We start from the raw sequence: 54,167 nt of genomic DNA on the forward strand, positions 1-54,167 counted from the left end.
TTTCATCAGCCGCGAGAGCCAGACCGGCTACCACAACCCGCAGGTAGACGCGCTGATCGCCAGCGCCAATGCCACGCTGGATATCGCGCAGCGCAAGCCGCTGTATCATCAGCTGTATCAGGTGTTGGCGGACGATCCGCCGGTGATCCTGCTCGGCAACCGAGAGATTTTGAGCGCCAGCAGTGCGCGCGTCACCGGTTTTAAACCGGATATCTACAACGGCTTGGTCGGCAGCCTGCCGCACGTCAAACCGGCGCCGTAACCCCCTGACGCTGCCGTGCCACTCCGGGCGGCGGCGATGGAAACCGCGATGAGAAACTTTATCCTGCGCCGTCTGTTGCAGACTATTCCGATGCTGTTGTTGGTTTCCTTGCTGATTTTTTGCATCTTCGCCCTGGCACCTGGCGACTTTATCGATGGCAACATCAACCTGACCGCGCAACGCGCCGCCGAGCTGCGGGCGCTGTATGGGCTGGATCAGTCGTTGTTCAGCCGTTACCTGCACTGGCTCGGCCGGCTGCTGCAGGGCGATCTCGGCTTTTCGCTGCAGTATCAGATCCCGGTCAGCACGCTGCTGAACCAATACATCTGGAACTCGTTCCTGCTGGCGGCGGTGGCGATGGTGCTGTATTGGGGCATCGCGCTGGCGGTGGGCGTCATCTCGGCGATGAAACCCTATTCGCTGTTCGATCATCTGATCACCGTGGCGGTGTTCGCCGCCATGTCGTTTCCGACGTTCTTCCTGTGTCTGCTGCTGATCAAATGGTTCGCCGTCGACCTGCACTGGCTACCGGCGGGGGGTATGCTGCGCACCGGCAGCGAAGCGAGCGGGCTGGCGTGGGCGCTGGAGGTGGCGGCGCACCTGCTGCTGCCGGTGCTGGCGCTGGTGATGCTGCAGGCCGGCAGCCTGACGCGCTATTTCCGCGCCAGCATGCTGGACGTGATCCGCATGGACTATATCCGCACTGCGCGCGCCAAGGGGCTCAGGGAGAAAACGGTGATCCTCAAACACGCGCTGCGCAATGCGCTGTTGCCGATCGTCACCCTGCTGGGGTTCGAACTGCCGGGATTGTTCTCCGGCGCGCTGATCACCGAAAAAATCTTCAACTGGCCGGGCGCCGGGCATATCCATATCGATTCGCTGGCGGCGCGTGATTACCCGGTACTGATGGGATTCACGCTGTTTCTGGCGGCCCTGACCATTCTCGGCAATCTGCTGGCGGACATTCTGTACGCCTATGCCGATCCGCGCATTCGTTTGAGGTAACGCTATGTTGGCTACGTTGTTTTTCGGCCGCCGCCGCCGCTGGCGTCAGGCCCAACTGCCGGCGCTGGCGCAACTGTCGCCGCCGCCCGCCGCGCAGGCCTGGCGACGGCTGCGCCGCCACCGGCCGGCGATGATCTCGCTGGCGTTGCTGGTGCTGTTGGCGTTGCTGTGCCTGATTGGGCCGTCGCTGTCGCCGTGGCGCGACGACGCCGGCGACGTGCTGAATATCAATCAGGCGCCGAGCGGCGCGCACTGGTTGGGCACCGACTTTCTCGGCCGCGATATCTGCACCCGGCTGCTGCTGGCGGGGCGGATATCGCTGACCATCGGCCTGGTGTCGATGCTGCTGTCGGTGACGCTGGGCTATCTGCTGGGGGCGCTTGCCGGCTATCTGGGCGGCGTGGCGGACCGGCTGATCATGCGCTTCGCCGATCTGCTGATGACCATCCCCGGCCTGCCGCTGCTGATCATCATGGGGGCGATGCTGACCGAGCTCGACGTCTCGCCGGACTACCGCATCTACATGGTGATGGTCATGCTGAGCCTGCTGGGCTGGCCGTCGCTGGCGCGGCTGGTGCGCGGCCAGATCCTGTCGCTGCGCGAGCAGGATTTCATGCTGGCCACCGAGGTGCTGGGGCTCTCCACCCGGCGGCGTCTGTTCGGCCATCTGCTGCCCAACACCGTGCCGATTTTGGTGGTGGTGGCCACCATGGCGGTGGCCAACGCCATTCTCAGCGAATCGGCGTTGAGCTACCTCGGGTTGGGCGTGGTGCCGCCGACGCCATCGTGGGGCAACATGATGGATGCCGCCAACAGCCTGATCGACTTTCAGCGCCGCCCCTGGCTGTGGATGCCGCCGGGGCTGGCGATCTTCGTCACCGTGGTGGCGATCAATATCTTGGGCGACGGCCTGCGGGACGCGCTCGATCCGAAAATGAACGGGGTAACACGATGAGCCAACCGCTGGTGGCGTTCGATCGACTGTCGGTGTCGTTTCAGGGAGAGCAAGGGCCGGTGCGGGCGGTGCAGCAGGTCAGCCTTGAGCTGCAGGCCGGGCAAACGCTGGGGATCGTCGGCGAGTCGGGCTGCGGCAAAAGCGTGACCGCCATGGCGCTGATGGGGTTCCTGCCGCAGCCGCTGGCGCAGGTAGACGGCGGTGAAATTCGCTTTGAAGGGCAGAACCTGCTGTCGCTGCGGGCATCAAAGATGGCCGATCTGCGCGGCAACCGGCTGGCGATGATCTTTCAGGAGCCGATGAGCGCGCTCAATCCGGTGTTGACCCTCGGCGAACAGCTGGTGGAGCCGCTGATTCGCCACCTGGCTTTGTCGCCGAAAGCGGCCTGGCGCCAGGCGATTCAACTCTTGACGGAAGTGGGGTTGGCGCGCGCGGAGGCGCTGATGCGCTGTTACCCGCATCAACTGTCCGGTGGCATGCTGCAGCGCGTGATGATCGCCATGGCGATCGGATGCCGCCCAGCGCTGCTGATCGCCGATGAGCCGACCACGGCGCTCGACGTCACGGTACAGGCGCAGATCCTGGCGTTGCTGCGCGAGCAGAGCCGGCGACACAACATGGCGATGATCCTGATCACCCACGATCTCGGGGTGATCGCCCAGATGGCGGACCGGCTGGCGGTGATGTACGCCGGGCGCGTCGTCGAGCAGGGCACGACCCGGGAAGTGTTGGCCGAGCCGCGGCATCCTTATACTCAGGGGCTGATCGCCTCGCGGCCGGTGCCGGGCCAGCGGCTCCGCCGTCTGTATTCCATTCCCGGCCAGGTGCCGGATCTGGCGCGTTTGCCTGAACACTGTGCGTTTGCCGAGCGCTGCGCGCAGGCCTCCGCTCGCTGCCGCGATGGCATCCCGCCGCTGTACGGCACACCGCAGCGCCAGTCCGCCTGTTTCCTCAACGCCGGAGGGCGCCCGCATGTCGACTGAACCCCTGGTGGAAGTGAAAGGATTAAAGAAATATTTCCCGCTGCGCGACGGGCTGTTCGGGCGAACCACCGGCCAGCTGAAGGCGGTGGACGACGTCAGCTTCAGCATTCGCAAGGGCCGTATTTTCGGGCTGGTGGGGGAGTCCGGCAGCGGTAAAACCACCGTCGGCCGCACGCTGCTCGGCCTGCACGACAAAACCGCCGGCGAGGTGCTGTTCAAAGGGCAGGCGCTGGATAACCTGAGCGACGACGCGCTGCGCGCCCTGCGGCCGAAAATGCAGCTGGTGTTTCAGGATCCGTACAGCTCGCTGAACCCGCGCCTGCGCGTGGGCGACGCCATCGGCGAAGCGCTGTTGCAGCACGGCCTGGCGAGCAAGGCGGAACTGCGCGAGCGGGTGCTGGACACCCTGACGATCTGCGGGCTGTCCCCACAGCATTACGGGCGGTTTCCGCATGAGTTCTCCGGCGGCCAGCGCCAGCGCATCGGCATCGCGCGTGCGCTGATCCTGCAGCCGGAGTTTATCGTCGCCGACGAACCGATATCGGCGCTCGACGTGTCGATTCAGGCGCAGATCATCAATCTGTTTTCCGATTTGCAGGAACGGCAGGGGGTGACGCTGCTGTTTATTTCGCACGATCTCGGCGTGGTAGAGCATCTGTGTCAGGACGTGGCGGTGATGTACCTGGGGCAGATCGTCGAGAGTGCCGACCGCGATGCGCTGTTTCGCCGTCCGCTTCATCCCTATACCCAGGCCTTGCTGGCGGCGGTGCCGACGCTGGATGTGCAGCGTTCGCCGCCGTGGGTGGCCGGTGGCGAACCGCCCAATCCCGCCCACCCGCCGCGCGGCTGCCGTTTCCATCCTCGCTGCCCGCAGGCCACGGCACAGTGCCGTGAACAGGCGCCGCCGCTGCGCAGCGTGGCGCCCGGCCATCAGGTCGCCTGCCACGTGGTCGGCTAGCGTCAGGCAAGGTAGTGCTTCAACGCGCGCCCGGCCTGGTGGATCGCCGAATGCACCGCCGGGACGTGGGCGAGCGGGTTTAGCAGACCGTAGTCGTGGATCAGTCCGTTGTAGCGGGTGGCGGTCACGTCGACGCCGGCGGCGTCAAGCAGACGCGCGTAGGCTTCGCCCTCATCGCGCAGCACGTCCAGCTCGGCGGTCTGCACCAGCGCCGGCGGCAAGCCCCGCAGCTGTTCGGGCGTGGCGTTGAGCGGCGAAGCGTAGATTTCTTTGCGCTGCGCCTTATCGGGCGCGTAGTTGTCCCAAAACCACTTCATCATGTTGCGCGTCAGGAAGTGGCCTTCGGCGAACCGATGATAGGAGTCGGTATCAAACTGGGCGCGGGTGACGGGCCACAGCAGGATCTGGCAACGCAGCGCCGGTATGCCTTTCTCTTTGGCCATCAGGCTGACCACCGCCGCCATATTGCCGCCGGCGCTGTTGCCGACCACCGCCAGCCGCGAACCGTCGACGTTGATCTTCTCGCCGTACTCGGCCACCCATTCGGTGGCGGCGTAAGCCAGGTTGATCGCCTCAGGGTAGCGCACCTCCGGTGAACGGGGATAGTTGACGAACACCGCCGCCGCGCCTGAGCTGTGCACCAGATCGCGCACCAGCCGTTCATGGGTGGGGAAATCGCCCAGCACCCAGCCACCGCCGTGAAAGAACATGAATACCGGCAGTGCCTCTTTGACCCTGGCCGGCCGCACCAGCTGCAGCAGAATATCCTGACCTTCTACGTGAATGGTTTTCTCGCTGATCTCGACCTCGCGCAGCGGCACCTCGACGCTACCTTGTAATTTCTCCATCACTTTGCGGGCATCTTTCACCTTCAAGGTTTCAAGCGGTTTGCCGCCCTCGGCGTGAGCCGCGGCGAGAAATTGTTGGATGCCGCACTGGGCGGCGGGTTGGCTGAGATCGAGGGTTTTCTTGGACATGGTGACTCCTTGTACCTGTACGCGGAAAAATGCGGTCAGGATCACAGTGTAGCCGCTGATGAAAAAGGTGAGATCGCCGTTGTGGCGGTGGAAATCCACGGTTTTACTCAGGGTATGTCAGGCCAAAAGCGGTAGCAGCATGGTGTTGCACCACCCTGGCGCACCCGCTGCACCCGATGGGGGCAAAAAGTGTGATGACGAGCAAATGGGGTGAAATTATTTTTGCGAGCGCGATCAGAAATCCTGAAGTTTTTCGTAATTGAATAGGATTTCGCGCGCAATGATGATTCTAGGCCTTATTTTTAAATTTATGCATTACAGATGCATATAAAATGAATAAATATGCAATATAACCCGTTGTTTTAACGCGAAAAATAGCAAAATCCGGCAAAAATCCCGTTTTGGCACGATAGCTGCTCTACACTCTTTATCAAACGACATGTATTTTAACTGCTCGTTAACATTTACTCCCCGCTCGGGGACCGGATATACGCCATAAATAGTGAAAAACCGATTTTATGTAACGGATTTGTTTCTAAATCAGCGGTGAGAGGCAGCATTTTCTCCGCCGGAAAAATCGGTATTACGCAGCAGTTTTTTTGCGTTGTGGCGGCCTGGCCGGGCTTGAGCGGTCCTTACAGTCAAAATTCAGCCTTTGCTGAGATTATGAGGTCACTATGGAACAGCCAATCGCAGTTACCCGCCAGTCTTTCGATGACTGGATGGTCCCGGTTTATGCCCCTGCCGATTTTATTCTGGTGCGAGGAGAAGGCTCGCAGGTGTGGGATCAGCAGGGTAAGTCTTACATCGACTTCGCCGGCGGTATCGCGGTTAACGCGTTGGGGCATGCGCACCCGGCGGTCAAGGCGGCGCTGGTGGAGCAGGCGGGCAAACTGTGGCATCTGGGCAATGGCTATACCAACGAACCGGTGCTGCGCCTGGCCAAAAAGCTGATCGACGCCACCTTCGCCGACAAGGTGTTCTTCTGTAACTCGGGCGCCGAAGCCAACGAAGCGGCGCTGAAACTGGCGCGCAAGCATGCACACGATCAGCACGGTGCCGGTAAGGATCAGATCGTGGCGTTCAACAACGCGTTCCACGGCCGCACGCTGTTCACCGTGTCCGCCGGTGGCCAGCCAAAATATTCGCAGGACTTTGCGCCGCTGCCGGGCGGCATCACCCATACGCCGTATAACGATCTGGCCGCGGCGGCGGATCTTATCAACGATCGCACCTGCGCGGTGATCGTCGAGCCTATCCAGGGCGAGGGCGGTGTGCTGCCGGCGGAAGCCAGTTTCCTGCAGGGGCTGCGCGAGCTGTGCGATCGTCATAATGCGCTGCTGATTTTCGACGAAGTGCAGACCGGCGTCGGTCGCACCGGCCACCTGTATGCCTACATGCAGTACGGCGTGGTGCCTGACGTGCTGACCACCGCCAAAGCGCTGGGCGGCGGCTTCCCGATCGGCGCCATGCTGACCACCGATGCGCTGGCGAAAACGCTGGGCGTCGGCACCCACGGCACCACCTACGGCGGCAACCCGCTGGCGACGGCGGTGGCGGGGGCGGTGTTCTCCATCATCAACACCCCGGAAGTGCTGGCAGGCGTCAAACAGCGTCACCAGTGGTTTATCGACGGGTTGAACGACATCAACCGTCAGTACCCGATCTTCGCCGAGATTCGCGGCGGCGGTTTGCTGATTGGCTGCCAACTGAAGAAAGACTATGCCGGCAAAGCGAAGCTGATCACCCAACTGGCCAACGAAGAAGGCGTTATCGCGCTGATCGCCGGCCCGGACGTGGTGCGTTTCACGCCGTCGCTGATCATCCCTGAGCAGGATGTGAAAGAGGGGCTGGCGCGATTCGCGCGCGCCGTGGCGCGCATTTGCAGCTAATCAGCGGGCTGCGCCTTCACCGGCGCAGCCTGATTCAGAAGAGGTTCGCATTATGATGATTATTCGCCCTATAGAGCGTCGCGATCTGGCTGATTTACTGACGCTTGCCGGTAAATCCGGCATCGGTCTCACTTCACTGCCGCAAAATGAAGATACCCTGTCGGCACGCATTGAGCGGGCGTTAAAAACCTGGCAAGGCGAACTTCCGCAAAGTGACCAGTGTTATTTGTTCGTGTTGGAGGACAGCGAGCGCCGGCAGGCAGTGGGTGTCTGTGCGATCGAAGTGGCCGTCGGCCTGGCGGAACCCTGGTACAGCTTCCGCGTCGGCACGCAGGTGCACGCCTCCAAACAGCTGAACGTCTATAAATCGGTGCCGACGCTGTTCCTCAGCAACGATCATACCGGCCATTCGGAGCTGTGCACGCTGTTCCTCGATCCGGATTATCGTCACGGCGAGAACGGCAAGCTGCTGTCGAAGGTGCGTTTCCTGTTTATTGCCGCGTTCCGCGAGCGTTTCTCACGGCGCCTGATCGCCGAGATGCGCGGTTTCTCCGATGAAAACGGCCGTTCGCCGTTCTGGGAGAGCGTCGGGCACCATTTCTTCTCCATCGAGTTCGCCAAGGCGGACTACCTGAGCGGCACCGGGCAGAAGGCGTTTATCGCCGAACTGATGCCGAAACACCCGTTATATGTCGATTTTCTGGCCGAAGACGCGCAGAAAGTGATTGGCGAAGTGCATCCGCAGACCTTGCCGGCGCGCCGGTTGCTGGAGGCAGAAGGCCTGAGCTATCAGGGCTACGTCGATATCTTCGACGGCGGCCCGACGCTGGAAGCCGAGATCGACCACATCCGCGCGGTGAAGCAGAGCCGCCTGGTGAAAGTGGTGCTGGATGACACGCCGATGCGCGCCGATGCGCCGGTGCATCTGGTGGCCAACGACAACTATCAGAACTACCGCGCACTGTTGGTCAATGCCGATCTGTATGACGACCGCCTGCATATCAACGCCGCCACCGCTGCGGCGCTGGGCGTCGAGCAGGGCAGCCCGGTGCGGGTGCTCCCCCTTATTGCACAGGAGAAAGCATGATGTCCCATCCTGCACTGTTGATTAACGGCGTCTGGCGGCAGGGCCGCGGCGCCGAGTTCGGCAAGGCCGATCCGGTCGGCAATCAGCCGCTGTGGCGCGCCAACGCCGCCGACGCCGATGACGTCGCCGCCGCCTGCGAAGCCGCGCGCGCCGCGTTCCCCGCCTGGGCGCGCACGCCGTTCGAACAGCGCGAACAACTGGTGAAACGCTTCGCCACCTTGCTGGAAGAACACAAACAGTCGCTGGCGGAAACCATCAGCCGCGAGACCGGCAAACCGCGCTGGGAAACGCTGACCGAAATTCAGGCGATGATCGGCAAAGTGGGCATTTCGCTGCAGGCCTACCAGACGCGCACCGGTTTTAGCCAGACGGCAATGGCCGACGGCGCTTCGGTGCTGCGCCATCGTCCGCACGGCGTGCTGGCGGTGTTCGGGCCTTACAACTTCCCCGGCCATCTGCCGAACGGCCATATCGTGCCGGCACTGCTGGCCGGTAACTGCGTGGTGTTCAAGCCGAGCGAGCTGACGCCGCTGACCGCCGAGGAAACCCTGAAGCTGTGGCTGCTGGCCGGCCTGCCGGACGGGGTGATCAATCTGGTGCAAGGCGGCCGCGAGACCGGCGAAGCGCTGGCAGCCAGTGCGGATATCGACGGTCTGCTGTTCACCGGCAGCGCCGGCACCGGCTATCACCTGCATCGCCAACTGGCGGGGCAGCCGGAGAAGATCCTGGCGCTGGAGATGGGCGGCAACAACGCGCTGATCGTCGACGGTTTCGACGATCGCGATGCGGCGGTCAACCTGGCTATCCAATCGGCGTTTATCTCCGCCGGCCAACGCTGCACCTGTTCACGGCGTATTCTGGTGAAGCAGGGGGCGGAAGGCGATGCCTTTATCGCGCGTCTGGTCCAGGTGGCGGGTGAACTGCGAGTCGGCCGCTGGGATGCCGAGCCGCAGCCGTTCATGGGCGGGGTGGTGTCGTCCGCCGCAGCGGAAAACATGCTGCAAGCGCAGCAGCGCTTGCTGGCGCTGGGCGGCAAATCGCTGCTGACCATGCGCCTGCTGGAGCCGGGCCGTTCGCTGCTCAGCCCGGGCATTGTCGATCTGACCGGCGTGGCCGGCGTACCGGACGAAGAGTACTTCGGGCCGCTGACCACCATTGTGCGCTACCGCGATTTCGACGAAGCGCTGCAGCTCGCCAACCGGACGCGCTACGGCCTGTCGGTGGGGCTGGTATCGCCGCAGCGCGAGCTGTTCGAGCGATTGCTGCTGGAAGCGCGCGCGGGCATCGTCAACTGGAACAAGCCGCTGACCGGGGCGTCCAGCGCGGCGCCGTTCGGCGGCGTGGGAGCCTCCGGCAACCATCGCCCAAGCGCCTTCTATGCGGCGGACTATTGCGCCTGGCCGATGGCTTCGCTGGAAAGCGAAAGCCTGTCGCTGCCGGCGACGCTCTCGCCGGGCTTGTCGTTCCGTTAATCGTCTGCGGCGGCGCATTGCCGTCGCCGCACGCTATCCCCAGGGGATGAACATGTCAGGATATGAAGTCAATTTCGACGGTTTGGTGGGGCCAACGCACCACTATGCCGGGCTGTCGTTCGGCAACGAGGCGTCGACGCAGCATCAAAACAGCATCTCGAACCCGAAGCTGGCGGCGAAACAAGGCTTGCTGAAAATGAAGGCGTTGGCCGATCTCGGTTTCCAGCAAGGGGTATTGCCACCGCAGGAGCGGCCGCACTTGCCGATGCTGCGGCGTTTAGGCTTCAGCGGCAGCGATGAGGCGGTGTTGGCGCAGGCGATGCGCCAATCGCCGCGCCTGCTGTCGGCACTCAGTTCGGCGTCGTGCATGTGGACCGCCAATGCGGCCACGGTGTCGCCTTCGGCGGACAGCGCCGACGGTAAAGTGCATTTCACCGCCGCCAACCTGAACAACAAATTCCACCGCGCCATCGAAGCGGAAACCACCAGCGCCGCGTTGCGGGCGATGTTCAGCGACGATCGGCATTTCGCCCACCACGAGGCGTTGCCGCAGGTGGCGTTGTTCGGTGACGAAGGGGCGGCCAACCACAATCGTCTGGGCGGCGACTACGCCAGGCGCAGCGTGCAGGTGTTCGTCTACGGTCGCCAGGAGTTCGGCGGCGAAACGGCGCCGGCGCGTTATCCGGCGCGCCAGACGCGCGAAGCCGGCGAGGCGATCGCTCGCCTGCACCAGCTGGACGAGCAGCATACGGTCTTCGTGCAGCAAAACCCGGCGGTGATCGACCAGGGTGTGTTCCATAACGACGTGATTGCGGTCAGCAACCAGAACGTGCTGTTCCACCACCAGCAGGCGTTTTACCGCCAGCAGCAGGCGCTGGATGAAGTGCGCCGCAAGATGGCGACGCTGGACAGCGAGCTGGTGGCGATCGAGGTGCCGACAGAGCGCGTCTCGGTGGCGGACGCGGTGGCGACCTACCTGTTCAACAGCCAAATTCTCACCAAGCCGAACGGCAAAATGATGATCGTGGTACCGGAAGAGTCGCGTCAGCATGCCGGCGTGTGGCGTTATCTGAACGACATGATCGGCAGCGGCGGCCCGATCGATGAAGTTCGCGTGTTCGATCTGCGCGAAAGCATGCGCAACGGCGGCGGCCCGGCCTGCCTGCGGCTGCGGGTGGCGCTCAACGAGCAGGAGCTGCGGGCGGTCAATCCGCGCGTGATGATGAACGATCGGCTGTTCGCGACGCTGAACGAATGGGTGGATCGTCATTATCGCGATCGCCTGACGCAGGATGACCTGGCCGATCCGCTGCTGCTGCGCGAAGGGCGCGAGGCGCTGGATTCGCTGACGTCGATCCTCGGTCTCGGTTCCCTCTATCCGTTCCAACGCTAAGGGAGGCGCCATGATTGATCTACTGCCCCTGACGCTGGACGGGAACGAACCCGCCGAATGGCAGGGTGAAACGCCGCAGCTGCGCTGGCGCTGGCAGGGAGAAGGGCTGCTGGAGCTCACGCCGCGGCAGGCTTACCGCCAGGCGATGGTGGTATCGGCGGGCGTGCACGGCAACGAAACCGCGCCGATCGAACTGCTCAATCGGCTGGTGGGCGATCTGCTGAGCGGCCGGTTGCCGCTGTCGGTGCGGCTGCTGGTGGTACTGGGCAACCCGCCGGCGATGCGGGCAAACAAACGTTATCTACACAGCGACATGAACCGTATGTTCGGCGGCCGCTACCGCAACTTCGCCGCCAGCGGCGAAACCGCGCGCGCGCAGCAGCTGGAACGTGCGCTCGCGGCCTTTTTCGATGGCGAACAGGCGGCGCGCTTCCACTATGATCTGCACACCGCCATTCGTGAATCGCATTTGCCGCGTTTCGGCATCCTGCCCTTCCAGAAACGCCCGTACAGTGAAGCTATGCTTAAGCTGCTGGATGCCGCCGATCTGGATGCGCTGGTGGTACACAGCGCCCCGGGCGGTACTTTCAGCCACTACGCCAGCGAACATCTCCATGCGGCGAGCTGTACGCTCGAGCTGGGCAAGGCGCGGCCGTTCGGCAGCAACGATCTGCAGCAGTTCGCCGCCATCGATCGCGCGCTGCGGGCGGCGGTCAGTGAAGGCGCTTTGCCGGCGCGTGCGGGCGGCGAGATACGGGTATTCCGCGTGATGCACTCGTTGATCAAACACAGCGAGGATTTCAAGCTGCACCTGGACGATGATACGGCCAACTTCACCGAGCTGAAACCGGGTATGTTGCTGTGTGAACAGCCGCAGGAGGACTATCGCGTTGGCCAGGAAGGCGCGTGGATACTGTTCCCTAACCCCAACGTGGCGTTGGGCCTGCGGGCCGGTATGTTGTTGACCGAAGTTTCCCGCTCTACGCTGTATTGATTATTCACGGCGGCGCCGCCAGTGTGCCGTCGTTATTCCTTTCATTATTCCAGTCTGCTATTTTTCGCTATTTTAACTGCCGCTAATCGAATTTTATTCGTCTTGAATGCATTCCTTGCGCGAATGAATAAAGGCTGCGTTAGATCGTTATCTGAAAGCCTTAATTGCCTGGTGACTTTGTTAAGATAAAAATGTGAAATAAGTAACGTTTTTAATAACCATGCTAATTTTGTTGTTACTTTAAGATCGCGCGGAAAGCACGCAAAACGAAACCGAAATGCACCAAATTGATGCAATGCACCATTTTGGTTATAACTTATGTGATAAAATATTCTTATATTCAATGAGTTGAGTGATACTCATATTGTAATATCTGGTTACAAATAAACATGCTTTCTCCTCGTTGTTTCATGAACTTTTTGATTTTAAGTTTTGATTCATGATGCTAATGTCACATCACCCCCGCATTAGGGGCGCTCATAAAATACCAAAAGATAAAATCACAGCCCAAATTATAAATTGGGCGTGACGGGCAGGGTTCTAATTATAATATCTAGGAAAATAAATGATGAAACGCAGTGTATTAGCCTTAGCTGTCGCCCTCGGGGCGGTCACCTCCTTCGCCAACGCGGCTGAAATCTATAATAAGGATGGCAATAAACTCGACCTGTACGGCCGCGTTGCTGCCAAACACGTTTTCAGTAAAGACAAGGAAGAAGACGGGGACAAAACTTACGTTCGTCTGGGCTTTAAAGGCGAAACCCAAATCAACGATCAGTTGACCGGTTACGGCCAGTGGGAATACCAGGTTGCTGCCAACCACGACGAAGCGCAGGGCACCACCGGCACCAAAACGCGTCTGGGCTTCGCCGGGCTGAAGTTCGCCAACTATGGCTCATTCGACTACGGCCGTAACTACGGCGTGGTGTACGACGCCGAAGCCTACACCGACATGCTGCCGGAATTCGGCGGCGACTCCTACAGCTATACCGACAACTACATGACCGCGCGCTCCAACGGCCTGGCGACCTACCGCAACCGTGACTTCTTCGGTTTGGTGGAAGGCCTGAACCTGGCGTTGCAGTACCAGGGTAAAAACGACGGTGACAAGCGCAGCGTGACCAAGCAAAACGGCGACGGTTACGGCCTGTCTCTGGACTATCAGGACATCGGCGGCAGCGGCATCGGCGTAGCGGCGGCGTTCTCCGACTCCAACCGCACCAGCGACCAGAAAGCGCTGCAGTACGGTAAAGGCGATAAGGCTTCCGCCTGGACTACTGCCATTAAATACGACGCCAACCAGGTCTATCTGGCGGCGATGTATGCGGAAACTCGCAATATGACCCCAATCAAGGTGAATGATATTGCCGGTTTCGCTAACAAGACGCAAAACTTCGAAGTGGTGGCTCAGTACCAGTTCGAGAACGGTCTGCGTCCGTCACTGGCCTATGTGCAGTCGAAAGGCAAGGATATCGAAGGATTTGGCGACGCCGATCTGGTGAAATATGTGGAAGTGGGTGCCACTTACTACTTCAACAAAAACATGTACACCTACGTCGATTACAAAATCAACCAGTTGAACGACGATAACAAACTGAAGCTGAACACCGACGACATCGTTGCCGTCAACCTGACCTACCGCTTCTAAGTTTCCATCATTACCTTCATCCTGTGTCGGGATTGGTAACCAGGCAGGGCTTGCGCCCTGCCTTTGTTTTTATCGGTTCCTCAACTTTTGGGCGCCAAGCCGACCAGCTCAATGGCGGAACGCAACGCGGCGAAACGTTGCTGATCCTGTTCGCGCTCTATCTCCGTCACCAGCTGTGAAAGAATATTGCCGCCGGATACCTTTTTATGGTTTTTGATTAACTGCAGCACCGCGTCGCCTAACGCCAGGCTGACGTCGCGCAGCAGAGTTTCATAATGCTCGTTGGAATGAGCCGATGCTGGCATGACCTTTCTCTGTCTTTCTCTTCTTCGGGAGCCGCAATTTAGCAAAATGGCGGTCTTCTGCCTCGGGGGAAGACGAAGTTTCCGATGAAATCAGAAATTCCTCAGTTATGGGGAAAGGGCGATCAAAAATCCGAGTATTCACTGGCCGGGAGCCAAAAACCGTCGATGAACTCTTCCATGGGATAACAACCGGCGTGGCGCAGGTTCTGTTCCTTCATCGCGATCAGGCATTGTGATTCGTCGCGCAATATGTCGACCACCATTTCACTGCAGCCGCCATCCAGATAACAGACAAACATCACCAATGCGTACATCGTTGCGTGCCTCCTCCATCGAGCAGTCTTGTCAGCGACAGTGTAGGTAAAAAAACGCGATTTTTCAGCATCATTGCCTGATAAATCGCCATTGACCGCATTTTCGGAATACTCTAACCGTTTCTGGCGCCGGGAGCGGATGGCATATCCTTTTGACGATGCTAAGCTTATCAGGCCTTACTTCAACGCATTAATGCAACCATTGAAAGGAGTGAATATGGGATTGTTTAACTTCGTCAAAGAAGCGGGCGAGAAACTGTGGGACTCAGTCACAGGTAATGCCTCCGCCGAAGATCAAAGCGCCAAACTGAAAGAGCATCTCGATAAGAGCGGCTTGCCGGGCACCGACAAAGTCGATGTGCAGGTGGTCGATGGCAAAGCCGTCGTGACCGGCGATGCCGTCAGCCAGGAATTGAAAGAAAAGATCCTGGTGGCGATCGGCAACGTGGCGGGCATCAGCGGCGTGGAAGATAAGGTGGCGGTGGCGCAATCCGATGCCGAGAGCCGCTTCTATACCGTGAAGAAAGGCGATACGCTGAGCGCGATCTCCAAAGAGATGTACGGCAACGCCAATCTGTATAACAAGATTTTCGAGGCCAACAAGCCGATGCTGTCGAGCCCGGACAAGATCTATCCTGGGCAGGTATTGCGTATTCCGCAATAACGCGTTGGTCTGCCATAGCCCGGCTACGTGCCGGGTTTTTTTTGCCCTCTGTTAGAGGCGTCTCTTATTTCCCTGCGCTCTCAATGTCGGTGACATCGGCCTTGCGCCTCCACTCGTTCACCGGCAGAGGGGATGTTGACCCCAGTGGGGAAAGTTGATAGCGTCATGCCCCGGTTGAGGCCTGAACGACCGAGGTGGCGACTTCCATCCCCCATTCTGAGGGGACGTCTTGCCCTTCAAGCAGCAATGCAGCAGTTGAACGAGTGAAAAGCGATTTAGTGAAACAACAGCGTAACGCCTCAACGGATAAAAACTACCGAGAAACCTTAGGTGACGCACAATTTGCGATCGTCGTGTTGGCGATTGCCTCCTGCTCACTGATTATCTTTACGCTGGCGGTCACGCTGTGGGTGACCTGACGCGATTAACTAGGGGAGATAAAATGGAGCCTAATCTCCATGATGAAACCAAACTGCTGGCGATTATCGGTCTGTTGGTTTCCGTGCTGCTGGTGGTATCAATTCTCTTTGGCGTGACCTATTTCTCCGATCTCAGGCATGCGCAAGACGATATCGATATCAAAAGCTGCTATGTCAAAACGTCATAACTCGCGCGATCGTACCCAACGTCGTCGAGACTGCCCTGTGCTAAGCTGGGGGCGGTTACCCTTGGCGAATCGGCGCCATTCAGGAGGTCCTTGCGATGACTCAGTCCCGTCCTACGCCTACATCCCCTTCACGCGGGTGCCCCGTCGTTGATGGAGCGCGTCAGATCCAGCGCATTGCCGTGCGTAATGCCGAAGTGGGGGGCATTCCTATCAACCGTGCGCTGCCAACCCGGGAGCGGCGCACCGTCGGCGCCTGGTGTTTTCTCGATCATGCCGGGCCGACGGTGTTCGAGGGCAGCGCGCCCGGCATGGATGTGGGGCCGCATCCGCATACCGGTTTGCAAACGTTCACCTGGATGATCGAGGGCGAAGTGCTGCACCGCGACAGCCTCGGCAGCGAGCAGGTGATCCGGCCGGGCCAGGTCAATCTGATGACCGCAGGGCGCGGCATCGCGCATACGGAACAGTCGGTGGGCGCGGCGCGGCGATTGCACGCTGCACAATTGTGGATCGCGCTGCCGGCCGAGCATGCCGACATGGCACCGCGTTTCGATCATTATCCCGACTTGCCGCAGTGGCGGAATAACGGCGTCAATCACCGTTTGCTGGTCGGGGAATTCGGCGCTTATCGTTCGCCGGTGTTTACCCTTTCGCCATTAATCGCCATTGATATGGAATGGCAGGAAGCGGCGAGGGTAGAATTGCCGCTGCGTGACGATTATGAAATCGGTTTTTTGCCCCTTATTGGTGCATTTGAACTTAATGGTGAAACCTTTTCACCGGATGAATTCGCCTATTTGGGCATGAAGAATAACTCTATTGAGTTAAGTTCGCAAAAGGGCGGGCGAGGATTATTAATTGGCGGCGTACCGTTAAACGAAGAGATCCTGATCTGGTGGAACTTCGTCGGCCATACCAAGGCGGAAATTACTCAGGCGCAGCAGGATTGGGCGCAGGGAACACCGCGTTTCCCGGCGGTTAACGGCTCTTCTGGCGAGCGCATGACTGCGCCACGCCTGCCCTGGCGTGATGTTTGATAGCGTTAGGATATAATCGCCGCGATGAACCGGTTTATTTCGCTCTAATAGGGCGCAATTAATGTGATCGCGACGTCAGCTTCGCTGACAATATAGGGTTTGTCCGCGGAACAGTGATCTGGCTCATATAATGATAAAGAAAAGAAGTTTAGGATAATCCTCAGGAAGTCAGGCTGTCTCCCGTTAGTCAGATGTCAGTGAGGTCATTATGAGCCAGGTACTCTATAAAGCAAGACTGTCCCATGTCGTGATTGCCACGGCGCTATTTTGGGCCTCCGTCGCGGCATTGTTGGTTGCCGTATTAAACTAATCTCAATAAATGACTCTTGCTTAAACCCGCTTCGGCGGGTTTTTTTATCCCCGTCGGCCGTGAATATTGCTGGTCCGCTTATACTTGATGACATCCTCAATAAGCCATTGGGACAATCATGAAGCCATTTGCCGATATTTTGCTGTTGCTTATCGCGGCGCTGCATCTTTATATCCTGGTGCTGGAAATGTTTCTGTGGCGTGCGCCGCTCGGCAGGCGGGCATTCGGGACGACGGCGGAGTTCGCCGTGGCCACGCGGGTTCTGGCCGCCAATCAGGGGTTGTACAACGGCTTTTTGGCGCTGGGGCTGGCGTGGGGCTACTGGCGTGAGGATATGGCGCTGCAGCTGTTCTTTCTCGGGTGTGTGTTGGCGGCCGGCGTGTTTGGCGGGCTGACCGCCAGCCGCAAGATCCTGTGGGTGCAGGCGCTGCCGGCGTTGATCGCGATGCTGGCGCTATGGGGCGCGCGTTAACGCGCCGGTTTAAGGCGGGCGCGTCAGGCAGATTTTTGGTGAATGACGTGCAGCGGCGGATCGATATGCAGATCGACGCTCAAATCCTGGCGGAAATCAAAAGGCGTGATATTAAAACGCTTTCTGAACATGTAGGTGAAGTGGGACTGAGAACCGAAGCCAAAGTCCAGGGCGATATCGAAAATTGACGCTTCGCTGCTGCGCAGTTGGTAGACCGCGCCGGCCAGACGGCGTTCGCGAATGTATTTGCCCAGCGAAATCCCTGTCGCTTCTTTGAACAGTTTCTGCATGTGCCACAGCGAGTAGCCGGAGTACTCGGCCAGCTCTTCGAGATGGATCACTCGTCCAAGGTGAGTTTCGACCCATTTGCTGAGGGCGCAGACCAATGAGAGATGGTGTTCTTGTATCATCAGTGCGTCAGTGTGAGATCTACATAGCGGTGAAGTATACACAACTTGCCGCCGCGGACAAAAACGCCGCCGGTGACGGCGGAAATTATTCGGAAAAACCGTTCAACCGCCGCTTGTCAGTCGAAAGGAAAAACGGCTAATCTGAGACTGTCGCCGCCGCGGTGGGTGACGCGGAGTAGGCCACAGCAAGTAACCGCCAAAACAGAGTCAGCCGTAACAACTCAACGTTGATGGGGTGATCGCATGTTAATGACAGTGATTATTACTCTGGTTGTAATCGTGGGCGTCGGCGCTTTTATGGCGATGCCGGTGATGAGCATGAAAAATGCGGAAGGTGTGGGAGGTGAAGAGCCGTGAGAGCAAGAGCCATTGCACGCCGCTGAACGGGGCGATCGCTAATCGGGAAAGCCTGGGTCAGAAACCCGGGCTTTTTGTTGCGCGCGGCTCAAACGTTTTTCCGCTCGACGGTTTCCTCTCCCCAATAAAGCTGGTCGGCGGTGGTTTTGGCAAAGGCCTTCTCCAGCGCTTCGTCACTGCCTTCTTCCCAAATCTTCTGTGCCAATACTTCGTCGTTTCCCGCCAGTTCAAAAATAGCTTCGGCGATTTCCACCGAAGTTTCACGCACTGTCGCCCAGGATTTCACATTGTGATTCGCCATAACTTTCTCCTGTTGATTGTGGCTTACGGGTGGTTTTTGCCACCGTCATGCTGCAAGTATAGGCTAATCCGCTGCGGGCTTTTGCCCGGCGGTGCGCAGAAGGGGGAAAAAGGCGGGGAGAACGGGCAATGGCGTGGGCTGCGTGCTATGCTGTGCGGCGTTTGAATCAAGAGGAAAAGTTATTATGTCTGACATGCTGAGCAACGAGCAGGAATTGGCTTCCGATCTGGTCGCTTGCCAACTGGTCATCAAACAGATTCTGGACGTTATCGACGTGATTGCGCCGACCGAAGTGCGCGACAAGATGGCGGGGCAGCTGAAAAGCATCGATTTCTCTACGCATCCTGCAGGCGCCGATCCGGTGACCCGCCGGGCGATTGACAAGGCGATTGCGCTGATCGAGATGAAATTTACCCGCAGCTGACGCGGAGCCGCCGCAAAGCGGCGGCGTCGGGCGGTGGCGGTTAATCCACCACCGTTTCGATTTTCTTGAACAGCGGGCAGTCGGCCACGCCGATGAAACCGTTGTCGCCATTGACGTACTGGGCGATTGCCACGTTGCGCGCCGTCAGATATTTGCACTGCAATCCCAACCCGCCGACGTTTTTGTTGCTGCCTATCAGCACGCCGTAGCCCGAGATCAAAAAGCCGCCGTAAATGACCGCCAACACCAGTACCCACTTAATCAATCTGCTCATTGCGTTTCCTCGTTGTTCCTGATGATTCGATCTAGCCATGGCGTCAGCGTGGCGGCAAGAGTTCCAGTCTGAAAAAGCGGGCAATAGCCAGAAATCTAAACGGAAAGTTAAACTTCGTTTAATTTGGCTGTGATAACATGCGCGATAGATTACCTGTACAACAATGAGGCTGCTAAATTTGTTGCGAAAAAAAATCCTCGTGATAATTGCGGCCGTTGCTGCCTGCCTGTTTTTCTACCTGTTGGCGTTGGACAGTTATTGCGACGATGGCGGAAATTTTGCGTTGGGCATTTGTTCAGTGACGCGTTTAGTGCCCTGGTAAGCCATTTTAAGGCCGGGATGTTCGCACGACCGCCGTGAGTGTTAAGATGGCGGCCTGATTTTCGCCGTAGATAGGGTTGTCCATGTACGATTTAGGTTTTGGCCAGAACGGCCTGTTGTCGCTGGCCTTTGCCGCCGTGGCGTTACTGGCCGGGCTGTGGGTTTGGTTCCTGGTGAACCGCGCCAGCGTGCGCGCTAACGAGCAGATTCGCCTGCTGCAGGAAATTGCCGAGCAGCAACGCCAGCAAACGGCGCTGTTGAAGCGCCTGGCGCAGGGCGCTCGCGCTGATGCTGACGACGACGATCTCAGCCCCGCGCTGGATTTCAAAGGTTTTATCCCCGAACGCTGATCATGACGCTCCGGCCGGCGGTGCGCCGCCGGGGCGCCTCAGTAAAACACCATGCCCCGATACGGTTTTTCCCGGCAGGCCGCCAGGCGGCTGGCCAGATCGCCGGCATGGATCTCCAACTGATGCCCATCGGGATCGAGAAAATAGAGTGAGTCGCCTTCGCTGCGATTGCTTTTCCACTCTTCGACGCCGCCCTGGCGCAGCCGCTCGCTGACCGACTCAAATTGCTCCGGCGCTACGCTGAAGGCGTAATGGGTGTAATCGTGCGCGCTTTGTTGCGTACGCGCTTCATCCAGCGACAGGCACAGCCACAATGCCCCCAGTGAAAGATAGGCGCCGCCTTGCCAGCGGGCGTGCGGGGCAAATCCCAGTAAACGATGATAAAAATCAAAGCTGCGATCGAGATCGCTGACGGCGAGCGTCAGGTGGTTGAGACCGGTCAACATGCAGGCGTTTCCAGGGCGGTAAGCAGGCCAAAAGTGTACTCAGGGGGAGGGGAAAGATAAAGGGGACAAAGCATTAGTAGAGATAATGTGAAAACCAGTGGCGCTGTCATAAAACTGTCGTACAGACATCGTAATGTAGCGCGAACCTTACGAAAGATGGATGAAGCCGATGATTAAATGGTACGAAGAAAGCGATGCCGAAGTGAACCGCAGCATCGCGCTGCTGACCGGGGAGAACCCGGACAAATGGTATCCCTACGGTGGCGTGAAAGGTAAAGATTATTGCAAGAATCCCTCCGATGCCTGGCCGATCATTTGCGCCAACAAAATCAGTCTGAACCCCGACAACCAAAGCGACAGCCCGCAGTGGCAGGCGCGCATGAGCACCCAGGGCGGCGAATGGCAGGCGGACTGCGCCAGCCCGCTGCGCGCGGCGATGATCTGCTTCCTGATGAGCCGGCAGGCTAACTGATTCGAAAAATACCGGTGATTGGTAAGAGTTTCTCCTTTTTCTAATAACAGAGCTGTCGTTGGCGGAGGCTGTTTATGAAGCGCATTATCAAAGGTGATAAAAACTTGTCTCATCTGGTGATTGCCCATGCGGCGATCGATCGTCATGCCGAAAGCTTCGGCCAGCGCCGTCAGGGCTGGCCCTCGACCTATCTGATAAAATATCAAAACGATCGCGTGGCGGTGGAAGTGGTCACGCGTCGCCAATCCTATGTTGCCACGCTGATGATCGGCGCGCGCAACCTGACCAAACTGTGCGGCATGCCTGGTTGAACGCCGCGGTTACCCGCTTTTCGATAGTGAAGAAATCGCGCTCCGCTCTGCCCTCTCGGGGCGCTACTCCTTGATGCTCACGGGGTTAAGTGTTAAAAAGCCGCCCGCAGATACATTTATTGATTGGCGAAATCTTGGCCGATGACGGCAAGGGCGTACGCCATATGAGGATAAGATGGGCGGTCAGCATCAGGATACTCCGCTAAAACGCGGCTTAAAAAACAGACATATACAGCTTATTGCCCTCGGGGGCGCCATCGGCACCGGTTTATTTCTCGGCATTGCGCAAACCATTAAAATGGCCGGCCCCGCCGTGCTGTTGGGCTACGCCATCGGCGGTTTTATCGCGTTCTTGATCATGCGCCAGCTGGGCGAAATGGTGGTGGAGGAGCCGGTCGCCGGATCTTTCAGCCACTTTGCCTATAAATATTGGGGCGACTTCGCCGGCTTCCTTTCCGGCTGGAACTACTGGGCGATGTTCATTCTGGTCGGCATGGCGGAATTGACCGCCGTCGGCATCTACATTCAGTATTGGTGGCCGGACATTCCCACCTGGGCCTCCGCCGCGCTGTTCTTTGTGCTGATCAATCTGATCAACCTGGTGAACGTGCGCCTGTACGGCGAAACCGAGTTCTGGTTCGCCATCATCAAGGTGGTGGCGATTGTCGGCATGATCGTGTTTGGCGCGTGGCTGCTGGTCAGCGGCAACGGCGGGCCGCAGGCCAGTATTACCAACCTGTGGCAGCAGGGCGGCTTCATGCCGCACGGCTTCTCCGGGCTGGTGATGGCGATGGCGGTGATCATGTTCTCGTTCGGCGGGCTGGAAATGGTCGGCATCACCGCGGCGGAAGCCGCCGATCCGCGTCGCAGTATTCCCAAAGCGACCAATCAGGTGGTGTACCGCATTCTGATCTTCTATATCGGCTCGCTGACCGTGCTGCTGTCGCTCTATCCGTGGGGGCAGGTGGTGGAAGGCGGCAGCCCGTTCGTGCTGATCTTCCATGCGCTGAACAGCAATCTGGTGGCCACCGTGCTCAATGTGGTGGTGTTGACCGCCGCGCTGTCGGTCTACAACAGCGGCGTGTATGCCAACAGCCGCATGCTGTTCGGGCTGGCCAGCCAGGGCAATGCGCCGCAGGCGTTGACGCGCGTGAATAAACGGGGCGTGCCGGTGCTGTCCATTGCGCTGTCGGCGCTGATTACTTCGATTGGCGTGCTGATCAACTACCTGATGCCCGGCAAGGCGTTTGAGCTGCTGATGGCGCTGGTGGTTTCAACGCTGGTGATCAACTGGGTAATGATCTGCCTGGCGCACCTGAAATTCCGCGCGGCGAAGAATCGCCAGGGCGTCATTCCCAGCTTTAAGGCGCTGTGGTATCCGTTTGGCAACTACCTGTGCCTGACCTTCCTTGGCCTGATTCTGGTGATCATGTATTTCAGCGAAGGGATCCGCATCTCGGTGTTGCTGATGCCGGTGTGGATCGCGGTGCTGTGGGGCGGGTTTATGCTGACGCGCCGCAAAGGCGCCAAACGCTAATCCGTGTGCGGAGGCGTATTGCGCGCCTCCGCTTCACGTCTCGTCAGCCGCGCGGCATAAAGGCGCGTCCCTCACCGTGACCCCGTCCCAGCAGTTTCCGGCACAGCAGCAGCAGGGTGCCGATCACGTCGATAGCCACCACGCTGAGCATCAGCAGAGTCAGCATGAAGAACCCGAGCAGCGAACCGGCCAGCAGCACCAGCGGTGCAGGTACGCGCAGACGGCGCAGTTTCATGGCGAAATACATTTTCCAGTATTGCTTTTGCGCCAGCAGCGTGCGGCGAATACGGCACCCCAGGCCCTGGCCTGATTTGCGGGATGTAGAACGACTCATAACGTCTCCTTTTCTGTATGCCCTACAAGTCAATCACAAAGATCTTAAGAGAGTCTTAACGGGCTCTTGGCGGCCCTGGCTTTCTCACCGGAGTGAGACAACAGTATACGGCAAAAGCTCCCGTAATGCAGCGCACGGCTGACGAAGTGCGAGTTGCGCCGGGTTTGTTAGACTGAAAGTCACGCCCATGCGGGGCGCGCAGCGGTCAGGAAAAGGGGCTGAATGAAAAGAAATCGTTATTACGATGCGGCCAAGGCGCATCACACGCCGGAGGGATTTCGCAACCTGGAACCCTCGCAGCGCCAGGAGGGCGATCTGCAGCGTTGGCGGGATGAACGCAAGCGGCAGGGGCTGCCGAGGCCGCCGCAGCGCGGCTATGCGCAATTTACGAAGGGCTGGTGGCAACCCGCCGATCTCAGCGGCAGTGACGACAGCATCTGGTGGTTGGGGCATGCCTCAATGCTGCTGCGGTTGGGCGGCCGTTACATCCTGATCGATCCGGTGTTGTCCGAACGCGCATCGCCGCTGAGTTTCTACGGCCCGAAGCGCAGAACGCCGACGCCGCTGACGGTGGGCCAACTGCCGGCGATGGATGCGGTGCTGATCTCCCATAACCATTATGACCATCTCGACAGGCGTACCGTGCGGCAGCTGGCGCGGCGCTTCCCGCAGGCCGAGTTCATCGTGCCGCTCGGCTTGAAGCGCTGGTTCCGTCGCTATCGGCTGAAGGTGCATGAACTGGACTGGTGGCAGAGCCTGGCGTTGGGCGATCTGACGGTCTACGCCACCCCGGCGCGACACTGGAGCATGCGCACGCTGTGGGATCGCAACCGCTCGCTGTGGTGCGGTTGGGTGATCCATCATCCGGCGCTGCGGTTCTATTTTTCCGGCGACAGCGGCTATTCGGCGCGGCTGGCGGAGATCGGTCAACGGCTCGGGCCGTTCGACGTGGCGGCGTTGCCCATCGGCGCCTATGCGCCGCGCTGGTTCATGCAGGAGCAGCATATGGATCCGCAGCAGTCGGTGGCGCTGTATCTCGAACTGAATCAGCCGCGGGCCATCCCCATCCACTGGGGGGTATTCGAATTGGCGGATGAAGCGCTGGACGAGCCGCCGCTGCAGTTGAATATGGCGCTGAGCGAGGCGGGGCTGGAGCAGCATCAATTCCATCCGCTGAAGATTGGCGAGCGCATCGCGTTGCCGGGGGCGCAACACGTGCCGTCTATCCGCCTGGCGGAGCCGGGGAAGGAATAATGCCCACGCTCAGCAAGCGGCCCAGTAATTAGGAAAATCGATAAGCGCGGGTGGTGATGCAAATAACCACCTGGTTTTCAGGAATTAATTCAACGTTGAACTTTCGTCATTCATAAGATTATTCCGGAACCTATTCTGGCTGGGTCGGTTAACGGCCTTCGGATTATTTATGATGAAACAACGACGAACGGAAGACCCGTCAGGCGTTTGCATGCTTATGCAACCGTTGACCGATGCGCAGACGTGACTTCTGCCCCTCGCCGCTCTCTTGTTCGCGCCGTTTGTCGTCAGGCCTGCAGGGCGATGGGGAATGCGCTTTCCGGCGGAAAATGGTCGGAGGAGCGTTGAATAAATTGGCCCCCGTTCATCGATATTCAAATGTTGCATATCTCATTCCATAAAGATTCAAATTTTTTAACGCTATAAGCGGCGAAAAGGCGAAAAAGAGGTGGCGGACATGCGTCAAAACGATGAAAGTTTTGTTAAAACACCATCAGAATGCGGGGCTTGGCGCGATGATTTCGGCAAGCAGAAAATAGCCGATGCTTCAACATCTTTTGGCCTATTTAAGCAAATGTGGCTCTCGACCGTTTCAAATATGTGCGACATGTCGTTCAGTGATTAAAAATGGCTTGCCATCGCATACAGAGTATGTGATAACGCATCTGGGTAAAACGAGGTACAGTTCTGTATATGTGTGGCATTTTCAGTAAAGAAGTTCTGAGTAAAGACGTTAGCGTTGAATACCGCTTCTCTGCCGATCCTTATCTTAGTGCCTCAAGCAGTAACGACTCTAGTTTGTCTATGTAACGCCCTCGGGCGGTTTAAACAATCCAAAGGAAATACTCAAGATGGCAAAGATCAAAGGTCAAGTTAAGTGGTTCAACGAGTCTAAAGGTTTCGGTTTCATCACCCCGGCTGACGGCAGCAAAGACGTGTTCGTACACTTCTCTGCAATCCAGGGTAACGGCTTCAAAACCCTGGCTGAAGGCCAGAACGTTGAGTTCGAAATCCAAGATGGCCAGAAAGGCCCATCTGCAGTAAACGTTACTGCTATCTAATCAGCGTCAGCTGTACAAAAAGCCCGCCTTCGAGCGGGCTTTTTCGTTTCCGTCATCCGGCGGCGATGATGATGCCGGCGTACTGGTTGCGGCCTTTGATCCCCGGATGCGTCGGATCCTGCGCGCGCCGGTGGCTGTTGCGGCGATAGCTGGTGTATTTGAAGCGCTGTGGCCGCTGCGGGTCGACATCCGGCGTGCAGATGGTGCAACTGCCGGCGCGGTCAACGGCGGCGAAGCCGAGCGCCGTCAGCTTGTATTCGGCAATTGCGGCCAGATCCAGATGCCGGTAATGCGGGCTGATCAACGCGGCGGGCAGCGGCAGACGCTGTTTGAAATTCTCCACCAGCGCTTCATCGACTTCGTAGCAGCACGGGCCGGCGGCGGGGCCGATAGAGACCACCCAATCGGCGGTGTCGCCGTCCTGGCGAATGCGCGCCGCCATTTGTTCCAGAATGCCGTCCAGCAACCCGCGCCAGCCGGCGTGCACGGCCCCGATGGCGCCGCCGTCGCGGCGGCTGAACAGCACCGGCAGACAGTCCGCCGTCAACACGCTGAGCAGAATGCCGGGCTGGCGGGTGTAGAAGCCGTCGGCCTCACCGCATGCCTGCGCCGGCTGCAATATGTCGACAATGCGGGTGCCGTGCACCTGCTTCTTTTCCGGTAGCGTGGCGCGATAGGGCAGCAGATGCCCGGGCAGCAGCGCAATTTTGCTGCCGAAGCCATGCTGAATGTGGGGCACCGCATCGAGCAGCGCGGAACGATCGCTCATAAGTTATTTTCACCTGCGTGAGAAAACAGACTCTCAGTGTAGCCAGCTTTTTCCCCGCTTGACCAGGCGTTGTTGGCGGTGAAAGCGAGCGGGGATGCGCCTTGCATCAAGCCGGCGCCTTCTTTAGACTAGCCGCGCCCTGTCTTTCTGGAAGCCCATTCATGTCTTATCAATGCCCCCTGTGTCATCAACCGCTGCATTTTTCATCACAACACTGGCGTTGCGACGGCAATCATCAGTTCGATCAAGCCAAAGAAGGCTACGTCAATCTGCTGCCGGTGCAGCACAAGCGATCGAAGCAGCCGGGAGACAGCGCGGAAATGATGCAGGCACGGCGCGCATTTCTCGACGGCGGTTATTATCAGCCACTGCAACAGCAGGTGGCCGAGTGGCTGGATTTGGCGCTGCCGGCCGATGCAGGCGCGTTGTTGGACATAGGCTGTGGGGAAGGGTATTACACCGCCGCCGTGGCCACACGGTTGGCGCAAGCGCGCAATATGGCGGTCTATGGGCTGGACGTCGCCAAGGTGGCGATCCGCTACGCCGCCAAACGCTATCCCGCGGTCTCGTTCTGCGTCGCCTCCAGCCACCGTTTGCCGTTCGCCGACCGCGCGCTGGATGCGGTCTTGCGCATTTATGCACCTTGCAAGGCGCAGGAGCTGGCGCGGGTGGTGAAGCCGGGCGGCGTGGTAGTGACTGTCTCGCCGGGCCCGCGTCATCTGTACCAATTGAAAGAACAGGTCTACCCGCAGGTGCAGCTGCATGCCGAACAGGACGAGCAGTTCGACGGTTTCGAGTGCGAGCGTAAAGAGGCGTTGGCCTATACGATGGCCCTGCCGGGCGCACAGGCCGCCAACCTGCTGCAGATGACACCGTTCGCCTGGCGCGCTACGCCGGAGGTGCAGCAGCGGCTGGCGCATGGCGGCGAGTTCGTGTGCGAAACGGATTTCGCGTTGGCGCTGTACCGACGCCGCGCTTAACCGGCGCAGTAAACCCAGAAACAAAAAAACCTGCCGCGGCAGGTTTTTTTGCAGGGCGAGCGCCTCAGGCCAGGTAGCCGAGGTGCTCCAGCAGAATGTTGACGCCGATACCGATCAGCACCACGCCGCCGAGGATCTCGGCGCGTTTGCCCAGCAGCGGGCCGATAAAGCGGCCGATCATCATGCCCAGCGTCGCCATGATCATGGTGGCGCAGCCGATGGCCATCGCGGTATGCACGATATTGACCTGCAGGAAGGCCAGGCCGACGCCGATAGCCATGGCGTCGAGGCTGGTGGCAACAGCGGTGGCCACCAATATCCAGAAGCCGTGACGTTTGACCTTCTCTTCTTCATCGGGCCGGTTGCGCACCCCTTCGACGATCATGCGCATGCCGAGAATGAACAGCAGCGAGAAGGCGACCCAGTGATCCCATTCCATGATGTACTGGCTGGCGAACAGGCCGATGGCCCAACCGATGAGCGGGGTAATGGCTTCGACCACGCCGAAGATCAGGCCGGTGCGGATCGCTTCGCGGAAACGGGGTTGATGCAGGCTGGCGCCTTTGCCGATCGAAGCGGCGAAAGCATCCATGGACATGCCAAAAGCGAGAATGAGCGTTGCTGAAAGGTTCATGTGAAATAGCCTCGGCCGGGTGGCTCCATATACACGTAACCCACCCCCAACCAAACGACGGAGTCACGTGTCTATGGTCTCGCCAACCTTACCTGGCTGCCCGCACCACGTTTCATACGGCGAAACGAGTATGTTGATACGGGCGTTTCTGGCGTTTTATTCTCCAGAAACCGGCTACTCCCCAATGACGGCGCAACCATACCATATTATTTCCGCCACCGACAACTTTATTCTAGAGCAATGTTTGATCTTAATTGAGACTCGTTTTCATTAATCTAAGTTCATGTGGGAATATAATGTAGACGCGGGTAACAATGTTGCGGGAATAATAGCCAGAAAGGAAATGGCGCTGCCGATTAATTATCCATAAGCAGCGCAAGGTTTGAGCGGAAACAAGGCGATTTTTTATTTATCTATTGATTATCAACGAAAAAATTATAAATCTTTTCCAGGTTGTCCAAGTGCGTCACCTGAACCAACAGCCTGCGTTGCTCCAGGTCGATGGCCAAAATACCGTCCTCCGATAAATTCATGGCTTTAATGCGGTTATATTCGACAAACACATTCGCGAAGAAAAAACCTTGTGTTTTAAACAGTATTTTGGGAGAGCGAATATAAGAGATATAGATCGCGAGCAGCGCTAAAGAAATAAGCAGATAAGTGGTTAATACCGCACCGTTGGCGGTGACATTGCGGTAAATAAGAATGGCGATCAGGCCGACGAAAATCAGGCTGTCGAGGCGATGGCGGCGCTTAAGCGGCACCTTAAGCCGCGTTTTGCCTTTCAGCAGGTTCATGCCGAATTCGTCATACAGCGAGTACAGCAACAGCAGGGCGATAAACAGCATCAGTACGGCGTCGGTCAGCGACATCTCTTGCTCCACACATAAAAAAGCCGGGGGGTGCCCCCGGCCGTTTCGAACGATTACAGGCCCAGCAGGCCAATCCAATAGCCAAAGATGCCGATGACGAAGAAACCGATGATGATCCACAGCGCATTGACTTTCTTGCGCAGCAGCCACATACAGGCGAAGGTCAGCAGCAACGGCACCAGGCCCGGCATCAGCTGGTCGAGGATGGTCTGCACCGTGGTGACGTTGGTATGCCCGGTCTGGTCGGTGATTTTGGACACCACCAGCGGGATATTCACGTGCGTCCACTTGTTGACCAGCGCGCCCATAACAAACAGGCCGAGAATGGACGCCCCTTCCGTCAGTTTTTGCAGGAAGCCGCCGCCCATGTCGTTGACGATGTCTACCCCTTTACGGTAACCGTAGGCCACGCCGTAGTAGCGGGTCAGCAATCGCACCAGGTTGAACAGCACGAAGAACAGGATCGGCCCGAGCAGGCTGCCGCTCATGGCGATGCCGGCGCCGAGCGCGGCGAACACCGGCCGCACGGTGCCCCAGAAAATCGGGTCACCGACGCCTGCCAACGGCCCCATCAGACCGACCTTGATGCCGTTGATCGCACCGTCGTCGATCGGCGCGCCGTTGGCGCGTTGCTCTTCCATCGCCATGGTCACGCCGAGCACCGGCGCCGCCACGTAAGGGTGGGTGTTGAAGAACTCGAGGTGGCGCTTGATCGCCTGTTTGCGGTCGTCATTGTTTTCCGGATACAGGCGACGGATCACCGGTACCATCGAGAAGCAAAAACCCAGCGCCTGCATGCGTTCGAAGTTCCATGAACCCTGGAACAGGTTAGAGCGCAGGAACACGCCGCGAATGTCGGCCGGCGTGAGTTTCTTTTGAGCAGTTGTATCAACCATTTCTCTCACCTATTCCTAGTCGAGTTCGTTATCGAGATCGTTCGCATTAGCCGGGCCGGCCTGGACAACCTGAGACTTGTTGTATTTCGGGCTGAGCTGGATATACAGCACGGCCATCACCACGCCGATGACGCCGAGCGCCACCAGGTTGAAGTTGGTGAAGGCGGCGGTCACGAAACCGAGGTAGAAGAACGGCATCAGGTAGCCGGCGCGCATCATGTTAATCACCATCGCGTAACCGACCACCACGATCATGCCGCCGGCGATGTTCAGGCCGCTGGTGACCACTTCCGGGATCGAGTTGAGCAGCGCGTGTACCCCGGCGGTGCCGACCGAGATGGCGACGATGACCGCCGGAATGGCGATACGCATCGCCTGCAGCAGCAGGGCGCCGATATGGATCCAGGTGATGGCGCGCAGGCTGCCGCGCTCCGCCGCGCTGTCCGCCGCGTGCTGGAAGGCCACGGTGAGGGTACGCACGATGATGGTCAGCACCTGGCCGGCCGCCGCCAGCGGAATGGCCAGGGCGATACCGGCGCCGACGCTTTGCCCGCCGGCGATGACCAGGATGGTCGAGATGATGGATGCCAGGGCGGCATCCGGCGCGACCGCCGCACCGATGTTCATCCAGCCCAGGGCGATCATTTCCAGCGTACCGCCGATGATGATGCCGGTTTTCATGTCGCCGAGAATGAAGCCGATCAGGGTACAGGCGACCAGCGGACGGTGGAACTGGAACTCGTCGAGGACGGAACCCATCCCGGCGATACAGGCAACGATAAATATCAGCACAATCTGAAGAGTGGTGATCTCCATTGCACTTCTCCTATGACCAAAAAAGCTCTGAGTAAAATAATCAGCGGCTGGCGCCACTAATTGAGTTTGTTAATCAGGTCCATCATTTTTAGCCGGCTGTCGGACGAGACCTTGCGCACCTCCAGCTCGATACCGCGATCGTTCAGTTTCTTAAACGCTTCGATATCTTTTTCATCGACGGAAACGGCGTTGTTCACCTGGGTTTTCCCCTGACGGAACGCCATGCCGCCGATATTGACGGACTTAATCTCCACGCCGCCCTCCACCAGACGCCAGACGTCGGTCGGGTTGGTGAACAGCAACATCACGCGGTCGTTGGCGTATTTCGGGTTGTTCCAGACGCGGATGGCCTTCGCCACGTCCACCACGTGAGCGGTGACGCCCGGCGGGGCGACCTGGGTCAGCAGAGTTTTGCGCACATGGTCGGCGGCGACTTCATCGCTGACGACGATGATGCGGCTGACGTTGGTTTCTTTGGTCCAGCGGGTGGCGACCTGGCCGTGAATCAAGCGGTCATCGATGCGCGCCAGGCCGATCTTCATGTGATCGTTTGGCCCCAGCGGCGCCTGAGGGGCCACGGCTTTGGCGACGGGTGCTGTGGGTTTTGCGGGTTCTTCCTGCGGTTTTTTCAGCGCTTTCACACCTTCGCGGCCGGTTTCCAACGCCAGCGCGACCAGTTCATCGAACGCGGGGTTATCGTCCCGCGCCATGAAGGTTTCCACCAGCATCGGAATGTTGACCCCGGTGACGACCTCATAGTTTTCCTTGTCGACCGCAATGCGGCTGGCGGCGTTGAACGGGCTGCCGCCCCAGGTATCCACCAGGAACAGCACGCCGCCGCTGGTATCCAACCCACTGATTTTTTCGTTGTACTTGACGATTAACGTTTCGGCATTCTCACCGGGAACGAAGTCTATAAAGGCGACGTTGTCCTGCTCGCCCAATAGCATCTCCGCCGTTTTCAGCAGTTGTTCCGCTGCAGCCCCGTGTGTGCCGATGATAATAGCTATTGCCACTCGCTACCTCCTCGTTGAACTCCAGGCGCGAATTGTGTCGATTCTCCGCGCCGTCTTGGCAGTCACTTCCGCGGTTCAGATACATTATGGTAGAAAAAAAGAAACGCACGCCTAACATTTCTCACGCAGTTTCAAATGCCTGTGCGCGATGCTTCACGAACGCGACATTTATTTTAGTGAGTGAAAAAATATTTTTTGTGACGCTGCTCTGTTATTGCATGCTCAGAGAAATCTTAGCTTTCACCGGCGATAGAGCGTGGCGCCATCCTAAACCGCCGTTGAAAAAGCTGCTTTGTCCCCCAGAAAAATCCTGATACAGTAATTTCCTCTTTCATCACTAAGGAGTGAAGGGCCTCAGCCCTCCCTATGGACTGTCACCGAAGTTACTGTTTTTCCAGGTTTCACCCGCCACCTGCTGGCGTTGTATATGCTGTTCGGCCCTTCGGCCATCTCCCGGTAACCCCATCCCGTGATCTTGCTATTGTCGACTGCGCCCATGCAGTGACGGCATCGTCACGTCTGAGCGGCGTGCGCTCATTCCCGCTTTTCTCTGGAGTCTGACATGGAATTTTTAATGGACCCCTCTATTTGGGCGGGGTTGCTTACGCTGGTGGTGCTGGAAATCGTGCTGGGCATCGACAACCTGGTGTTCATCGCCATTTTGGCCGACAAGCTGCCGCCGAAACAGCGTGATAAAGCGCGCATCATCGGCCTGTCGCTGGCATTGCTGATGCGTTTGGGTCTGTTGTCGGTGATCTCCTGGATGGTGACGTTGACCACGCCGCTGTTCAGCGTCGCCGATTTCAGCTTCTCCGGCCGCGATTTGATTTTGCTGTTCGGCGGGGTGTTCCTGTTGTTCAAGGCCACTATGGAACTGCATGAACGGCTGGAAGGGCAGACGCATCAGGACGGCGCCAACCGCGGTTACGCCAAATTCTGGGCGGTGGTGGTGCAGATAGTGATCCTCGACGCGGTGTTCTCGCTCGATGCGGTGATTACTGCCGTGGGTATGGTGAACGATCTGCCGGTGATGATGGCGGCGGTGGTGATCGCGATGGCGGTGATGCTGCTGGCGTCCAAGCCGTTGACCAATTTCGTCAACGCGCACCCGACCATCGTGGTGCTGTGCCTGAGCTTCCTGCTGATGATCGGCCTGAGCCTGATCGCAGAAGGCTTCGGGTTGCATATTCCTAAAGGCTATCTGTATGCGGCGATCGGCTTCTCGATCCTGATTGAATTGTTCAACCAGATCGCACGGCGCAACTTCATCAAGCATCAGGCGCGTCGCCCGATGCGCGAGCGCACCGCGGAAGCGATCATGCGCCTGATGGGGCAGCAGCGTGCGCAGCAAACGGATGACGCGGTTGTCTTGCCGAGGGATGAAACCTTTGCGGCGGAAGAACGTTACATGATCAGCGGCGTGCTGACGCTGGCCTCGCGTTCATTGCGCAGCGTGATGACGCCGCGCACCGAGATCTCCTGGGTCGACTGCGAACGCTCCCGCGAAGAGGTGCGCGAGCAACTGCTGGACACACCGCACAGCCTGTTCCCGGTGTGCCGTGATTCGGTGGATGAGATTGTCGGCGTGGTGCGCGCCAAGGATCTGCTGGTGGCGTTGGAGCTGGGTGAAGACATCGCCGAGTTCGCCGCCCGCACGCCGCCGATCGTGGTGCCGGAAACCATGGACGTCATCAAGCTGCTGGCGGTGCTGCGCCGCGCCAAAGGGCGTCTGGTGGTGGTCACCAACGAGTTCGGCGTCGTTCAGGGGCTGGTGACGCCGCTGGACGTGTTGGAAGCGATTGCCGGTGAGTTCCCGGACGAGGATGAAACGCCGGACATCGTGGTGGAAGGCGACGGCTGGCTGGTGAAGGGCGGAACCGATCTGCACTCTCTGGAGCAGGCGCTGGCCTGCGATGACCTGGTCAGCCCCACCGCCGATTACGCCACCCTGGCGGGGCTGCTGTTGGCCCACTACGGGCAGATGCCGGTGGTGGGAGATACCATCGAGCTGAACCACCTGCGTTTCGATATCGTTGAGGTGTCCGAATACCGCATCGAACTGGTGCGCGTTACCCGCGTCGCCCCGGACGAGACGGCGCACGCGTAACCCTCCCGCCGGGGGCTCAGGCCTCCGGCGGATCCTCTTCCGCTTTCCTGACGCGCGATTCGTACTGCTGCAACCACAGCGGGAAAACATGGATCGGCATCGGCTTGGCGAAATAATACCCCTGCAGGGCATTGACCTCGCGTGAGCGCAGGTAGTCGGCCTGTTCTGCCGTTTCCACCCCCTCGGCCACCAGTTTCAGTTTCAGTCGCTGCGCCAGCGTAATGATGGTGTCGGTCACCGTGGCGTTCACCGCGTCGGTGCCGATGGCGGCGGTAAACCCGCGATCGATCTTCAACACGTCCGGGCTGAGGTTTTTCAGGTAGCTCAGCGAGCTGTGGCCGGTGCCGAAGTCGTCGATGGCCAGCATGATGCCCATATCTTTCAGCGTGCGGATTTGATCGTACTGAATTGCCGACAGCGCGGTGCGTTCGGTCAGTTCCAGCATCAGCGAAGGCATCGGCTGCGCCGGCAGCCAAATCTGCCGAATATCGTCGATGATGTTGAGCGTTTTAAAATGCTCGGCGGCGACGTTGATGCTGATGTAGAACGACGGCCGCGGCGGGAACAGCCGCAGATTTTCCGTCACGGTGTTCATCAGATAGCGAGTGAGCGGAATGATCAAGTCATGCTGCTCGGCCAGCGGAATAAACACGTCAGGCGAGATCCACCCTTGCCGTTTCTTTTTCCATCGCAGCAGCATCTCGACGCCGGCGCAGCGCTCGGTGTCGCTGTGGATAATCGGCTGGCAGTAGACGCGGAACTCCCGGTGCGTGATGGCATGGCCGATGTGGTAAGACAGGCTCATGCGGTTGGCGGTGAGCAGATAGACCACATAGGCCGCCAGCAGGCTGATCAATAGCGCAAGCGGAATATGGCGCGGCAATGCGGAAAGCGCCAGCATACCGATCTGCGGGCCGAACAGCGAAATGGAGAACGGATAGAGCGCGGAACCGGCGGTGTAACGCAAATCGTTGGTCAGGGTGTCGCGGCTCAGAATTTCGCGACGGCCATATTCCAGGCTGCTGTCGGCGACGTTCAACACCATTCGCTGAACGTAGGGCTCCTGAGGCTCAAGTAAAAAGTTGGACAGCAGCTCGATATTGAACACGTGCAGCACGCCGCTGGTCTTATCGTCGGGGGATGGCGTCCACAATACCAGCGTGGGCAGACCTTTGCTCACCGCCAGCGAAGGGCGCAGCGCCAGCCTGACGTTGCTGTTGACGAGGGTGGGCATCACCGCGGCCATTTGATAATGGCGGGCGCCAAACAGACTGGAGCAGTAAATAATGCCGTTCTTCACCAGCAGCATGGCGCGCAGCGCCTGGTTCTGCGCGGCGCGAAAGCGCAGGGTCGATGACACGTTCTCGCAGGGTTGATCCAGCATCTCCATACTGCGTTCCGCCTGCAGCTGCGCCGGGGTCAGCAACTGGTTGATCTTGCCGACGGTGCGGGTGGCCAGCGTCTGCTGGCTCTGCTCGATGCTTTTGACCTCTTGATAGTAACGGGTATACAGCGATACCAGCAGAATAGCCACGCCCACCGCTCCGGCCAGCAGCCAACGGTAGTAACGGTATCGGGACGCGGCGAGGTGGGTCATCAACATCCGGTAAATCCTTGTTCGGTAATCCAGCTCCGAGTCACAGTCAGGCCATAGCTCCTTAAGTTGCGCTCGGCTAATTCTAGTCTGAGGTTATACAAGATTGATGGTAACTCAGTAAATTATTTCAGTTTGGTAAAACAGAAGGCCAATTTGCAGGCTAACCGCCGGATCGATGAGAAAATGCAGGATATTTTCGAGTGACATTGTCACAATGGACGATCAAGAAATTGATTGCCCATAAAAAACCCCGCCGGGCGGCGGGGTTGTCTGTCAGTCGCATTGCACCTTGATCGCCAGGCCGCCGCGTGATGTTTCGCGGTACTTGGCGTTCATGTCTTTGCCGGTTTCATACATGGTCTCGATCACTTTATCCAGTGAAACGCGTGGCTCGCTGGTGCGGCGCAGGGCCATGCGGGCGGCGTTGATCGCCTTGACCGATGCGATGGCGTTGCGCTCGATGCACGGCACCTGCACCTGGCCGGCGACCGGATCGCAGGTCAGACCCAGGTTGTGTTCCATGCCGATCTCCGCCGCCACGCACACCTGCTCGGGGCTGCCGCCCAGCAGTTCGGCCAGGCCGGCCGCCGCCATCGAGCAGGCCACGCCGACTTCACCCTGGCAACCGACTTCGGCGCCGGAAATCGAGGCGTTCATCTTGTACAGCGCGCCGATGGCGCCCGCCGCCATAAAGTAGCGGATGTAGATGTCGGGGCTGACGGATTCGATAAAGTGATCGTAGTACGCCAGCACTGCCGGCACGATGCCGCAGGCACCGTTGGTCGGCGCGGTGACCACGCGGCCACCGGCGGCGTTCTCTTCGTTCACCGCCAGCGCAAACATGTTGACCCAGTCGATCACGTTCATCGGATCGCTGGACAGTTTGTCCGACGCCACCAGCATGCGGCGCAGTGCGGAGGCACGGCGCGGCACGCGCAGCGGCCCCGGCAGCACGCCTTCGGTGTTCAGACCGCGATCGATACAGGCGCGCATGGTTTGCCAGACGTTGCCGAAATAGGTGTCGATCTCTTGCTTGCTGTGCAGCGCCAGCTCGTTCTGCATCACCATGCCGGACAGCGACAGGCCGGTCTCGCGGCAGTGGTCGAGCATTTCGCGCGCGGAGTTGAACGGATAAGGCATTTGCAGCGCTTGCTCGCCGGCCTTGCCGAAGTTCTCTTCGTCGACGATGAAACCGCCGCCGATGGAGTAATAGGTCTTGCTGTACACTTCTTTATCGCCGGAGAAGGCGTGGATCTGCATGCCGTTCTCATGCAGTGGTAGGTTGTCGCTGCGGAAGACCATGCCGCCGTCGCGCGGGAAATCGACTTCATGCAGGCCGCTGGCCAGCATCAGGCGTTGACGTTGTTCTACATCGCGGATAAAACCCGGAATGCTGTCGATATCGACGGTGTCCGGCATATTGCCGGCCAGGCCGAGAATGATAGCGATATCGGTATGGTGACCTTTGCCGGTCAATGAGAGTGAGCCGTAAACGTCTACGGCAACACGCGTGATAGAAGGCATCAGGCCTTTATTTACCAGATCGTCGACAAACTGTTTGCCGGCTTTCATCGGTCCAACCGTATGAGAACTGGACGGGCCGATGCCGATCTTAAACATGTCGAAAACGCTAATCACGCTAAAACTCCTTAAAGAGACGTATTGTTATGGCTGCGGCGGTTAAAAACCGCGCAGGGAACAGCGATATTGTAAAAGGGCCGTGCGGGTTCGGCTGCCTTTTTCGCATGAAATTAAATAATCCGTGGTGTCGCTTTTTTTACTGATTACCCGGGGCAAACCCTTAAGCGGGGTATCCGCTTTTGCCCAAGCTCCATTATCGGTAATCGCGCCAGCTTTCCGTGCTGAACGCCGCCGGCTTAATCCCTGTTTCTACAGTGGTTTATCTCGGACGGTAGTATTTTACAGGTATTTCGTAAGGTTTAAGAGAGGGTTTACAGTTTTTTTAAAACCATTCAATCGGAACGGTAGTTGAAAAAGCGATCAAATGAAGTGATTTCGATCGCTTTACCAGCAGCGCAGGGCCGACGGCCATGCCAGATTGAGAATCAGATCACGCAATGCGGGTTAAATACTGACCTGTTGCGCCAGGCGGCGAATGATGGCGGCGGTCAGCCCCCAGATAAACTGGCCGTGATACCAGGAGAGGTAAATGCGGTGCGTGTGGCCGGCGCGATGAATATCCAGCGGGGAGTAACGCGACAGGGTCAGCGCTTCTCGCAAGGGGATCTCGAACACGTCCGCCACTTCGTCCTCATTGGCGTGGAGCTGCACATCCGGCGGGATCAGGCCGACGATAGGCGTGACCTGAAATCCGGTGCTGCTGTCGAGCGGCGCCATTTGGCCGAGTACGGTCACCGCGTGCGGCGGTATCGCCACTTCTTCGTGTGCTTCCCGCAGCGCCGTGACGATCGCCGATCCGTCTTCGGCGTCGGTTTTACCGCCGGGGAAGGCTACCTGGCCGGCATGTTTGCGCAGCGAATCGGCGCGGCGGGTCAACAACAGCGTCGGCTCGGCGCGGCAGACGATCGGGATCAGCACCGCCGCCGGGCGCACATTGTGCGAGATCTGCGCCGCCTGCGGCAGCTGCAGCTGAAAACGGCTGATAAAGGCGTGCAGTGAGGCCGGCGAGTTTGAAGGGATCACGACAGGGCGCACTCCCCAAGCTGCGGCAGAATACGGCCTACCTTGTCGAAGGTCTCCTGGTATTCCGCCTGTTCCTGGCTGTCCGCCACGATTCCGCCGCCGGCGGAGCAGTGGATGCGACCGTTTTCGGTGACGAGCGTGCGAATGGTGATGTTGGTGTCCATGGTGCCGCAGGCGCTCAGGTAGCCGATGCTGCCGCAATAGGCATTGCGACGCTGCGGCTCCAGCTCTTCGATGATCTCCATTGCCCGCACCTTGGGGGCGCCGGTGATCGAACCGCCGGGGAAGCAGGCGCGCAGCAGCTCGGCCGCCGAGGCATGGTCCGGCAGGGTGGCGGTAATGGTGCTCACCAGGTGATGCACCGCCGGGAACGGCTCCACGGCGAACAGTTCCGGCACCCGTACGCTGCCGGGCAGGGCGACGCGGCCGATATCGTTACGCAGCAGATCGACGATCATCAGATTTTCCGCGCGATCTTTGGGCGAATCGGCCAAACGGCGAGCCTGCGCGGCGTCTTGTTCCGCATCCGCCAACCGCGGCAGCGTGCCTTTGATCGGACGGGTCTGGATGCGCTGCTGCTCAAGCCACAGGAAGCGCTCGGGAGAGACGCTCAGCACGCTGTGGTGCGGCAGCCGCAGGAAGGCGGAGAACGGCGCGCGGTTGCTGGCGCTCAGTCGACAGAATGCCTGCCATTCATCCCCTTGATAATCGGCAGAGAATCGCTGCGCCAGGTTAATTTGGTAACAGTCCCCGCTGCGCAGGTAGTGCTGAATGCGTTGGAATTTCTCGCCGTATTGCCGTCGGGTCATATTGGCGCGCCAGTCGCCGAGCAGCGTGAAAGGACGTTCCGTTGGCGCGGTTTGGCTATTGAGCCAGCGCCAGCGCTGCTCCACATCGCCATAACTGAGCAGCGTCAGCGTTTGCCGATGGTGGTCGGCGATCAGTGTCCAGTCGTAAATCCCTACCGCCATGTCTGGCAGGGTGAGATCGGCCTCGGCCAACTGCGGCAAGGTTTCCACCCGGCGCCCGAGATCGTAGCCAAACAGCCCCAGGGCGCCGCCCTGAAACGGCAGGTCTGGGTTAAAGGACGGTTGCCAGTCTTGCGCCGCGAGGCGCTGTTGCAGCAGAACAAACGGGTCTTCATGTGACTGCATTGTGACGCCGTCACTGCTGATCTCGGTCGTGTCGCCACGGGTTGTGAGAGTGACGAGCGGCTGCGCGACCAGAATATCGAAGCGGTTATGCGAATGGTCGGCAAACCCGGAGTGCAGCAGCATCGCCCAGGGTTGGGGTGAAAGCGGGGCGAACAGCGCCATCAGGGCGTCGCGGCTATAGGGCAGTGCCTTTTGGTTCGGGGCGGTTACGCTCATTAACGTCAGTAAACCTGGCTATAGGGATGGCAATATCGGGCCGCTAGTGTGCCATAGATGGCCGAGGCATGCATGTTCCGCCACGCGCAACGTGCAGCATGGTTCACATAAACGGCAGTTCAATAAACCATAAATAAGGCATTTTTTGCGCCATTAACTACACTTCGAATATGTTAAAAATTTAACGTCAAAATTGACCTAAAGCCTGTTTTATCGAGGGCGTAAAACCCAGGGAATATATAAAGTAATTCGTTAATTTCAAAAAAATATTGTTTCATACCGTTATTAAATAAATGGCGGTGGACGCATTTTGCCTGATTGTTGGCCACGCCTTGAAATTAACGGCTTATTACGCAACGTTTTTCCAAAAGTGCGGAAAGAAATTAGGATTCATCTTATTTGAGCGATTGCGGGGCGCTGGGGCCTGATTGAATTGATATCCAGCTCGAACCTTGAGCGGATTGATATTATTTTAAAAAATAAAATTATTATTTTGTTACATTATCATTGAAGAGCTGCCTATGTCGTTAATGCTGAGCGTCATCGTCCCGATGCACAATGCGGGAGAATTATTAGAGCCTTTCCTGGCTTCGTTGCTGGCCCAACGCGAGCAACGCCTGGAGGTGATCATCGTCAACGATGGTTCTACCGACGGTTCAGGGGAGACCGCGCACCGTTACGCGGCTGCGCATCCGCATATTCGGGTCATCGACCAGGCCAACGCCGGCGTTTCTAACGCACGTAATGCCGGGCTCGCCGTTGCCCGGGGCAAATACGTGGCGTTTCCCGACGCCGACGACCTGCTGGCGCCGGACATGTATTCCACGCTGCTGGAACAGGCGGAAAGGCACCAATTAGACGTGATGCAATGCAACGGCGAGCGCTATTTCGCCAGAGAAGACGAATTACAGCCGATTTTTCCCGAGGCACGTTTACAGAGCACTGACGTTATCACCGGCGTACAGTGGTTCGAACGCGCGCTGAAATCGAGAAAATTTATTCACGTTGTATGGTTGGCGATATATCGTCGCGATTTTATCCGCCAGCATCGGCTTTATTTTGAACCGGGGTTACATCATCAGGATATTCCCTGGACGACCGAGGTGATGTTTAATGCCCAACGAGTCAAGTATTTAAGCACGCCGCTGTACCGTCAACGGGTACACGACAAGTCGATCAGTCATCGTCGCCGCACCGGCAAAGCAAACGTGGATTATCAACGCCACTATATGAAAATCGTCGAAATGCTGGAGCGGCTCAATCTGCGCTATGCCGGCAGCATTGCCATTCGTCCGGCTTTCCATTGGCAAATCACCCGTGAAGCGCTGGGCATTTGCCACAGCATTCGCCGTGAACCGGATTCGGTCGCCCAGAATCAGATTACCGAAGAGTTCTATCAGCGCGGCATCGACAGAGCGATGTTCGCCAATGCGCGCGGCGTGAAGCAGGGGTGGCATGTGATGCTGTGGCGGCATCGCCTGAAGCAGTGGCGCAGCGATAACGGCTGTTCGCAACCGGCCTGAGGCACAAGGCATTGGGATCCGTCGCGTTAGCGCGTATACTCCTTCTCCCTTTTGCCGGAGAGAACGACACATGCATGCAGGTATGCCATTACTGAGTCACGCGGAGCAGCAGGAAGCGGCGGATCGTATCCATCAGCTGATGGAGCAGGGCATGAGCAGCGGTGAAGCCATTGCTCGCGTTGCGCAGGAAATTCGTGAGAAGCATCAGGGCGCCCAGGTGGCGGTGCTGTTCGATGACGATGATGAAGACGAGCCGCATGATGCCGCACCGGAGGCGTCGCGGGATGACGATGCTGAAGAAGATGAAGACTATTGATGTTATCGGGGCCGCGTAAGCGGCCCCGTCAGTTTCAGCCGTTGACCGCCACGGCGGCGGCGGCCTGTTTCGCCAGCTCTACCGCCTGTTCCGTCGTATCTGCCGTCGCCAGCGCCACGCCCAGACGACGCTGCCCGGCGATCTCCGGTTTGCCGAACAGGCGCAGCTGGTTGTGCCCGCGCAGGGCATTTTCCAATCCGCTGAAGCGCACGTCGCTGCTGGAGAGCCGTGGCAGGATCACTGCCGAAGCGGAAGGGCCGAACTGGCGGATGGCGCCGATCGGCAAGCCGAGAAACGCGCGAACGTGCAGAGCGAACTCGGACAGATCCTGTGAAATCAGCGTCACCATGCCGGTATCGTGCGGGCGCGGCGACACCTCGCTGAAGATCACGTCGTCGCCACAGACGAACAGCTCCACGCCGAACAGGCCGAAACCGCCCAGGGCCTTCACCACGTTCTCCGCAATAGCCTGAGCCCGGCTCAGCGCCGTGGCCGACATGCGCTGCGGCTGCCAGGATTCGCGATAGTCCCCATCCTCTTGACGATGGCCGATCGGCTCGCAGAAATGCACGCCGTCCACGGCGCTGATGGTCAGCAGCGTAATTTCAAAATCAAATCTCACCAGCCCTTCGACGATCACCCGGCCGCCGCCGGCGCGGCCGCCCTGTTGGGCGTAATCCCAGGCGCTTTGCAGTTGTTCAGGCGTGCGGATCAGGCTTTGCCCCTTGCCGGAAGAACTCATTACCGGTTTGACGATGCACGGGTAGCCGATGTGTTCGACCGCCTGCCGAAAAGTCGCTTCGCTGTCGGCAAAGCGATAGCTGGAGGTGGGCAGGCCAAGCTCTTCCGCCGCCAGGCGGCGGATGCCTTCACGGTTCATCGTCAGGCGGGTGGCTTCGGCGCAGGGCACCACGCGGTGGCCCTGGCGTTCAAGTTCGACCAGCATGGCGGTGGCGATCGCTTCGATTTCGGGAACGATATAGTCCGGCCGCTCTTGTTCGATAACGGCTTTCAGCGCGTCACCGTCCAGCATATTGATGACGTGACTGCGGTGCGCCACATGCATGGCGGGGGCGTCGGGATAGCGATCGACGGCAATCACTTCCAGACCGAGGCGCTGGCATTCAATGGCGACTTCTTTACCCAGCTCCCCGGAGCCGAGCAGCATAACGCGGGTGGCGGAAGGGCGCAGGGCGGTTCCAATCGTTAACATAGTTTCGTACCTGGATCGGTGAAAGTAAGCGGATTGATGATCGGCGGGCAGTATATACGAAAACGATTGCGTGCACAGCCACCACGCCAAGTTTGTTGCTAACTTACTGTTTTTATAACAAGCAGAAATATTTGCCCTGTATGGGCGATTGTGCGTTAATAAGCGACGGCGAAAGAAGGCCTGTATATAGTAGGGTTTTCGCGTCTCGTGCCGTCAAGGCAGGTTTATCAAGTAAAGGAAACACAAATGAGCAAGATCACTGGTCACGTTAAATGGTTCAACGAAAGCAAGGGTTTCGGCTTCATCACGCCTGCCGACGGCTCTAAAGACGTTTTCGTTCATTTTTCCGCTATCGTTAGCGATGGTTTCAAGACCCTGGCTGAAGGCCAGCAGGTTGAGTTCTCCATCCAGGACAGCCAACGTGGCCCAGCCGCCGCCAACGTCGTTGCCATTTAACGACTGAGCCGCCAAGAAACCCGCCGCCGGCGGGTTTTTTTATGCCCGCAGGCCGTAATGCCGCCCATCTCTGTTATCATTTACCGCTGATTCGGCGCCAGCCTGCGGGCGCGCCGCCATTCCATTCGTCATATAAGAGTTATCGCCGTGAGCACAGTTTCTTTTTCTTCCCTGCCTCTGCCAGCCGAACAGTTGGCCAACCTCAACGAACTGGGGTACGCCAAAATGACGCCGGTGCAGGCCGCCGCGTTGCCCGCCATCCTGCAAGGGCGAGACGTGCGTGCCAAGGCGAAAACCGGTAGCGGTAAAACGGCGGCGTTCGGCATTGGTTTGCTGAATAATATCGTCGTTGCTCAGGTGGCCACACAGGCGCTGGTGCTCTGTCCCACCCGCGAGCTGGCCGATCAGGTGAGCAAAGAGCTGCGCCGCCTGGCGCGCTTCACGCAGAACATCAAAATCCTGACGCTGTGCGGCGGCCAACCGATGGGGCCACAGCTCGATTCGCTGGTGCATGCGCCGCATATCGTGGTGGGCACGCCGGGCCGCATTCAGGAGCACCTGCGCAAGAAAACGCTGCTGCTCGACGACCTGAAGGTGTTGGTGCTGGATGAGGCCGACCGCATGCTGGACATGGGCTTCGCCGACGACATCGACGATGTGATCAGCTACACGCCGCCACAGCGTCAGACGCTGCTGTTTTCCGCCACCTACCCGGCCGGCATCGAACGCATCAGCGAGCGCGTTCAGCGCCAGCCGCTGAGCGTCGAGGTGGATGAGGGCGAAGCGCAGGCCACCATCGAACAACGCTTCTATGAGACCACGCGCGATCAGCGCCCGGCGCTGCTGGTGTCGGCCATTCGTTATCATCAACCCGCGTCCTGCGTGGTGTTCTGCAATACCAAACGCGATTGTCAGACGGTGCTTGAGGCCCTGGAAGCCCGTGGCATCAGTGCACTGGCGCTGCATGGCGACCTGGAGCAGCGTGACCGCGACCAGGTGTTGGTGCGTTTCGCCAACCGCAGTTGCCGGGTGTTGGTGGCGACCGACGTCGCCGCGCGCGGGTTGGATATCAAAGAGCTGGAGCTGGTGGTGAACTACGAACTGGCGTTCGATCCCGAAGTGCATGTGCACCGCATTGGCCGAACCGGCCGTGCCGGCATGAGCGGGCTGGCGGTCAGCCTGTGCACGCCGCAGGAAATGGCGCGGGCGCACGCGATTGAAGATTACCTGCAGATGACCATCGACTGGTCACCGGTATCCGAGCTGAGCGGGGCGGGCAACGGCGCGCTGGAGGCGGAGATGGTGACGCTGTGCATCGACGGCGGCCGCAAGGCGAAGATCCGCCCCGGCGATATCCTCGGGGCGCTGACTGGCGATGCCGGGCTGACGGCGGCGGAAGTGGGCAAGATCGACATGTTCCCGGTGCATGCCTACGTCGCGATCCGCAAGGCCAGCGCGCGCAAGGCGCTGCAACAGTTGCAACAGGGCAAAATCAAAGGCAAAAGCTGCAAGGTGCGGCTGCTGAAATAAGCCGAAGGCGGGCGGCGGTTTGCCTTCCCGCCACTATCTATTTATACTGTATATAATTACAGTTGTTTGAGTATTTGAGGACGCACGCATGGCGGTTGAAGTTAAATATGTGGTGGTGAGAAACGGTGAGGAAAAAATGACTTTCGCGAGCAAGAAAGAAGCCGACGCCTACGACAAAATGCTGGATCTGGCGGATAACCTCGGAGAGTGGCTGCAGCAGGCGCCGCTGAATCTGGACGACGAACAGCGCGAAGGGCTGAGCTTCTTCCTGGCAGAGAATAAGGACGCGCTGGGTCTGATTCTGCGCGGCGCATCGCCGGCGGAAACCGGCAAAAAACCGGCGGAAGCGAAAGCGAAAAAAGCAGGCTCTAACTCAAAAGAGGGATCTGCGTCAGAAAAGCAAGCGGCATAATGGCTTATGTTGCGGTGTTGTGATGAAAAAGGATCTAAAATGAGCCGTGAAATAACTTTCTTCAGCCGCTTTGAGCAAGACATTCTGGCCGGGCGCAAAACCATCACCATTCGGGATGCCAGTGAGTCGCACTTCGAACGGGGCGAGGTATTGCGCGTAAGCCGCAATGAAGACGGCGTATTTTTCTGCCTTATCGAAGTGCTGTCGGTCACGCCGGTGCGTCTGGATGCGCTGACCGAACGCCACGCCAGGCAGGAAAACATGTCGCTCGGCGAACTGAAGCAGGTGATCAAGGAAATCTATCCGGGTCTGGATGCGCTGTTTGTCATCGAGTTCGTCAAACGGTAATCCTGTGCCAAAGCCCTGTTGTGAGCCAGGGATGGGCGCTCGGATAGCGCTAATCACAACGGGAGGACATATGAAAAAAACGGGTTTGGCTATCGCCTTGTTGGCCATGATGGGAGCATCGACTGCGGTGTGGGCGCAGGATCAAGAGCAACGCACCGCGAAGGTGGGGCAGTGTGCCGGTCTGCAACCGGCGGATATTGCCGCTCAGGTCAAGCGTGATTTCTTGCAGAACCGTATCACGCGCTGGGAGGCGGACAAACAGCTGCTGGGTACCGCAACCCCGATCGCCTGGGTTAGCCCGGATGCCATCAGCGGCAAGGATCAGGTGTGGCAGGTGCCGCTGACGGTGCGTGGCACCAAGGTGGATAAAACCTACAACGTGACGCTCAATTGCAATACCGGCGAGATCGCCTACAGTGCGCCGCAGTAATACTTTCCCGCAATAAAAAGCCCGCCGATCGGCGGGCTTGATACATCAAGACGCGGTCAGTCGCTAAACGGGATCACCAACTCACCCGGCTTCACTTCCAATCCCTTCGCCAGTTTTTTCGCCAGCGCTTCGGTTTTGCTGTTGTCAGGATTCAGCACATAAGCCGGCTTCTGGTCAAAGTAGGCTTTCAGCGACTGGTTCAGATATGGTGCCAGCGCTTTCATCACCGTCTGCATTTTTTCCGGCTGCACGCTGTAATCGGTCAACTCCATATCCTTCAGGTAAATGGCGCCCTGGGCCCGGTCGTAAACCGGCTGCGCTTTCAGCGTCAGCTTCAGGTCCGCCGCCTGCGGGCCGAGAATCGACGTGATGTTAACCTTGGCGTCGCCGGAAAGGGTGACTTTACCCGGTTCGCTGCGGCCGATCTGGCTTTGCAGCTGAGTCAGCACGATGTTGGCGTCCACCAGGCCGGGCACGCCGATCTGCTTCTGATAGTCGTTATGTTTCTGCAGGTAATCATTCACTCCCTGCTCGCTCAGGGTGTACTGGGTCAGTTGATTGCAACCGGCCAATACGCCGGCGAACAGCAGGGCGGCTGCGCCCATCAGGATCTTCTTCATTCATGCCTCATTGCGACTGCTGGCGAAAAGTGCTGCAGATAATTGATTAATCATTATAAACCTTCCGCCTGCACGTGAAAACGGCAGGCGGCGATGTGCAGAGGATAGTGCGCGCAAAAGCGGGCGAGACCTATCGGATAACGCTGAAAGCGTCAGCGGCGCAGGCGCCACGCCAAGAGAATCACCCCGGCCAGGCAGGCTGTGCCCCCGAGCAGCGGGAACAGCGGAACGCCCCATAGCCGCAGCGACGAATGCATCAGATAAGGCGCCAGCCCCAGAGCAAACGCGGCGGTGACGATGGCGATGGCCAGAGTGACGGCGGCGCGCTCCAGCGCTTTGCTCAATTGGCCGAGGTTCTTGACGTTGATCTCGGCATTGAGCTGCCCGCGTTTTAGGCGGCGCACCAACAGCCGCAGGGTTTGCGGTAGCTCCTCGCCAGCATCGAGCGCCTCCCCGCCCAGGGCCAACAGCCGCTGGCGCACGGCGTCGGGAGCATAGCGCCGCAGCACCGTTTGCTGCAGCATCGGTTTGAGCGTGGCGACGATGTCGAAGGCCGGATCCAACCGGTGCAGCACGCCGTCGGCGGTGATTAATGCCTTGAACAGCAGCACCAGATCGGGCGGCAGCGCCAACTGGTGTTCACGCGCCATCACCAGCAGGTCGGTCAGGGCTTTACCCAGCGTCAGGGTGGTGGCGGCCTGTTTGTCGAGAAAGTTTTGCGCCGCCAGCTCCAGATCCATCAGATCAAGCGGTTCGCTGTCTGACCAGGCAATCAGCGTGTTGACGATGCCTTCGGACTGGCGATCGGCGATGGCCTGCAGCAGCAGGAGCAACTGGTTGCGCCGCCGCTCGGACAGCTGGCCCACCATGCCGAAGTCGATAAAGCCGACGCGGTCACCGCTCAGCGCCATGACGTTGCCGGGGTGCGGATCGGCGTGATACAGCCGATGCTCCAGCACCATGCTCATAAAGGCACGGGCGCCGCGTTGCGCCAGCAGCGGGCCGTCAAAGCCCGCCGCCGCCAGCTGTTCAGGGCTTTCCGGCGCGGTGCCGGGCAAGTATTCCTGCACTAACAGGCGGGGAGAAGAGTAGTGCCAATAGATTTTTGGCACTACCACGTCGGGTTGACGCGCGAACATCCCGGCAACGCGGTCGCAGTTATGCCCTTCATGGGTCAAATCCAGTTCGTGATTGAGCGCCGTGGCCAGCGCTCTGATCATCTGCCGTGGCCGATAGCGCGCCAGCGCCGGGCTTTGTTGCTCCACGGTCTCCGCCAACGAGGCCAGCAGCCGCAGATCGGCGTGGATGGTTTTCGCCAGACCGGGCCGCAGCACTTTGACCACCACCTGTTCGCCGCTGTGCAGGCGCGCGCGGTAGATTTGCGCCATCGATGCCGCGGCCAGCGGTGTGCGATCGAATGCGGCAAACCGCTGCTCGGGTTCACCGCCCAGATCGGCGATGATTTGCGGCGCCAGCGTTTCCCACGGCAACACCGCGGCCTGGCTGTGCAGGCGATCCAGTTCGTCGGTCCAGGCCGGATCCAGCAGATCCGAACGCGTGGCCAGGATCTGGCCGAATTTGACGAAGGTGGGGCCCAGCGCCTCGAGCGCTTCGCGCAGCCGTTCAGGCAGGGTTTGCGCATCCTGCGGGGCGGAGCCACCGCGGACGCCGCGCAACAAGGCATCCAGGCCCAGCAGGCGCAGCACGTCTTGTAGGCCGTAACGAATCAGAACGGAGGTTATTTCCTTCAGCCGCGCCCGATCGCGAGCGGTAGCCAGCACCATTTTCAGCATCAGTACGCCATATCCTTATTTGTCACTCGCGACGGTTATTGTTCCATATCCAGCAGCAACGGTACCTCGCAGCGCTGCGCCATGCGGTTGCGATAGGCTTCCACGTTGTCCGGCAGCGCCACCCCGGCGACGATCGACAACGAACGCAGCAGCGGGAACAGATGAATATCGTCTTCGGACAGCTCGCCATTTACCGCTTCGGCGGAGACGATCAGCGGAGACAGCGCTTGCAGGTCAGTTTCCAACTTGGCGATCAGATCGGCGCTGTTGGCGAGATGTTCGGCAAAGTTGCCGATAGCTGCCTGCTTTTTGTCGATAAAGTAGCGGCGGGCGTTGTCGGTGGCGAACTCTTCGAAATCGGCGTGTGCGAAGCGTGGCAGCAGCAGTTGCGCGCTGTAGCCGCCAACCCGCTGCAGCCACTCGGCGATGGCCGGGTTGGTACTGCCGGTCAGCACCCGCTTGCCGTCCAGGCCATCGACATAGCGTACGATATCCAGGCTTTCCGGCATGGCTTCGCCGTTGTCTTTGATCAGAATCGGCGCCATTTTTTGGCCGATCAGGTTGAACGGGGTCGTCTCATCGTCGTTGAGCAACGTGACCAGGCGAATCGGCAGGTGTTTCAGGCCGAAAATCATGCGGGCTTTAACGCAGAATGGGCAATGATCGTAAATAAACAGTTTCATGCTTGCTCCGGGTGTCAGGTTTTAAGTGCAATAGTTACCACAGCTTATCGAGGCTGTCTTGAAGCGTGTGTGCTGGATGGTGCGTTATTGCGACATATGCCCGCGCAAGGGCACGGGCGAGAGGCGTTATTTCTTGGCCGGTACTGAATTGATGACATCGATCAGATGAATGCGGGCGGCTTCCAGATCGATTTTGTCACGCTCGGTGGTGGCGGAAACGACTTGCAGCTGTTTGATTATGTCGTTCTTCAGGCCTGTGTCACCGGCGAGGATGTGCGCCAATGCCTTTTCTACCATGGTTGAACGCGCATAGATCATGCGCAAGTTCAATATCATATGCTCAAGCAGTTCCGATAACTTCGATTCTTCATTCATGCCGACGGGCTCCTGTGGGTGTTTTTACTAACAGGATAGCAGCTACGGCCGATTCGGCCGGATTTCTCTGCCGTTAACCGCCGCGCAGCATCACCGACGCGCTGCGCCGTGGGTTGAATTGCCAGTACAGCGCCAGCAGCGTGGCGAAACCCACCGCGCCGAGCAGCAACCAGGGCAGCTCCGGCATGTTCATCGCCCGCCCGGTATCGTACATCCAGCCGCCGCCGGTATAGCCCAACGCACCGCCCAGCGCCAGGCCAAGACGGCTGAACCCCATGTAGCTACCGCGCGCACGCGGATCGGCCAGCGAAGCGCTCAGCGTTTCGCGCGCCGGCTCGGCGATGATCGAACCCAGATAGAAACAGCAGATCAGAATGAACAGCCCCTGCAGAGTGGTGGCGAGGCCGATCGGCAGCAGGCTCAGCGTCATCAGCAACAAGCCCGCCATCAGCCGCTGCTCAAGCCGGAAATGTTTTTCTCCCCAGCGCGCCAGCGGGTAGAGCAGTGACAGCGACAGCGCCGCTTCGATAGCATACATCCATTTCACCGCCGCCGGTGAGCCGGCGATTTCGTTGACGACGATCGGCAGCATCAGCATCACCTGCACCGCCAACATGTAGTAGCCGGTCAGCGTCAGCACATAGGTGAGGAAATGCCGGTCGCGCAGAACCCGCAGCATGCCTTCTTTCATCGGCACGCGCACGGTGGAGATGCGATAGGCCGGCAGCAACCAGGCGTTCCAACCGGCGGCCAGCACGAAGATCGCCGCCCCGACCCAGCAGACAAAGTGGAAATCGTACTGCAGCAGCCAACTGCCGATCAGCGCGCCGATCACCGCGCCGGCGCTGTCCTGCATCATCAGCAGCGAGAAAAAGCGGCCGCGTTCATGCGGGCGAGTCAGCTTGATTACCAGTGCGGTGCGTGGCGGATCGAACAAGGTGCCCCCGAGGGCGGAAAGCGCGCAGGAGAACCACAGGATCCAGGGTTCATCGGCCATCGCCATGGTGGCGAATCCGGCGGCGCGCAACAACATGCCGGTGACGATCATCGGTTTGGCGCCGAAGCGATCGGCGATGGCGCCGCCAAAGATGCCGAGCCCTTGTTGCAACAGCTGGCGCAACCCCAACGCGATGCCGACCAGCAGCGCCGCCCATCCCAGCTGATCGACGAAGCGAATCGAAATAAGCGGAAAGACGACAAAGAAGCCTAACACTACCAGCAGGTTGTCGAGCAACAGAAAATATTTACCCAAGCTGCGCGCTTGCGACACCAGAGACATGCTTCACCATGAGCAATTAAGAAAGAGGGGGAGACAACCCCTCCATTCTCTACCCAATTCCCGGACGGCGACAGAGGCGACGTAGATAATATTTTTTTATCGTCAAGGTGTTACCTGAACTGCAAAATTGGCGGAAAAACGCCGTAAAGCGCGCATTCGGCGATTTACTGAGCGGCCGGGATTTTACCTCGGGGGCGGGCTACGGTTATATTGAATGCAGGGAAGTGCGGTCCGGCAGCGCTGTTGGCTCCAGAAAACCATGGCATAAGATCGGCACAGGATAATGATCTGCACGGCTTCCTAATAAATACTTCTTATCGAACCGTTTTGACTGCGGGGGAAATGATGTTCGGCTACCGCTCTGCATCGCCAAAAGTAAGTCTTACTACCGACCGGATGGTGGTCCGTTTAGTGCATGAACGGGATGCCTATCGCCTGGCGGACTATTATGCCGAGAACCGGGCCTTCCTCAAACCCTGGGAGCCGGTGCGCGACGAAAGCCACTGTTATCCTTCCGGCTGGCAGGCGCGCCTCGGGATGATCACCGAAATGCAAAAGCAGGGCAGCGCCTACTATTTTATCCTGCTCGATCCGCAGGAGCAGGAAGTGCGCGGCGTGGCGAACTTCAGCAACGTGCTGCGCGGTTCGTTTCATGCCTGTTTCCTCGGCTACTCGCTGGGGGAGAAATGGCAGGGGCAAGGGCTGATGTTCGAGGCCCTGCAGTCTGCCATCCGCTATATGCTGCGCCAACAGCGCATGCACCGCATCATGGCCAACTATATGCCGCACAACCAGCGCAGCGGCGCGCTGCTGACCCGCCTGGGATTCGAACGCGAAGGTTATGCCAAAGATTACCTGCTGATTGACGGCAAGTGGCAAGACCATGTTTTGACGGCATACACCAATAAAGAGTGGCTAGCCCCACGTTGAGGCCAAACGATGAAATATGAATTGAACGCCAAAGAGGCCAGGGTTATCGGCTGCCTGTTGGAAAAACAGGTCACCACGCCGGACCAATACCCGCTTTCGCTTAACGCCATCACCCTGGCATGCAACCAAAAAACCAACCGTGAGCCGGTGATGGATCTGAGCGAAGGCGAGGTGCAGCAATTGCTCGATCTGTTGCTGCGCAAACATTTCCTGCGCACCCTCAGCGGGTTCGGCAACCGAGTGGTGAAATACGAACAGCGGTTTTGCAACTCCGAATTTGGCCAACTGAAACTCTCGCCGGCCGAACTGGCGGTGATCGCCACCTTGTTGCTGCGCGGCGCGCAAACGCCGGGAGAGCTGCGCACCCGCACCAACCGGATGCACGAGTTCAGCGACGTCAGCGAGGTCGAACAGGTGCTGCAACAGCTGGCCACGCGCGACGATGGCCCGTTCGTGGTGCGCCTGGCGCGCGAGCCGGGCAAGCGTGAAAGCCGCTTTATGCATCTGTTCAGCGGCCAGATTGATGAGGCGCCGCCGGTGTTCGAATCAGAGGAGGACGGCGGCGAACTGAGCGCCAGGGTTAGCGCGTTGGAAAACCAGGTGGCGGAGCTGAAACGGCAGGTACAACAGCTGTTGGCGAGGGAAACGAATGACTAAATTACGCGTGGGCGTGGTGGGATTGGGCAGCATCGCGCAGAAGGCTTATCTGCCAATCCTCGGGCAGGCGACCGACTGGACGCTGGTCGGCGGTTTCTCGCCCAATCAGCAAAAAGCGCAGCCGCTGTGCGACAGCTACCGCATGGCCTGTTTCCCCCGTCTGGACAGCCTGGCCGAACAGTGCGACGCGGTCTTTGTTCACAGCAGCACCGCCAGCCATTTTTCGGTGATCGGCGAGTTGCTTAACCGCGGCGTGCACGTCTACGTCGATAAGCCGTTGGCGGAAACGCTGGAGCAGGGCGAGCAGTTGCTCGAGCTGGCCGAGCGGCGGGGCAAGGCGTTGATGGTGGGGTTCAACCGCCGATTCGCGCCGCTTTACCGGCAGCTTAAACAGCAAATGAACCAGCCGGCTTCGATTCGCATGGATAAACATCGAGCCGACAGCGTTGGCCCGCACGATCTGCGTTTTACCCTGTTGGATGACTATCTGCACGTGGTGGACACCGCGCTGTGGCTGGCGGGCGGGCGCGAACAACTGCTGAGCGGCCGTTTGCAGGCCAACGCCGCCGGCGAAATGCTGTACGCCGAGCACCATTTCGCCTGCGCAGACACGCAGGTGACGACCAGCATGCATCGCCGCGGCGGCAGCCAGCGCGAAAGCGTGCAGGCGGTGACCGATGGCGCGCGGTATCAGTTGACCGATATGCGTCACTGGCTGCGTGAAGATGCGCAGGGCGAGTTGGAACAGCCGGTGCCGGGCTGGCAAAGCACGCTGGTGCAACGCGGTTTCGACGGGGCGGTGCGGCATTTCCTCAGCGCCGTTGCCAATCAGAGCGCGCCGGAAACCGGTGGTGAACAGGCACTGGTTGCCCAGCGCGTAGTCGAGCGTTTGCTGCGGGATAACTCTATGTAACATATGGCGGTAGCTATTCTTTTCCGGATGCGTAAACTGAGCCGATTGTTTCACTGACGCCTGCTGCCGCAGGCGTTGATATTTACGGTATCTATCAGACAACGACATGAACCTACTCAAATCCTTGGCCGCCGTCAGCTCGATGACGATGTTCTCGCGGGTGTTGGGCTTTGCCCGCGATGCGATCGTCGCGCGCGTATTCGGGGCCGGTATGGCAACGGACGCCTTCTTCGTGGCGTTCAAGCTCCCTAACCTGTTGCGCCGTATCTTTGCCGAAGGGGCGTTTTCGCAGGCCTTCGTGCCGATCCTGGCCGAATACAAGAGCCAGCAGGGTGAAGAGGCGACGCGCACTTTTATCGCCTACGTCTCTGGGCTGCTGACGCTGGTGCTGGCGGTGGTGACAGTGTTGGGGATGCTGGCCGCCCCCTGGGTTATCTACCTCACCGCGCCGGGCTTTACCGATACGCCTGACAAATTTGCCCTGACGTCGGCGCTGCTGCGCATCACGTTCCCTTATATTCTGTTGATCTCGCTGGCGTCGCTGGTGGGGGCGATCCTCAATACCTGGAACCGTTTCTCGATCCCGGCCTTTGCGCCAACGTTGCTTAACGTCAGCATGATCGGCTTCGCGCTGTTCGCCGCCCCGTATTTCCACCCGCCGGTGCTGGCGCTGGCCTGGGCGGTGGTGGTGGGGGGCGTGCTGCAGCTAGGCTATCAACTGCCGCACCTGCGCAAGATTGGCATGCTGGTGCTGCCGCGCCTCAAGCTGGGCGACGCCGGGGTCTGGCGCGTGATGCGTCAGATGGGGCCGGCGATCCTCGGGGTCTCGGTCAGCCAAATCTCGCTGATCATCAACACCATTTTCGCTTCGTTCCTGGTATCCGGTTCGGTGTCCTGGATGTACTACGCCGACCGTCTGATGGAGTTTCCTTCCGGTGTGCTGGGCGTGGCCTTGGGTACCATCCTGTTGCCGTCGCTGGCCAAAAGCTTTTCGAGCGGCAACCATGACGAGTATTCGCGCCTGATGGACTGGGGGCTGCGCCTGTGCTTCCTGCTGGCGCTGCCGAGCGCCATCGCGCTGGGCATTTTGGCCAAGCCGTTGACGGTCTCGCTGTTCCAGTACGGCAAGTTCAGTGCCTTTGACGCGGCGATGACCCAGCGTGCGCTGGTGGCTTACTCGGTAGGGCTGATGGGGCTTATCGTGGTTAAGGTGCTGGCGCCGGGCTTTTATTCGCGGCAGGACATCAAAACACCGGTCAAGATCGCCATCATTACGCTGATCATGACGCAGGTGATGAACCTGGCGTTTATCGGCCCGCTGAAACATGCCGGCCTGGCGCTGTCTATCGGTTTGGCGGCCTGTCTGAACGCCTCGCTGCTGTATTGGCAACTGCGCAAACAGAAAATTTTCCAGCCGCAGCCGGGCTGGACGCTGTTCCTCACCAAGTTGGTGATCGCCGTACTGGCGATGTCGGCGGTGTTGATCGGTGCGATGTGGCTGATGCCGGCCTGGGACCAGGGCAATATGCTGGAGCGTTTGCTGCGCCTGGCGGCGGTGGTGGTGGCCGGTGTGGTGGCGTACTTCGGCGTGCTGGCCGGGTTGGGCTTCCGCCCGCGTGATTTCGCGCGCCGGGTCGCCTGAGCTGAATGACAGTGACTAGTCCTGGCATAGGTTGACACTTTTATGCCTGTAAAACGCCTGATGCACCGCATCGGGCGTTTTATATTTTAGCGACTGGTGAGGCCGCTCTCCGTTGTAAATTTCTATCGATTCCCTCACC

Annotated in this window: 63 protein-coding genes and 1 riboswitch (1 of these 64 only partly in view); of the genes, 39 read left to right on the forward strand and 24 right to left on the reverse strand. The window is 58.9% G+C overall.

What is annotated here, in order from left to right; genetic code table 11:
• The 5 genes in view from M6G53_RS11935 to M6G53_RS11955 are tightly spaced (at most 48 nt apart) and all read left to right on the forward strand, a layout consistent with a single transcriptional unit that may run on beyond the window.
• Window positions 1-262, forward strand: partial view of an ABC transporter substrate-binding protein gene (locus M6G53_RS11935; protein WP_301286197.1) — the 3' portion only. It extends 1,394 nt beyond the left edge of the window; 262 of the gene's 1,656 nt are visible here — the last part of the coding sequence; its start codon lies beyond the left edge, outside the window; its stop codon occupies window positions 260-262.
• Window positions 263-310: 48 nt separating this feature from the next.
• Complete coding sequence (locus M6G53_RS11940; RefSeq protein WP_253331675.1) at window positions 311-1,267, forward strand: ABC transporter permease; 957 nt, start codon at window positions 311-313, stop codon at window positions 1,265-1,267.
• A gap of 4 nt (window positions 1,268-1,271) precedes the next feature.
• The gene (gene opp4C, locus M6G53_RS11945; RefSeq protein ID WP_253331677.1) at window positions 1,272-2,222 is read left to right on the forward strand and encodes an oligopeptide ABC transporter permease; all 951 of its coding nucleotides are present in this window, start codon (window positions 1,272-1,274) and stop codon (window positions 2,220-2,222) included.
• Complete coding sequence (locus M6G53_RS11950) at window positions 2,219-3,205, forward strand: ABC transporter ATP-binding protein (protein WP_253331679.1); 987 nt, start codon at window positions 2,219-2,221, stop codon at window positions 3,203-3,205. Before opp4C ends, M6G53_RS11950 begins: the two co-directional genes overlap by 4 nt.
• A complete protein-coding gene (locus M6G53_RS11955) occupies window positions 3,195-4,163 on the forward strand; it encodes an ABC transporter ATP-binding protein (protein ID WP_253331681.1) in 969 nt (322 codons plus the stop codon). Before M6G53_RS11950 ends, M6G53_RS11955 begins: the two co-directional genes overlap by 11 nt.
• A 2-nt stretch (window positions 4,164-4,165) precedes the next feature.
• On the opposite strand, the gene M6G53_RS11960 is transcribed toward M6G53_RS11955, so the two are convergent.
• Window positions 4,166-5,140: an alpha/beta hydrolase gene (locus tag M6G53_RS11960; RefSeq protein ID WP_253331683.1), complete on the reverse strand. Its 975-nt coding sequence runs from the start codon at window positions 5,138-5,140 to the stop codon at window positions 4,166-4,168.
• Window positions 5,141-5,817: 677 nt separating this feature from the next.
• Here M6G53_RS11960 and M6G53_RS11965 point away from each other — a divergent pair.
• From M6G53_RS11965 to ompC, 6 genes are all read left to right on the forward strand, one after another.
• Window positions 5,818-7,032, forward strand: a complete 1,215-nt coding sequence (locus M6G53_RS11965; protein WP_253331685.1) for an aspartate aminotransferase family protein — start codon at window positions 5,818-5,820, stop codon at window positions 7,030-7,032.
• A 52-nt stretch (window positions 7,033-7,084) separates the two neighbouring features.
• Window positions 7,085-8,119 (forward strand): arginine N-succinyltransferase, encoded by a 1,035-nt coding sequence (gene astA / locus M6G53_RS11970; protein WP_038877029.1) that lies wholly within the window; start codon window positions 7,085-7,087, stop codon window positions 8,117-8,119.
• On the forward strand, window positions 8,119-9,591 hold the full coding sequence (gene astD / locus M6G53_RS11975) for a succinylglutamate-semialdehyde dehydrogenase (protein WP_253331774.1): 1,473 nt from the start codon (window positions 8,119-8,121) through the stop codon (window positions 9,589-9,591). Before astA ends, astD begins: the two co-directional genes overlap by 1 nt.
• Window positions 9,592-9,643: 52 nt before the next feature.
• Window positions 9,644-10,984 carry an N-succinylarginine dihydrolase gene (gene astB, locus M6G53_RS11980; RefSeq protein WP_253331688.1) on the forward strand — a complete coding sequence of 447 codons (1,341 nt, stop codon included), beginning with the start codon at window positions 9,644-9,646 and terminating at the stop codon, window positions 10,982-10,984.
• Between the two features lie 10 nt (window positions 10,985-10,994).
• Window positions 10,995-11,978 carry a succinylglutamate desuccinylase gene (astE, locus tag M6G53_RS11985; RefSeq protein WP_253331689.1) on the forward strand — a complete coding sequence of 328 codons (984 nt, stop codon included), beginning with the start codon at window positions 10,995-10,997 and terminating at the stop codon, window positions 11,976-11,978.
• Window positions 11,979-12,543: 565 nt separating this feature from the next.
• Window positions 12,544-13,626 carry a porin OmpC gene (ompC, locus tag M6G53_RS11990; protein WP_301286194.1) on the forward strand — a complete coding sequence of 361 codons (1,083 nt, stop codon included), beginning with the start codon at window positions 12,544-12,546 and terminating at the stop codon, window positions 13,624-13,626.
• 80 nt (window positions 13,627-13,706) lie between these two features.
• On the opposite strand, the gene M6G53_RS11995 is transcribed toward ompC, so the two are convergent.
• Both M6G53_RS11995 and M6G53_RS12000 read right to left on the reverse strand, forming a co-directional pair.
• Window positions 13,707-13,931, reverse strand: coding sequence for a biofilm development regulator YmgB/AriR family protein (locus M6G53_RS11995; RefSeq protein ID WP_253331691.1), 225 nt, complete (start codon window positions 13,929-13,931; stop codon window positions 13,707-13,709).
• Between the two features lie 122 nt (window positions 13,932-14,053).
• Window positions 14,054-14,245 carry a YdfD/YebW family protein gene (locus tag M6G53_RS12000; protein WP_253331693.1) on the reverse strand — a complete coding sequence of 64 codons (192 nt, stop codon included), beginning with the start codon at window positions 14,243-14,245 and terminating at the stop codon, window positions 14,054-14,056.
• A gap of 217 nt (window positions 14,246-14,462) precedes the next feature.
• Here M6G53_RS12000 and lysM point away from each other — a divergent pair, with 217 nt between their 5' ends.
• The 5 genes from lysM (at window position 14,463) to M6G53_RS12025 (ending at window position 17,335) form a co-directional block, all read left to right on the forward strand.
• A complete protein-coding gene (gene lysM / locus M6G53_RS12005; protein WP_253331695.1) occupies window positions 14,463-14,909 on the forward strand; it encodes a peptidoglycan-binding protein LysM in 447 nt (148 codons plus the stop codon).
• Between the two features lie 263 nt (window positions 14,910-15,172).
• Complete coding sequence (locus M6G53_RS12010) at window positions 15,173-15,328, forward strand: hypothetical protein (RefSeq protein ID WP_253331697.1); 156 nt, start codon at window positions 15,173-15,175, stop codon at window positions 15,326-15,328.
• A gap of 23 nt (window positions 15,329-15,351) precedes the next feature.
• Window positions 15,352-15,516, forward strand: coding sequence for a hypothetical protein (locus M6G53_RS12015; protein WP_253331698.1), 165 nt, complete (start codon window positions 15,352-15,354; stop codon window positions 15,514-15,516).
• A 95-nt stretch (window positions 15,517-15,611) separates the two neighbouring features.
• Window positions 15,612-16,553 carry a pirin family protein gene (locus M6G53_RS12020; protein ID WP_253331700.1) on the forward strand — a complete coding sequence of 314 codons (942 nt, stop codon included), beginning with the start codon at window positions 15,612-15,614 and terminating at the stop codon, window positions 16,551-16,553.
• 428 nt (window positions 16,554-16,981) lie between these two features.
• Window positions 16,982-17,335, forward strand: a complete 354-nt coding sequence (locus M6G53_RS12025; protein ID WP_253331702.1) for a DUF1304 domain-containing protein — start codon at window positions 16,982-16,984, stop codon at window positions 17,333-17,335.
• Window positions 17,336-17,358: 23 nt separating this feature from the next.
• Here the strand turns inward: M6G53_RS12025 and M6G53_RS12030 are convergent, their stop codons facing one another.
• Window positions 17,359-17,745, reverse strand: a complete 387-nt coding sequence (locus M6G53_RS12030) for a helix-turn-helix domain-containing protein (RefSeq protein WP_253331704.1) — start codon at window positions 17,743-17,745, stop codon at window positions 17,359-17,361.
• A 445-nt stretch (window positions 17,746-18,190) separates the two neighbouring features.
• Entirely contained in the window at window positions 18,191-18,403 is a 213-nt protein-coding gene (locus M6G53_RS12035) for a YccJ family protein (protein WP_004927694.1), read from the reverse strand.
• 184 nt (window positions 18,404-18,587) lie between these two features.
• Between M6G53_RS12035 and M6G53_RS12040 the strand changes: the two genes are divergently transcribed.
• A complete protein-coding gene (locus M6G53_RS12040; protein WP_025303170.1) occupies window positions 18,588-18,827 on the forward strand; it encodes a DUF2766 family protein in 240 nt (79 codons plus the stop codon).
• A 40-nt stretch (window positions 18,828-18,867) separates the two neighbouring features.
• Here the strand turns inward: M6G53_RS12040 and M6G53_RS12045 are convergent, their stop codons facing one another.
• Window positions 18,868-19,101 carry a YobH family protein gene (locus M6G53_RS12045; RefSeq protein ID WP_038877047.1) on the reverse strand — a complete coding sequence of 78 codons (234 nt, stop codon included), beginning with the start codon at window positions 19,099-19,101 and terminating at the stop codon, window positions 18,868-18,870.
• A 178-nt stretch (window positions 19,102-19,279) separates the two neighbouring features.
• Between M6G53_RS12045 and mgrB the strand changes: the two genes are divergently transcribed.
• Window positions 19,280-19,423: a PhoP/PhoQ regulatory lipoprotein MgrB gene (gene mgrB, locus M6G53_RS12050; RefSeq protein WP_494546270.1), complete on the forward strand. Its 144-nt coding sequence runs from the start codon at window positions 19,280-19,282 to the stop codon at window positions 19,421-19,423.
• 82 nt (window positions 19,424-19,505) lie between these two features.
• A complete protein-coding gene (locus M6G53_RS12055; protein WP_253331707.1) occupies window positions 19,506-19,772 on the forward strand; it encodes a YebO family protein in 267 nt (88 codons plus the stop codon).
• Window positions 19,773-19,810: 38 nt separating this feature from the next.
• Here M6G53_RS12055 and fos read toward each other — a convergent pair whose 3' ends face one another.
• On the reverse strand, window positions 19,811-20,218 hold the full coding sequence (gene fos, locus M6G53_RS12060; RefSeq protein ID WP_253331709.1) for a fosfomycin resistance glutathione transferase: 408 nt from the start codon (window positions 20,216-20,218) through the stop codon (window positions 19,811-19,813).
• 169 nt (window positions 20,219-20,387) lie between these two features.
• Here fos and M6G53_RS12065 point away from each other — a divergent pair, with 169 nt between their 5' ends.
• From M6G53_RS12065 to M6G53_RS12075, 3 genes are all read left to right on the forward strand, one after another.
• Window positions 20,388-20,690, forward strand: a complete 303-nt coding sequence (locus tag M6G53_RS12065; protein WP_253331711.1) for a phage protein NinX family protein — start codon at window positions 20,388-20,390, stop codon at window positions 20,688-20,690.
• A 74-nt stretch (window positions 20,691-20,764) separates the two neighbouring features.
• Window positions 20,765-21,001 (forward strand): DUF4060 family protein, encoded by a 237-nt coding sequence (locus tag M6G53_RS12070; protein WP_025303167.1) that lies wholly within the window; start codon window positions 20,765-20,767, stop codon window positions 20,999-21,001.
• Between the two features lie 175 nt (window positions 21,002-21,176).
• On the forward strand, window positions 21,177-22,538 hold the full coding sequence (locus tag M6G53_RS12075) for an amino acid permease (RefSeq protein ID WP_253331714.1): 1,362 nt from the start codon (window positions 21,177-21,179) through the stop codon (window positions 22,536-22,538).
• Window positions 22,539-22,581: 43 nt separating this feature from the next.
• Here the strand turns inward: M6G53_RS12075 and M6G53_RS12080 are convergent, their stop codons facing one another.
• Window positions 22,582-22,872 carry a hypothetical protein gene (locus M6G53_RS12080; protein WP_253331716.1) on the reverse strand — a complete coding sequence of 97 codons (291 nt, stop codon included), beginning with the start codon at window positions 22,870-22,872 and terminating at the stop codon, window positions 22,582-22,584.
• 222 nt (window positions 22,873-23,094) lie between these two features.
• Here M6G53_RS12080 and M6G53_RS12085 point away from each other — a divergent pair, with 222 nt between their 5' ends.
• The 4 genes from M6G53_RS12085 to cspE (M6G53_RS12100) all read left to right on the forward strand — a co-directional run bounded on the left by M6G53_RS12085 (window position 23,095) and on the right by cspE (M6G53_RS12100) (window position 25,187).
• Window positions 23,095-24,126 carry an MBL fold metallo-hydrolase gene (locus M6G53_RS12085; protein WP_253331718.1) on the forward strand — a complete coding sequence of 344 codons (1,032 nt, stop codon included), beginning with the start codon at window positions 23,095-23,097 and terminating at the stop codon, window positions 24,124-24,126.
• A gap of 457 nt (window positions 24,127-24,583) precedes the next feature.
• Entirely contained in the window at window positions 24,584-24,751 is a 168-nt protein-coding gene (locus M6G53_RS12090) for a hypothetical protein (RefSeq protein ID WP_253331720.1), read from the forward strand.
• A 68-nt stretch (window positions 24,752-24,819) separates the two neighbouring features.
• The gene (locus tag M6G53_RS12095; RefSeq protein ID WP_002211058.1) at window positions 24,820-24,936 is read left to right on the forward strand and encodes a DUF2627 domain-containing protein; all 117 of its coding nucleotides are present in this window, start codon (window positions 24,820-24,822) and stop codon (window positions 24,934-24,936) included.
• 41 nt (window positions 24,937-24,977) lie between these two features.
• A complete protein-coding gene (gene cspE, locus M6G53_RS12100; RefSeq protein ID WP_002221949.1) occupies window positions 24,978-25,187 on the forward strand; it encodes a transcription antiterminator/RNA stability regulator CspE in 210 nt (69 codons plus the stop codon).
• 52 nt (window positions 25,188-25,239) lie between these two features.
• Here cspE (M6G53_RS12100) and pgeF read toward each other — a convergent pair whose 3' ends face one another.
• Window positions 25,240-25,956: a peptidoglycan editing factor PgeF gene (gene pgeF / locus M6G53_RS12105; protein WP_253331722.1), complete on the reverse strand. Its 717-nt coding sequence runs from the start codon at window positions 25,954-25,956 to the stop codon at window positions 25,240-25,242.
• A 161-nt stretch (window positions 25,957-26,117) separates the two neighbouring features.
• On the opposite strand from pgeF, the gene rlmA reads away from it, so the two are divergent.
• Window positions 26,118-26,936, forward strand: coding sequence for a 23S rRNA (guanine(745)-N(1))-methyltransferase (gene rlmA / locus M6G53_RS12110; protein WP_253331724.1), 819 nt, complete (start codon window positions 26,118-26,120; stop codon window positions 26,934-26,936).
• Window positions 26,937-27,000: 64 nt separating this feature from the next.
• Here rlmA and mntP read toward each other — a convergent pair whose 3' ends face one another.
• The 5 genes from mntP to manX all read right to left on the reverse strand — a co-directional run bounded on the left by mntP (window position 27,001) and on the right by manX (window position 31,170).
• A complete protein-coding gene (gene mntP, locus M6G53_RS12115) occupies window positions 27,001-27,570 on the reverse strand; it encodes a manganese efflux pump MntP (RefSeq protein WP_253331726.1) in 570 nt (189 codons plus the stop codon).
• A gap of 11 nt (window positions 27,571-27,581) precedes the next feature.
• Window positions 27,582-27,765, reverse strand: a riboswitch (yybP-ykoY riboswitch).
• 218 nt (window positions 27,766-27,983) lie between these two features.
• Window positions 27,984-28,442: a DUF986 family protein gene (locus M6G53_RS12120; protein ID WP_253331728.1), complete on the reverse strand. Its 459-nt coding sequence runs from the start codon at window positions 28,440-28,442 to the stop codon at window positions 27,984-27,986.
• Between the two features lie 53 nt (window positions 28,443-28,495).
• Window positions 28,496-29,338 (reverse strand): PTS mannose transporter subunit IID, encoded by an 843-nt coding sequence (locus tag M6G53_RS12125; protein WP_033634889.1) that lies wholly within the window; start codon window positions 29,336-29,338, stop codon window positions 28,496-28,498.
• A gap of 15 nt (window positions 29,339-29,353) precedes the next feature.
• Window positions 29,354-30,154, reverse strand: a complete 801-nt coding sequence (locus M6G53_RS12130; RefSeq protein ID WP_033634888.1) for a PTS mannose/fructose/sorbose transporter subunit IIC — start codon at window positions 30,152-30,154, stop codon at window positions 29,354-29,356.
• Window positions 30,155-30,210: 56 nt separating this feature from the next.
• Window positions 30,211-31,170: a PTS mannose transporter subunit IIAB gene (manX, locus tag M6G53_RS12135; protein WP_253331731.1), complete on the reverse strand. Its 960-nt coding sequence runs from the start codon at window positions 31,168-31,170 to the stop codon at window positions 30,211-30,213.
• A 562-nt stretch (window positions 31,171-31,732) separates the two neighbouring features.
• Between manX and M6G53_RS12140 the strand changes: the two genes are divergently transcribed.
• The gene (locus M6G53_RS12140; protein ID WP_253331733.1) at window positions 31,733-33,277 is read left to right on the forward strand and encodes a TerC family protein; all 1,545 of its coding nucleotides are present in this window, start codon (window positions 31,733-31,735) and stop codon (window positions 33,275-33,277) included.
• Between the two features lie 16 nt (window positions 33,278-33,293).
• Here M6G53_RS12140 and M6G53_RS12145 read toward each other — a convergent pair whose 3' ends face one another.
• The 4 genes from M6G53_RS12145 to pabB all read right to left on the reverse strand — a co-directional run bounded on the left by M6G53_RS12145 (window position 33,294) and on the right by pabB (window position 38,908).
• Window positions 33,294-34,880 carry an EAL domain-containing protein gene (locus M6G53_RS12145; protein ID WP_253331735.1) on the reverse strand — a complete coding sequence of 529 codons (1,587 nt, stop codon included), beginning with the start codon at window positions 34,878-34,880 and terminating at the stop codon, window positions 33,294-33,296.
• A gap of 267 nt (window positions 34,881-35,147) precedes the next feature.
• Window positions 35,148-36,512, reverse strand: coding sequence for an L-serine ammonia-lyase (sdaA, locus tag M6G53_RS12150; RefSeq protein WP_253331737.1), 1,365 nt, complete (start codon window positions 36,510-36,512; stop codon window positions 35,148-35,150).
• A gap of 447 nt (window positions 36,513-36,959) precedes the next feature.
• Window positions 36,960-37,538 carry a CoA pyrophosphatase gene (locus M6G53_RS12155; protein ID WP_253331739.1) on the reverse strand — a complete coding sequence of 193 codons (579 nt, stop codon included), beginning with the start codon at window positions 37,536-37,538 and terminating at the stop codon, window positions 36,960-36,962.
• Window positions 37,535-38,908, reverse strand: coding sequence for an aminodeoxychorismate synthase component 1 (gene pabB, locus M6G53_RS12160; RefSeq protein ID WP_253331741.1), 1,374 nt, complete (start codon window positions 38,906-38,908; stop codon window positions 37,535-37,537). Before pabB ends, M6G53_RS12155 begins: the two co-directional genes overlap by 4 nt.
• A 521-nt stretch (window positions 38,909-39,429) precedes the next feature.
• Here pabB and M6G53_RS12165 point away from each other — a divergent pair.
• Window positions 39,430-40,431, forward strand: a complete 1,002-nt coding sequence (locus tag M6G53_RS12165; RefSeq protein WP_253331743.1) for a glycosyltransferase — start codon at window positions 39,430-39,432, stop codon at window positions 40,429-40,431.
• Between the two features lie 70 nt (window positions 40,432-40,501).
• On the forward strand, window positions 40,502-40,747 hold the full coding sequence (locus tag M6G53_RS12170; RefSeq protein WP_253331745.1) for a YoaH family protein: 246 nt from the start codon (window positions 40,502-40,504) through the stop codon (window positions 40,745-40,747).
• 34 nt (window positions 40,748-40,781) lie between these two features.
• On the opposite strand, the gene purT is transcribed toward M6G53_RS12170, so the two are convergent.
• Entirely contained in the window at window positions 40,782-41,960 is a 1,179-nt protein-coding gene (gene purT / locus M6G53_RS12175; protein ID WP_253331747.1) for a formate-dependent phosphoribosylglycinamide formyltransferase, read from the reverse strand.
• A 246-nt stretch (window positions 41,961-42,206) separates the two neighbouring features.
• Here purT and cspE (M6G53_RS12180) point away from each other — a divergent pair, with 246 nt between their 5' ends.
• From cspE (M6G53_RS12180) to yebF, 5 genes are all read left to right on the forward strand, one after another.
• A complete protein-coding gene (gene cspE, locus M6G53_RS12180) occupies window positions 42,207-42,416 on the forward strand; it encodes a transcription antiterminator/RNA stability regulator CspE (RefSeq protein ID WP_004927572.1) in 210 nt (69 codons plus the stop codon).
• A gap of 147 nt (window positions 42,417-42,563) precedes the next feature.
• Window positions 42,564-43,946, forward strand: coding sequence for an ATP-dependent RNA helicase DbpA (dbpA, locus tag M6G53_RS12185; RefSeq protein ID WP_253331749.1), 1,383 nt, complete (start codon window positions 42,564-42,566; stop codon window positions 43,944-43,946).
• A gap of 88 nt (window positions 43,947-44,034) precedes the next feature.
• Complete coding sequence (locus M6G53_RS12190; protein WP_253331751.1) at window positions 44,035-44,358, forward strand: YebG family protein; 324 nt, start codon at window positions 44,035-44,037, stop codon at window positions 44,356-44,358.
• A 39-nt stretch (window positions 44,359-44,397) separates the two neighbouring features.
• Entirely contained in the window at window positions 44,398-44,706 is a 309-nt protein-coding gene (gene yqfB / locus M6G53_RS12195) for a N(4)-acetylcytidine aminohydrolase (RefSeq protein WP_253331753.1), read from the forward strand.
• A gap of 70 nt (window positions 44,707-44,776) precedes the next feature.
• Window positions 44,777-45,136 (forward strand): protein YebF, encoded by a 360-nt coding sequence (gene yebF / locus M6G53_RS12200; RefSeq protein ID WP_253331755.1) that lies wholly within the window; start codon window positions 44,777-44,779, stop codon window positions 45,134-45,136.
• A gap of 56 nt (window positions 45,137-45,192) precedes the next feature.
• Here yebF and M6G53_RS12205 read toward each other — a convergent pair whose 3' ends face one another.
• From M6G53_RS12205 to mdtH, 5 genes are all read right to left on the reverse strand, one after another.
• The gene (locus tag M6G53_RS12205; protein WP_253331757.1) at window positions 45,193-45,756 is read right to left on the reverse strand and encodes a lipoprotein; all 564 of its coding nucleotides are present in this window, start codon (window positions 45,754-45,756) and stop codon (window positions 45,193-45,195) included.
• A gap of 152 nt (window positions 45,757-45,908) precedes the next feature.
• On the reverse strand, window positions 45,909-47,549 hold the full coding sequence (locus M6G53_RS12210; protein WP_253331760.1) for an ABC1 kinase family protein: 1,641 nt from the start codon (window positions 47,547-47,549) through the stop codon (window positions 45,909-45,911).
• A 35-nt stretch (window positions 47,550-47,584) separates the two neighbouring features.
• Window positions 47,585-48,232, reverse strand: coding sequence for a glutaredoxin 2 (grxB, locus tag M6G53_RS12215; RefSeq protein WP_253331762.1), 648 nt, complete (start codon window positions 48,230-48,232; stop codon window positions 47,585-47,587).
• A gap of 126 nt (window positions 48,233-48,358) precedes the next feature.
• Window positions 48,359-48,607 (reverse strand): hypothetical protein, encoded by a 249-nt coding sequence (locus M6G53_RS12220; RefSeq protein ID WP_253331764.1) that lies wholly within the window; start codon window positions 48,605-48,607, stop codon window positions 48,359-48,361.
• Between the two features lie 73 nt (window positions 48,608-48,680).
• Complete coding sequence (gene mdtH / locus M6G53_RS12225) at window positions 48,681-49,886, reverse strand: multidrug efflux MFS transporter MdtH (RefSeq protein WP_253331766.1); 1,206 nt, start codon at window positions 49,884-49,886, stop codon at window positions 48,681-48,683.
• 345 nt (window positions 49,887-50,231) lie between these two features.
• On the opposite strand from mdtH, the gene rimJ reads away from it, so the two are divergent.
• From rimJ to murJ, 4 genes are all read left to right on the forward strand, one after another.
• Window positions 50,232-50,816 (forward strand): ribosomal protein S5-alanine N-acetyltransferase, encoded by a 585-nt coding sequence (gene rimJ, locus M6G53_RS12230; RefSeq protein WP_253331778.1) that lies wholly within the window; start codon window positions 50,232-50,234, stop codon window positions 50,814-50,816.
• Window positions 50,817-50,825: 9 nt separating this feature from the next.
• Window positions 50,826-51,473: a YceH family protein gene (locus M6G53_RS12235; RefSeq protein WP_253331768.1), complete on the forward strand. Its 648-nt coding sequence runs from the start codon at window positions 50,826-50,828 to the stop codon at window positions 51,471-51,473.
• Window positions 51,466-52,386 carry a Gfo/Idh/MocA family protein gene (locus M6G53_RS12240; protein ID WP_253331770.1) on the forward strand — a complete coding sequence of 307 codons (921 nt, stop codon included), beginning with the start codon at window positions 51,466-51,468 and terminating at the stop codon, window positions 52,384-52,386. The genes M6G53_RS12235 and M6G53_RS12240 overlap by 8 nt, the downstream gene beginning before the upstream one ends.
• 106 nt (window positions 52,387-52,492) lie before the next feature.
• Window positions 52,493-54,028, forward strand: a complete 1,536-nt coding sequence (gene murJ / locus M6G53_RS12245; protein ID WP_253331772.1) for a murein biosynthesis integral membrane protein MurJ — start codon at window positions 52,493-52,495, stop codon at window positions 54,026-54,028.
• Window positions 54,029-54,167: the final 139 nt, after the last annotated feature.

The organism is Serratia nevei (assembly GCF_024160145.1).
Lineage (GTDB): Bacteria > Pseudomonadota > Gammaproteobacteria > Enterobacterales > Enterobacteriaceae > Serratia > Serratia nevei_A.

Excerpts from the sequence above, each read along its gene's own strand:
- M6G53_RS11940 (WP_253331675.1), top strand. The coding sequence starts at position 311 with ATGAGAAACTTTATCCTGCGCCGTCTGTTGCAGACTATTCCGATGCTG.
- opp4C (WP_253331677.1), top strand. The coding sequence starts at position 1,272 with ATGTTGGCTACGTTGTTTTTCGGCCGCCGCCGCCGCTGGCGTCAGGCC.
- M6G53_RS11950 (WP_253331679.1), top strand. The coding sequence starts at position 2,219 with ATGAGCCAACCGCTGGTGGCGTTCGATCGACTGTCGGTGTCGTTTCAG.
- M6G53_RS11955 (WP_253331681.1), top strand. The coding sequence starts at position 3,195 with ATGTCGACTGAACCCCTGGTGGAAGTGAAAGGATTAAAGAAATATTTC.
- M6G53_RS11960 (WP_253331683.1), bottom strand. The coding sequence starts at position 5,140 with ATGTCCAAGAAAACCCTCGATCTCAGCCAACCCGCCGCCCAGTGCGGC.
- M6G53_RS11965 (WP_253331685.1), top strand. The coding sequence starts at position 5,818 with ATGGAACAGCCAATCGCAGTTACCCGCCAGTCTTTCGATGACTGGATG.
- astA (WP_038877029.1), top strand. The coding sequence starts at position 7,085 with ATGATGATTATTCGCCCTATAGAGCGTCGCGATCTGGCTGATTTACTG.
- astD (WP_253331774.1), top strand. The coding sequence starts at position 8,119 with ATGTCCCATCCTGCACTGTTGATTAACGGCGTCTGGCGGCAGGGCCGC.
- astB (WP_253331688.1), top strand. The coding sequence starts at position 9,644 with ATGTCAGGATATGAAGTCAATTTCGACGGTTTGGTGGGGCCAACGCAC.
- astE (WP_253331689.1), top strand. The coding sequence starts at position 10,995 with ATGATTGATCTACTGCCCCTGACGCTGGACGGGAACGAACCCGCCGAA.
- ompC (WP_301286194.1), top strand. The coding sequence starts at position 12,544 with ATGATGAAACGCAGTGTATTAGCCTTAGCTGTCGCCCTCGGGGCGGTC.
- M6G53_RS11995 (WP_253331691.1), bottom strand. The coding sequence starts at position 13,931 with ATGCCAGCATCGGCTCATTCCAACGAGCATTATGAAACTCTGCTGCGC.
- M6G53_RS12000 (WP_253331693.1), bottom strand. The coding sequence starts at position 14,245 with ATGTACGCATTGGTGATGTTTGTCTGTTATCTGGATGGCGGCTGCAGT.
- lysM (WP_253331695.1), top strand. The coding sequence starts at position 14,463 with ATGGGATTGTTTAACTTCGTCAAAGAAGCGGGCGAGAAACTGTGGGAC.
- M6G53_RS12015 (WP_253331698.1), top strand. The coding sequence starts at position 15,352 with ATGGAGCCTAATCTCCATGATGAAACCAAACTGCTGGCGATTATCGGT.
- M6G53_RS12020 (WP_253331700.1), top strand. The coding sequence starts at position 15,612 with ATGACTCAGTCCCGTCCTACGCCTACATCCCCTTCACGCGGGTGCCCC.
- M6G53_RS12025 (WP_253331702.1), top strand. The coding sequence starts at position 16,982 with ATGAAGCCATTTGCCGATATTTTGCTGTTGCTTATCGCGGCGCTGCAT.
- M6G53_RS12030 (WP_253331704.1), bottom strand. The coding sequence starts at position 17,745 with ATGATACAAGAACACCATCTCTCATTGGTCTGCGCCCTCAGCAAATGG.
- M6G53_RS12035 (WP_004927694.1), bottom strand. The coding sequence starts at position 18,403 with ATGGCGAATCACAATGTGAAATCCTGGGCGACAGTGCGTGAAACTTCG.
- M6G53_RS12040 (WP_025303170.1), top strand. The coding sequence starts at position 18,588 with ATGTCTGACATGCTGAGCAACGAGCAGGAATTGGCTTCCGATCTGGTC.
- M6G53_RS12045 (WP_038877047.1), bottom strand. The coding sequence starts at position 19,101 with ATGAGCAGATTGATTAAGTGGGTACTGGTGTTGGCGGTCATTTACGGC.
- M6G53_RS12055 (WP_253331707.1), top strand. The coding sequence starts at position 19,506 with ATGTACGATTTAGGTTTTGGCCAGAACGGCCTGTTGTCGCTGGCCTTT.
- fos (WP_253331709.1), bottom strand. The coding sequence starts at position 20,218 with ATGTTGACCGGTCTCAACCACCTGACGCTCGCCGTCAGCGATCTCGAT.
- M6G53_RS12065 (WP_253331711.1), top strand. The coding sequence starts at position 20,388 with ATGATTAAATGGTACGAAGAAAGCGATGCCGAAGTGAACCGCAGCATC.
- M6G53_RS12070 (WP_025303167.1), top strand. The coding sequence starts at position 20,765 with ATGAAGCGCATTATCAAAGGTGATAAAAACTTGTCTCATCTGGTGATT.
- M6G53_RS12075 (WP_253331714.1), top strand. The coding sequence starts at position 21,177 with ATGGGCGGTCAGCATCAGGATACTCCGCTAAAACGCGGCTTAAAAAAC.
- M6G53_RS12080 (WP_253331716.1), bottom strand. The coding sequence starts at position 22,872 with ATGAGTCGTTCTACATCCCGCAAATCAGGCCAGGGCCTGGGGTGCCGT.
- M6G53_RS12085 (WP_253331718.1), top strand. The coding sequence starts at position 23,095 with ATGAAAAGAAATCGTTATTACGATGCGGCCAAGGCGCATCACACGCCG.
- M6G53_RS12090 (WP_253331720.1), top strand. The coding sequence starts at position 24,584 with ATGCGTCAAAACGATGAAAGTTTTGTTAAAACACCATCAGAATGCGGG.
- M6G53_RS12095 (WP_002211058.1), top strand. The coding sequence starts at position 24,820 with ATGTGTGGCATTTTCAGTAAAGAAGTTCTGAGTAAAGACGTTAGCGTT.
- cspE (WP_002221949.1), top strand. The coding sequence starts at position 24,978 with ATGGCAAAGATCAAAGGTCAAGTTAAGTGGTTCAACGAGTCTAAAGGT.
- pgeF (WP_253331722.1), bottom strand. The coding sequence starts at position 25,956 with ATGAGCGATCGTTCCGCGCTGCTCGATGCGGTGCCCCACATTCAGCAT.
- rlmA (WP_253331724.1), top strand. The coding sequence starts at position 26,118 with ATGTCTTATCAATGCCCCCTGTGTCATCAACCGCTGCATTTTTCATCA.
- mntP (WP_253331726.1), bottom strand. The coding sequence starts at position 27,570 with ATGAACCTTTCAGCAACGCTCATTCTCGCTTTTGGCATGTCCATGGAT.
- M6G53_RS12120 (WP_253331728.1), bottom strand. The coding sequence starts at position 28,442 with ATGTCGCTGACCGACGCCGTACTGATGCTGTTTATCGCCCTGCTGTTG.
- M6G53_RS12125 (WP_033634889.1), bottom strand. The coding sequence starts at position 29,338 with ATGGTTGATACAACTGCTCAAAAGAAACTCACGCCGGCCGACATTCGC.
- M6G53_RS12130 (WP_033634888.1), bottom strand. The coding sequence starts at position 30,154 with ATGGAGATCACCACTCTTCAGATTGTGCTGATATTTATCGTTGCCTGT.
- M6G53_RS12140 (WP_253331733.1), top strand. The coding sequence starts at position 31,733 with ATGGAATTTTTAATGGACCCCTCTATTTGGGCGGGGTTGCTTACGCTG.
- M6G53_RS12145 (WP_253331735.1), bottom strand. The coding sequence starts at position 34,880 with ATGTTGATGACCCACCTCGCCGCGTCCCGATACCGTTACTACCGTTGG.
- pabB (WP_253331741.1), bottom strand. The coding sequence starts at position 38,908 with ATGAGCGTAACCGCCCCGAACCAAAAGGCACTGCCCTATAGCCGCGAC.
- M6G53_RS12165 (WP_253331743.1), top strand. The coding sequence starts at position 39,430 with ATGTCGTTAATGCTGAGCGTCATCGTCCCGATGCACAATGCGGGAGAA.
- M6G53_RS12170 (WP_253331745.1), top strand. The coding sequence starts at position 40,502 with ATGCATGCAGGTATGCCATTACTGAGTCACGCGGAGCAGCAGGAAGCG.
- purT (WP_253331747.1), bottom strand. The coding sequence starts at position 41,960 with ATGTTAACGATTGGAACCGCCCTGCGCCCTTCCGCCACCCGCGTTATG.
- cspE (WP_004927572.1), top strand. The coding sequence starts at position 42,207 with ATGAGCAAGATCACTGGTCACGTTAAATGGTTCAACGAAAGCAAGGGT.
- M6G53_RS12190 (WP_253331751.1), top strand. The coding sequence starts at position 44,035 with ATGGCGGTTGAAGTTAAATATGTGGTGGTGAGAAACGGTGAGGAAAAA.
- yqfB (WP_253331753.1), top strand. The coding sequence starts at position 44,398 with ATGAGCCGTGAAATAACTTTCTTCAGCCGCTTTGAGCAAGACATTCTG.
- yebF (WP_253331755.1), top strand. The coding sequence starts at position 44,777 with ATGAAAAAAACGGGTTTGGCTATCGCCTTGTTGGCCATGATGGGAGCA.
- M6G53_RS12205 (WP_253331757.1), bottom strand. The coding sequence starts at position 45,756 with ATGAAGAAGATCCTGATGGGCGCAGCCGCCCTGCTGTTCGCCGGCGTA.
- M6G53_RS12210 (WP_253331760.1), bottom strand. The coding sequence starts at position 47,549 with ATGCTGAAAATGGTGCTGGCTACCGCTCGCGATCGGGCGCGGCTGAAG.
- grxB (WP_253331762.1), bottom strand. The coding sequence starts at position 48,232 with ATGAAACTGTTTATTTACGATCATTGCCCATTCTGCGTTAAAGCCCGC.
- M6G53_RS12220 (WP_253331764.1), bottom strand. The coding sequence starts at position 48,607 with ATGAATGAAGAATCGAAGTTATCGGAACTGCTTGAGCATATGATATTG.
- mdtH (WP_253331766.1), bottom strand. The coding sequence starts at position 49,886 with ATGTCTCTGGTGTCGCAAGCGCGCAGCTTGGGTAAATATTTTCTGTTG.
- rimJ (WP_253331778.1), top strand. The coding sequence starts at position 50,232 with ATGTTCGGCTACCGCTCTGCATCGCCAAAAGTAAGTCTTACTACCGAC.
- M6G53_RS12235 (WP_253331768.1), top strand. The coding sequence starts at position 50,826 with ATGAAATATGAATTGAACGCCAAAGAGGCCAGGGTTATCGGCTGCCTG.
- M6G53_RS12240 (WP_253331770.1), top strand. The coding sequence starts at position 51,466 with ATGACTAAATTACGCGTGGGCGTGGTGGGATTGGGCAGCATCGCGCAG.
- murJ (WP_253331772.1), top strand. The coding sequence starts at position 52,493 with ATGAACCTACTCAAATCCTTGGCCGCCGTCAGCTCGATGACGATGTTC.